52 protein-coding genes, 3 pseudogenes and 1 riboswitch are annotated in these 57671 nt (G+C 64.2%); of the genes and pseudogenes, 25 read left to right on the top strand and 30 right to left on the bottom strand.

Features of this window, described 5'->3' with window-relative positions; translation table 11 throughout:
• Positions 1-4: 4 nt before the first annotated feature.
• Positions 5-1141 (bottom strand): succinyl-diaminopimelate desuccinylase, encoded by a 1137-nt coding sequence (dapE, locus tag QK290_RS00275; RefSeq protein WP_282328778.1) that lies wholly within the window; start codon positions 1139-1141, stop codon positions 5-7.
• A gap of 48 nt (positions 1142-1189) precedes the next feature.
• On the opposite strand from dapE, the gene dapD reads away from it, so the two are divergent.
• Together dapD and QK290_RS00265 are read left to right on the top strand one after the other, a co-directional pair.
• The gene (gene dapD / locus QK290_RS00270) at positions 1190-2230 is read left to right on the top strand and encodes a 2,3,4,5-tetrahydropyridine-2,6-dicarboxylate N-succinyltransferase (protein ID WP_282328777.1); all 1041 of its coding nucleotides are present in this window, start codon (positions 1190-1192) and stop codon (positions 2228-2230) included.
• A gap of 40 nt (positions 2231-2270) precedes the next feature.
• Positions 2271-3095, top strand: coding sequence for a hypothetical protein (locus QK290_RS00265; RefSeq protein ID WP_282328776.1), 825 nt, complete (start codon positions 2271-2273; stop codon positions 3093-3095).
• A 39-nt stretch (positions 3096-3134) separates the two neighbouring features.
• Here QK290_RS00265 and QK290_RS00260 read toward each other — a convergent pair whose 3' ends face one another.
• The gene (locus tag QK290_RS00260) at positions 3135-3746 is read right to left on the bottom strand and encodes a hypothetical protein (protein ID WP_282328775.1); all 612 of its coding nucleotides are present in this window, start codon (positions 3744-3746) and stop codon (positions 3135-3137) included.
• 94 nt (positions 3747-3840) lie between these two features.
• Complete coding sequence (locus QK290_RS00255; protein ID WP_282328774.1) at positions 3841-4452, bottom strand: TetR family transcriptional regulator C-terminal domain-containing protein; 612 nt, start codon at positions 4450-4452, stop codon at positions 3841-3843.
• Between the two features lie 64 nt (positions 4453-4516).
• Here QK290_RS00255 and galE point away from each other — a divergent pair, with 64 nt between their 5' ends.
• Complete coding sequence (gene galE / locus QK290_RS00250; RefSeq protein ID WP_282328773.1) at positions 4517-5530, top strand: UDP-glucose 4-epimerase GalE; 1014 nt, start codon at positions 4517-4519, stop codon at positions 5528-5530.
• Positions 5531-5613: 83 nt separating this feature from the next.
• On the opposite strand, the gene QK290_RS00245 is transcribed toward galE, so the two are convergent.
• The 3 genes from QK290_RS00245 to fdxA form a co-directional block, all read right to left on the bottom strand.
• Positions 5614-6897 (bottom strand): citrate synthase, encoded by a 1284-nt coding sequence (locus tag QK290_RS00245; RefSeq protein ID WP_160672493.1) that lies wholly within the window; start codon positions 6895-6897, stop codon positions 5614-5616.
• 229 nt (positions 6898-7126) lie between these two features.
• The gene (gene dapC / locus QK290_RS00240; protein WP_282328772.1) at positions 7127-8275 is read right to left on the bottom strand and encodes a succinyldiaminopimelate transaminase; all 1149 of its coding nucleotides are present in this window, start codon (positions 8273-8275) and stop codon (positions 7127-7129) included.
• A 13-nt stretch (positions 8276-8288) separates the two neighbouring features.
• The gene (fdxA, locus tag QK290_RS00235) at positions 8289-8615 is read right to left on the bottom strand and encodes a ferredoxin (protein ID WP_056344030.1); all 327 of its coding nucleotides are present in this window, start codon (positions 8613-8615) and stop codon (positions 8289-8291) included.
• 134 nt (positions 8616-8749) lie between these two features.
• Here fdxA and QK290_RS00230 point away from each other — a divergent pair, with 134 nt between their 5' ends.
• A complete protein-coding gene (locus QK290_RS00230) occupies positions 8750-8995 on the top strand; it encodes a hypothetical protein (RefSeq protein ID WP_282328771.1) in 246 nt (81 codons plus the stop codon).
• Positions 8996-9130: 135 nt separating this feature from the next.
• On the opposite strand, the gene typA is transcribed toward QK290_RS00230, so the two are convergent.
• Positions 9131-11059 carry a translational GTPase TypA gene (typA, locus tag QK290_RS00225; RefSeq protein ID WP_282328770.1) on the bottom strand — a complete coding sequence of 643 codons (1929 nt, stop codon included), beginning with the start codon at positions 11057-11059 and terminating at the stop codon, positions 9131-9133.
• A gap of 269 nt (positions 11060-11328) precedes the next feature.
• On the opposite strand from typA, the gene QK290_RS00220 reads away from it, so the two are divergent.
• Positions 11329-12183 carry an SGNH/GDSL hydrolase family protein gene (locus tag QK290_RS00220; protein WP_282328769.1) on the top strand — a complete coding sequence of 285 codons (855 nt, stop codon included), beginning with the start codon at positions 11329-11331 and terminating at the stop codon, positions 12181-12183.
• Between the two features lie 76 nt (positions 12184-12259).
• Here QK290_RS00220 and QK290_RS00215 read toward each other — a convergent pair whose 3' ends face one another.
• The 5 genes from QK290_RS00215 to QK290_RS00195 form a co-directional block, all read right to left on the bottom strand.
• Positions 12260-13966, bottom strand: a complete 1707-nt coding sequence (locus QK290_RS00215; protein WP_282328768.1) for an ABC transporter ATP-binding protein — start codon at positions 13964-13966, stop codon at positions 12260-12262.
• An 11-nt stretch (positions 13967-13977) separates the two neighbouring features.
• A complete protein-coding gene (locus QK290_RS00210; protein ID WP_282328767.1) occupies positions 13978-14922 on the bottom strand; it encodes an ABC transporter permease in 945 nt (314 codons plus the stop codon).
• Positions 14912-15841: an ABC transporter permease gene (locus QK290_RS00205; RefSeq protein WP_282328766.1), complete on the bottom strand. Its 930-nt coding sequence runs from the start codon at positions 15839-15841 to the stop codon at positions 14912-14914. The genes QK290_RS00210 and QK290_RS00205 overlap by 11 nt, the downstream gene beginning before the upstream one ends.
• 126 nt (positions 15842-15967) lie before the next feature.
• A complete protein-coding gene (locus QK290_RS00200; protein WP_282328765.1) occupies positions 15968-17653 on the bottom strand; it encodes an ABC transporter substrate-binding protein in 1686 nt (561 codons plus the stop codon).
• Between the two features lie 278 nt (positions 17654-17931).
• Positions 17932-19695 (bottom strand): ABC transporter family substrate-binding protein, encoded by a 1764-nt coding sequence (locus tag QK290_RS00195; protein WP_282328764.1) that lies wholly within the window; start codon positions 19693-19695, stop codon positions 17932-17934.
• Positions 19696-19795: 100 nt separating this feature from the next.
• Between QK290_RS00195 and QK290_RS00190 the strand changes: the two genes are divergently transcribed.
• Positions 19796-20836: an LLM class flavin-dependent oxidoreductase gene (locus QK290_RS00190; RefSeq protein WP_282328763.1), complete on the top strand. Its 1041-nt coding sequence runs from the start codon at positions 19796-19798 to the stop codon at positions 20834-20836.
• A gap of 42 nt (positions 20837-20878) precedes the next feature.
• Here the strand turns inward: QK290_RS00190 and QK290_RS00185 are convergent, their stop codons facing one another.
• The 4 genes from QK290_RS00185 to ychF all read right to left on the bottom strand — a co-directional run bounded on the left by QK290_RS00185 (position 20879) and on the right by ychF (position 23804).
• Positions 20879-21397, bottom strand: coding sequence for a DUF1877 family protein (locus QK290_RS00185; protein ID WP_282328762.1), 519 nt, complete (start codon positions 21395-21397; stop codon positions 20879-20881).
• 288 nt (positions 21398-21685) lie between these two features.
• Positions 21686-21892: a HepT-like ribonuclease domain-containing protein gene (locus tag QK290_RS00180; RefSeq protein ID WP_348994653.1), complete on the bottom strand. Its 207-nt coding sequence runs from the start codon at positions 21890-21892 to the stop codon at positions 21686-21688.
• A gap of 128 nt (positions 21893-22020) precedes the next feature.
• Positions 22021-22482 (bottom strand): helix-turn-helix domain-containing protein, encoded by a 462-nt coding sequence (locus QK290_RS00175; RefSeq protein ID WP_282328761.1) that lies wholly within the window; start codon positions 22480-22482, stop codon positions 22021-22023.
• A gap of 236 nt (positions 22483-22718) precedes the next feature.
• Positions 22719-23804: a redox-regulated ATPase YchF gene (ychF, locus tag QK290_RS00170; protein WP_111908549.1), complete on the bottom strand. Its 1086-nt coding sequence runs from the start codon at positions 23802-23804 to the stop codon at positions 22719-22721.
• 130 nt (positions 23805-23934) lie between these two features.
• Between ychF and QK290_RS00165 the strand changes: the two genes are divergently transcribed.
• Positions 23935-25143, top strand: coding sequence for a DNA recombination protein RmuC (locus tag QK290_RS00165; protein ID WP_282328760.1), 1209 nt, complete (start codon positions 23935-23937; stop codon positions 25141-25143).
• 16 nt (positions 25144-25159) lie between these two features.
• On the opposite strand, the gene QK290_RS00160 is transcribed toward QK290_RS00165, so the two are convergent.
• A complete protein-coding gene (locus QK290_RS00160; protein ID WP_160672795.1) occupies positions 25160-26239 on the bottom strand; it encodes a 4-hydroxy-3-methylbut-2-enyl diphosphate reductase in 1080 nt (359 codons plus the stop codon).
• A 9-nt stretch (positions 26240-26248) separates the two neighbouring features.
• Positions 26249-27100 carry a hypothetical protein gene (locus tag QK290_RS00155; protein ID WP_282328759.1) on the bottom strand — a complete coding sequence of 284 codons (852 nt, stop codon included), beginning with the start codon at positions 27098-27100 and terminating at the stop codon, positions 26249-26251.
• Positions 27101-27321: 221 nt separating this feature from the next.
• On the opposite strand from QK290_RS00155, the gene xseA reads away from it, so the two are divergent.
• Both xseA and QK290_RS00145 read left to right on the top strand, forming a co-directional pair.
• The gene (gene xseA, locus QK290_RS00150) at positions 27322-28647 is read left to right on the top strand and encodes an exodeoxyribonuclease VII large subunit (RefSeq protein ID WP_282328758.1); all 1326 of its coding nucleotides are present in this window, start codon (positions 27322-27324) and stop codon (positions 28645-28647) included.
• A complete protein-coding gene (locus tag QK290_RS00145) occupies positions 28628-28846 on the top strand; it encodes an exodeoxyribonuclease VII small subunit (protein ID WP_282328757.1) in 219 nt (72 codons plus the stop codon). The genes xseA and QK290_RS00145 overlap by 20 nt, the downstream gene beginning before the upstream one ends.
• A gap of 57 nt (positions 28847-28903) precedes the next feature.
• On the opposite strand, the gene QK290_RS00140 is transcribed toward QK290_RS00145, so the two are convergent.
• From QK290_RS00140 to QK290_RS00115, 6 genes are all read right to left on the bottom strand, one after another.
• Positions 28904-29758, bottom strand: coding sequence for a polyphosphate kinase 2 family protein (locus QK290_RS00140; RefSeq protein WP_282328756.1), 855 nt, complete (start codon positions 29756-29758; stop codon positions 28904-28906).
• A gap of 49 nt (positions 29759-29807) precedes the next feature.
• Complete coding sequence (locus QK290_RS00135; RefSeq protein WP_282328755.1) at positions 29808-31028, bottom strand: pyridoxal phosphate-dependent aminotransferase; 1221 nt, start codon at positions 31026-31028, stop codon at positions 29808-29810.
• Positions 31029-31163: 135 nt separating this feature from the next.
• On the bottom strand, positions 31164-32117 hold the full coding sequence (locus tag QK290_RS00130) for an ABC transporter substrate-binding protein (RefSeq protein WP_282328754.1): 954 nt from the start codon (positions 32115-32117) through the stop codon (positions 31164-31166).
• The gene (locus QK290_RS00125; RefSeq protein WP_282328753.1) at positions 32114-32860 is read right to left on the bottom strand and encodes an ABC transporter permease; all 747 of its coding nucleotides are present in this window, start codon (positions 32858-32860) and stop codon (positions 32114-32116) included. The genes QK290_RS00130 and QK290_RS00125 overlap by 4 nt, the downstream gene beginning before the upstream one ends.
• On the bottom strand, positions 32857-33567 hold the full coding sequence (locus tag QK290_RS00120; protein ID WP_282328752.1) for an ABC transporter permease: 711 nt from the start codon (positions 33565-33567) through the stop codon (positions 32857-32859). Before QK290_RS00120 ends, QK290_RS00125 begins: the two co-directional genes overlap by 4 nt.
• Entirely contained in the window at positions 33567-34667 is a 1101-nt protein-coding gene (locus QK290_RS00115) for an ABC transporter ATP-binding protein (RefSeq protein WP_282328751.1), read from the bottom strand. Before QK290_RS00115 ends, QK290_RS00120 begins: the two co-directional genes overlap by 1 nt.
• Before the next feature lie 231 nt (positions 34668-34898).
• Between QK290_RS00115 and QK290_RS00110 the strand changes: the two genes are divergently transcribed.
• Positions 34899-35927, top strand: coding sequence for a pirin family protein (locus tag QK290_RS00110; RefSeq protein ID WP_282328750.1), 1029 nt, complete (start codon positions 34899-34901; stop codon positions 35925-35927).
• On the opposite strand, the gene QK290_RS00105 is transcribed toward QK290_RS00110, so the two are convergent.
• Together QK290_RS00105 and QK290_RS00100 are read right to left on the bottom strand one after the other, a co-directional pair.
• Positions 35913-36854: a BadF/BadG/BcrA/BcrD ATPase family protein gene (locus tag QK290_RS00105; protein WP_348994426.1), complete on the bottom strand. Its 942-nt coding sequence runs from the start codon at positions 36852-36854 to the stop codon at positions 35913-35915. The genes QK290_RS00110 and QK290_RS00105 overlap by 15 nt on opposite strands.
• Positions 36855-36962: 108 nt before the next feature.
• A complete protein-coding gene (locus QK290_RS00100) occupies positions 36963-37949 on the bottom strand; it encodes a LysR substrate-binding domain-containing protein (protein WP_282328748.1) in 987 nt (328 codons plus the stop codon).
• Between the two features lie 92 nt (positions 37950-38041).
• Here QK290_RS00100 and QK290_RS00095 point away from each other — a divergent pair, with 92 nt between their 5' ends.
• Positions 38042-39328 carry an MFS transporter gene (locus QK290_RS00095; RefSeq protein WP_282328747.1) on the top strand — a complete coding sequence of 429 codons (1287 nt, stop codon included), beginning with the start codon at positions 38042-38044 and terminating at the stop codon, positions 39326-39328.
• A gap of 121 nt (positions 39329-39449) precedes the next feature.
• Positions 39450-39953, top strand: coding sequence for an Lrp/AsnC family transcriptional regulator (locus QK290_RS00090; protein ID WP_056344094.1), 504 nt, complete (start codon positions 39450-39452; stop codon positions 39951-39953).
• Here the strand turns inward: QK290_RS00090 and QK290_RS00085 are convergent.
• Complete coding sequence (locus tag QK290_RS00085; RefSeq protein WP_282328745.1) at positions 39950-41191, bottom strand: MFS transporter; 1242 nt, start codon at positions 41189-41191, stop codon at positions 39950-39952. The genes QK290_RS00090 and QK290_RS00085 overlap by 4 nt on opposite strands.
• A gap of 168 nt (positions 41192-41359) precedes the next feature.
• Here QK290_RS00085 and QK290_RS00080 point away from each other — a divergent pair, with 168 nt between their 5' ends.
• From QK290_RS00080 to corA, 3 genes are read left to right on the top strand one after another with little or no spacing between them, the layout of a single operon-like run.
• Positions 41360-41857, top strand: a complete 498-nt coding sequence (locus QK290_RS00080; protein WP_282328744.1) for an Lrp/AsnC family transcriptional regulator — start codon at positions 41360-41362, stop codon at positions 41855-41857.
• 48 nt (positions 41858-41905) lie between these two features.
• Positions 41906-42331 (top strand): DUF1761 domain-containing protein, encoded by a 426-nt coding sequence (locus QK290_RS00075; RefSeq protein WP_282328743.1) that lies wholly within the window; start codon positions 41906-41908, stop codon positions 42329-42331.
• Between the two features lies 1 nt (position 42332).
• A complete protein-coding gene (corA, locus tag QK290_RS00070; RefSeq protein ID WP_282328742.1) occupies positions 42333-43328 on the top strand; it encodes a magnesium/cobalt transporter CorA in 996 nt (331 codons plus the stop codon).
• A gap of 37 nt (positions 43329-43365) precedes the next feature.
• Here corA and QK290_RS00065 read toward each other — a convergent pair whose 3' ends face one another.
• Positions 43366-44961, bottom strand: a complete 1596-nt coding sequence (locus QK290_RS00065) for an ABC-F family ATP-binding cassette domain-containing protein (protein WP_282328741.1) — start codon at positions 44959-44961, stop codon at positions 43366-43368.
• A gap of 161 nt (positions 44962-45122) precedes the next feature.
• Between QK290_RS00065 and QK290_RS00060 the strand changes: the two genes are divergently transcribed.
• Together QK290_RS00060 and QK290_RS00055 are read left to right on the top strand one after the other, a co-directional pair.
• Positions 45123-48281 carry a DEAD/DEAH box helicase gene (locus tag QK290_RS00060; RefSeq protein WP_282329060.1) on the top strand — a complete coding sequence of 1053 codons (3159 nt, stop codon included), beginning with the start codon at positions 45123-45125 and terminating at the stop codon, positions 48279-48281.
• Complete coding sequence (locus tag QK290_RS00055; RefSeq protein WP_282328740.1) at positions 48274-49095, top strand: SWIM zinc finger family protein; 822 nt, start codon at positions 48274-48276, stop codon at positions 49093-49095. The genes QK290_RS00060 and QK290_RS00055 overlap by 8 nt, the downstream gene beginning before the upstream one ends.
• Positions 49096-49488: 393 nt before the next feature.
• Here QK290_RS00055 and QK290_RS00050 read toward each other — a convergent pair.
• A pseudogene (locus tag QK290_RS00050) lies at positions 49489-49875 on the bottom strand (YibE/F family protein); the annotation flags it as partial.
• Positions 49876-49886: 11 nt separating this feature from the next.
• Here QK290_RS00050 and QK290_RS00045 point away from each other — a divergent pair.
• Positions 49887-50099: pseudogene (locus QK290_RS00045) on the top strand (hypothetical protein); the annotation flags it as partial.
• Positions 50100-50286: 187 nt separating this feature from the next.
• Here QK290_RS00045 and QK290_RS00040 read toward each other — a convergent pair.
• Positions 50287-51036: an NlpC/P60 family protein gene (locus QK290_RS00040; RefSeq protein WP_282328739.1), complete on the bottom strand. Its 750-nt coding sequence runs from the start codon at positions 51034-51036 to the stop codon at positions 50287-50289.
• Between the two features lie 3 nt (positions 51037-51039).
• Positions 51040-51238: riboswitch (cyclic di-AMP (ydaO/yuaA leader) on the bottom strand.
• 98 nt (positions 51239-51336) lie between these two features.
• Between QK290_RS00040 and QK290_RS00035 the strand changes: the two genes are divergently transcribed.
• The 7 genes and pseudogenes from QK290_RS00035 to QK290_RS00005 form a co-directional block, all read left to right on the top strand.
• Positions 51337-51483: a heavy-metal-associated domain-containing protein gene (locus tag QK290_RS00035; protein WP_282328738.1), complete on the top strand. Its 147-nt coding sequence runs from the start codon at positions 51337-51339 to the stop codon at positions 51481-51483.
• A 210-nt stretch (positions 51484-51693) separates the two neighbouring features.
• A complete protein-coding gene (locus QK290_RS00030) occupies positions 51694-52029 on the top strand; it encodes a hypothetical protein (RefSeq protein ID WP_282328737.1) in 336 nt (111 codons plus the stop codon).
• 502 nt (positions 52030-52531) lie between these two features.
• Positions 52532-53206 (top strand): protein tyrosine phosphatase, encoded by a 675-nt coding sequence (locus QK290_RS00025; RefSeq protein ID WP_282328735.1) that lies wholly within the window; start codon positions 52532-52534, stop codon positions 53204-53206.
• Between the two features lie 146 nt (positions 53207-53352).
• Positions 53353-53889: a sigma-70 family RNA polymerase sigma factor gene (locus QK290_RS00020; RefSeq protein WP_282328734.1), complete on the top strand. Its 537-nt coding sequence runs from the start codon at positions 53353-53355 to the stop codon at positions 53887-53889.
• Positions 53889-54623, top strand: a complete 735-nt coding sequence (locus tag QK290_RS00015; RefSeq protein WP_282328733.1) for a hypothetical protein — start codon at positions 53889-53891, stop codon at positions 54621-54623. The genes QK290_RS00020 and QK290_RS00015 overlap by 1 nt, the downstream gene beginning before the upstream one ends.
• Before the next feature lie 11 nt (positions 54624-54634).
• Entirely contained in the window at positions 54635-56998 is a 2364-nt protein-coding gene (locus QK290_RS00010) for a S8 family peptidase (protein WP_282328732.1), read from the top strand.
• Between the two features lie 318 nt (positions 56999-57316).
• Positions 57317-57671, top strand: a pseudogene (locus QK290_RS00005) (MBL fold metallo-hydrolase); the annotation flags it as partial.

Raw genomic sequence — 57671 nt, 5'->3', positions numbered from 1 at the left:
GGAGCTACGCCGCCAGCCAGCTCCGCAACGCGCGCAGGCACTCCCGGATGGCGTCGGCGTCAACGTGCTCGTGGTCCTTGTGGGCCAGCAGCGGATCGCCGGGCCCGAAGTTCACAGCGGGGATCCCCAGTTCGCTGAACCGCGCGACGTCGGTCCAGCCGTATTTTGGTTTCGGCTCGGCTCCCACCGCGGCCACGAAAGACGCGGCGGCAGGGTGGTTCAGTCCCGGGCGGGCGCCGGCGGCTGCGTCCGTGCGGACCACAGCGAAGCCCTCCAACAGTTCCCGGACATGCGCCTCCGCCTGGTCCGGCGTCTTGTCCGGGGCGAAGCGGTAGTTGATCTCCACCACGCACCGGTCCGGAATGACGTTACCCGCCGTGCCGCCGTTGATCTTCACAGCGTTGAGGCTCTCCCGGTAGTCCAGTCCGTCCACGTTGATGGTCTGCGGTTCATAAGCCGCCAGCCGGGCAAGGATGGTTGCCGCCGCGTGAATGGCGTTGCTGCCCATCCACGCCCGCGCGGAGTGCGCGGCCTCGCCCACCGTAGTGGCCTCAAAACGGCTGGTGCCGTTGCAGCCACCCTCGACGGTGCCATGGGTAGGCTCCAGGAGGATGGCAAAGTCACCGCCCAGGAGGCTGCCGTGGTTGCGGACCAGGCGACCCAGCCCGCTCTTGACCGCTTCCACTTCCTCGTGGTCGTAGAACACAAAGGTGACGTCCCGCTTAGGTTCCGCGCCGCCGTCGAACATTGTGGCCGCCAGCGCAAGCTGCACGGCGACGCCGCCTTTCATGTCCGTGGCTCCTCGTCCGTAGAGCACGCCCTCCCCCGGGACACCGGATTCCCAGGTGGACGGTACGGTACCGCGCGCTCCTTCGGTGACGGGCAACGGCACTGTGTCCAGGTGTCCGGCGAGGATGACGCGTTCCGCCCTGTCCAGTTCGGTGCGGGCGATGATGGAGTCACCGTCGCGGACCACGTGGAGTTCGGGGATGGCCCGCAGCGCCACCTCGACGGCGTCAGCCAGGTCCGTCTCGTTCCCGGACACACTGTTGATGTCCATCAGGGCGGCGGTCAGCACGGAGACATCCTGACGGAGGTCCAAAGGCACGGTGATCGATTCAGGAGCGGTTTCGGCAGTCACGTTGCCAGTCTAGTTCGAACCCGGCGCCTGCCTCGATAGACTGGGGCCATGACTGAGACTGCTACTTCCGCCGCGCCCGAGAACCAAAACGCAACTTCCGAAGCCCGCTCCGCCTACGGCTTCGGCCTGGCAACCATCGCTACTGCCACCGGCGGGGAAAATGCTGAAGCCACCGTCCTTGACGTGTGGTTCCCCGCGCCGGCACTGGGTGTCGCGGCAGAAAACCTGCGCGCCGTAGAGGACGCAGACGAAACCCTGCTCCAGCTCGCCGACAGCGGCACGGACGCGGACCGCGGGACCGAGCAGAAGGTGGTCTTCGTCCAGATCAACCTCGATGAAGCTCCGGCCGACACCGCCGATGCATACCTCCGCCTGCACCTCCTCTCCCACCGACTGGTCCGGCCCAACACCATAAACCTGGATGGCGTCTTCGGCAAGCTCCCCAACGTGGTGTGGACCAACTTCGGTCCCGCCGCTGTGGAAGGATTCGAGCTGACCCGTGCCAAGCTTCGCCGCCGTGGTGCCGTCACCGTCTACGGCGTGGACAAGTTCCCGCGCATGGTGGACTACGTGGTGCCTTCCGGTGTCCGCATCGCCGACGCCGACCGCGTCCGCCTCGGTGCCCACCTCGCCGAAGGCACCACGGTGATGCACGAAGGCTTTGTGAACTTCAACGCCGGCACCCTGGGCGCTTCCATGGTGGAAGGACGCATTTCGGCCGGTGTCGTCGCCGGCGACGGCAGCGATGTAGGAGGCGGCGCGTCGATCATGGGCACCCTCTCCGGCGGCGGTAAGGAAAAGATCGTCATCGGTGAGCGCGTCCTGCTGGGCGCCAACTCCGGCGTCGGCATCAGCGTCGGCGATGACTCGGTGGTGGAGGCAGGCCTGTACGTCACCGCTGGAACCCGCGTGCTTGTTCCCGGACCCAAGGACGAGGATGGCGAGGACACTGCCACGATCGTGAAGGCAGCCGAGCTATCGGGAGTCCCCAACCTCCTGTTCCGCCGCAACTCCACCACCGGTGCCGTAGAGGTGTTGCCGCGCAAGGGCCAGACCGTGGAACTCAACCACGCCCTCCACGCCAACTGACCTTTCCGTGGCAAGTGGTCGCAGTTTCGTTCGCCCCACCGTGCTGCTGCTTACCCTGGCGCTGGCCGGCGCCGGCATCTACACGGCGGTCACCTTCCTGCAGCGCTCCGAAACCCTGGTCTCGGAGCGCTGCACGGCCGACGTCGGAAGCCAGAGCGCGGAGCTTGCAACGGACCAGGCGGTTAATGCCGCACTGATCACAGCGGTGGCGGTGCACCGCGGATTGCCTCCCCGGGCAGCCAGCATCGCTCTTGCCACCGCCATGCAGGAATCCAAGCTGCGCAACATCACCCATGGCGACCAGGCAGGCCCGGATTCCCGCGGACTCTTCCAGCAACGCCCCTCGCAAGGGTGGGGAACCGAGGCCCAGATCATGGACCCGTACTACGCTGCCAATGCGTTCTACGATGCACTGGTCAAGATTCCCGGCTATGAGTCCTTGGAGATCACCGACGCCGCCCAGCGCGTCCAGCGCTCGGCCTACCCCCTCGCCTACGCAGAACACGAAGATATGGGCCGCTTCTTCGCGTCCGGCCTGACGGGCCAGACGCCCGCCTCCGTGCTGTGCACTTTGCGCGCGCCGCAGGAGCCGGGCATCCCTGGCGTCGTCGAGTCCGAGCTCGCCCTGGCGTACGGGCCGCTTGCGATCACCACGGAAATTGAGTCACTCGTGGTGGAAGCTGACGGCACCCAGGCATGGTCCGTGGCGCATTGGGCAGTTGCCAACGCGAAGGGCCTGGCGGTAACGCGTGTGGACGTTGCCGGCCGCAGCTGGGACCGTGAGGATCAGGGCGGCTGGCGGGAATCTGACGCTCCGGCCGGCCAGGTCAGCATTACTGTGGCACCGGCCGGCACCGGCCGCTGACAGCCCGTTTACTGAGGCCCGCGTGGTGACCGCGGAACCTCAGACCAGGATGTCCACCACGGGCTGGACGTAGCTGCGGAAGAGCTCCGGCGCGGACATGAGGTTATGGCTCATGATGATCTTGTCCGGCTCTAGATACCACGCCCGTTGTTCGTTCAGAGGCAGTTCGATGATGGTCAGGGTGAAGTCCCGTGAGCCCCGGCCGACCTCCAGCAGGCGGTCATCCACCATGTCGCCCAACAGCTGGTCCGAACCGCTGGCCACCCGTTCTGCTTCCAGCCTGGCGTACTCGCTGCGGCGCTCCCGTGCCCAGGTCAGGGCGGACCCGAAATGCGCCTGCAGGACGCGCTGGAGGGCCGGGGAATTTCCGAATTCCCCAAAATCCGGCGGGGACAGCTCCGGTGACGTCTGGGGATGCGCCTTCAGCAGCTGCTCCCACCAGGCTTCCCATTCGGTCTTGAGGGCGCTCAGCCCGCCGACGTCGGAGGTGAGATGCGAGTGGTCGGCAGGGCGGATCTTCGGCGCGGTATTCGACAACGCGGGGTGGCCTGCGCCGTCGAGTCCTGCCGCATCGCGGACAAAGAGCGCGATCATCAGAGGCCCGGACGTATCCGTAGTAATCTGCCAGCCGGAACCACCTGTGTGATGCATCCCTACTCCTCCTGTGGCCTGCCTGTACCGGCCTGACCAGCCGGTTCTGCTCCCCCGGCTCCCAGTCTATTCCCGATGCCACCGGACGGTAATGTCAGGCGGCCAGGCTCTTCAGGTGCCGGTCCAGGACGTCATGGCACATCTGTGCCGTCATCCAGGCGGGCTGCAGGAGGGCGTGCATGCACAGCCCGTCCAGCGTAGCCAGCAGCCTCTCCGCCTCGACCGCCAGCGACTGCTGCCCGTCGCCGTCGTCCGGTACCAGTGCGGTGATGACCTGCCCGACCACGGCGGCCACCTCCCGGTGGCTCCGATCGGCCTCGGCTGCGAGGAAGGGGCGGATCCTGGCCGCGTTCTTGAAGGCCATCCACACACAGGCGTCCACGGCCCGTTCCTCGTCTAGCGGCAGAAATTCACTCAACAGGGTTAAAACCCCTTCACGATGCGGGCCGGTCCCGGGTACGCTGGCGGCCATCGCCGGCAATGCCGCCGTGAGGCGGACCATGATCCGATCCACAACCGCGGCAAAGGAATGGCTGAGCAGCTCTTCGCTACCGGCAAAGTAGTGCCGGACGGAGCCTACGGCGAGGTCTGCTTCGTCCGCCACCTCCCGCAGGGACGCACGCTCGAGGCCGTCGACGGCGATGATCCTGAAGACCGCTTGAACGATTTCTGCGCGCCGGGCTTCGGCATCAACAAGTTTAGGCACCTTTATTATTTAGCACACCTGTGCTTAAATCCACTCATCGCCGGAACTGGGATAGCGTAGAGGCATGAAAATTCTGGTCACAGGTGGCACCGGGTACATCGGTTCGCACACAGTCTTGTCCCTGCAGGAAGCCGGCCATGACGTGGTGGTGATCGATAACCTGGCGAACTCCAGCGAGGAGTCCCTGCGCCGGGTTGCCGAACTCAGCGGCAAGACCGCGGAATTCCACAACGTGGACCTGGTGGACGAAGCCGCCGTTGAAGGCGTCTTTGCCGCCCACGCGATCGACGCCGTGATCCACTTCGCCGGGCTCAAGGCCGTGGGCGAGTCGGTCCGGGAACCGCTCAAGTACTACTACAACAACCTCGTGGGCACCCTGAACCTGATCCGGGTCATGGACCGCCACGATGTCCGCTCCATCGTCTTCAGTTCATCCGCCACGGTGTACGGGGAGCACAATCCCATCCCCTACGTGGAAAAGATGGAGATCGGCGCCAACAACCCGTACGGCCGCACCAAGGAACAGATCGAGGACATCCTCGCCGATCTGGGCGCCGCTGACAGCCGCTGGCACATTGCCCTCCTGCGCTACTTCAACCCGGTGGGCGCACACCCGTCAGGCCGCATCGGCGAGGATCCCCAGGGCATCCCCAACAACCTGGTGCCCTTCATCGCCCAGGTGGCCGTGGGACGCCGTGACAAGCTCATGGTGTTCGGCGGTGACTACGACACTCCTGACGGCACCTGCCTGCGGGACTACATCCACGTCGTCGACCTCGCCGAAGGCCACGTGGCCGCCCTCAACCACGTCGCCGACCGCCCAGGCGTCTACCGCTGGAACCTGGGCTCCGGAAGGGGGTCCTCGGTCCTGGAGGTCCTTCGGTCCTTCGAGAAGGCCGTGGGCCAGCCCATCCCCTACGAGGTCACCGGACGCCGCGCCGGCGACCTCCCGGCCTTCTGGGCCGACGCCACCTCCGCCCTGGCCGACCTGAGCTGGTCCACCAGCAAGACAGTGGACCAGATGTGCGAGGACCACTGGCGCTGGCAGAAGAACAACCCCCACGGCTACTCCGCTTAAACAGCAACGCGGGGTCACTTACGGCCCGTCCCGAAGCTCGGGATGGGCCGTAAGTGACCCCGCGTTGTTCTGTAGCGGCGTTCTTAGCGGACCGGGTAGTCGCGCTCGGGCTCGCCGATGTACAGCTGGCGCGGGCGGCCGATCTTGGTGTTCGGGTCGCTGATCATTTCACGCCACTGGGCGATCCAGCCCGGCAGGCGGCCGATCGCGAACAGCACGGTGAACATCTTCTCCGGGAAGCCCATGGCCTTGTAGATCAGGCCGGTGTAGAAGTCCACGTTCGGGTAGAGCTTGCGCTGGATGAAGTAATCATCGTTCAGCGCCTTCTCTTCCAGGCGCATGGCGATCTCGAGCAGTTCGTCGTTGCCGCCGAGCTTGGTGAGGATTTCGTGGGCCGTGGCCTTGACGATCTTGGCACGCGGATCGTAATTCTTGTAGACGCGGTGTCCGAAGCCCATAAGTCGGACGCCGTCTTCCTTGTTCTTGACCTTCTCCATGTAATCCTCCGGCTTGGTGCCGTCGGCCTGGATCTGGCGCAGCATCTTCAGCACTGCCTCGTTAGCGCCGCCATGGGCGGGCCCAAAGAGGGCATTGATGCCGGCCGACACCGAGGCGAAGAGGTTGGCGTTTGAGGAGCCCACCAGGCGCACCGTGGACGTCGAACAGTTCTGCTCGTGGTCGGCGTGCAGGATCAGGAGAAGGTCCAGCGCCTTGGCGATGACCGGGTCCACTTCGTACTGCTCGGCGGGAAGGCCGAAGCTGAGGCGGAGGAAGTTCTCCACGAGGTTGTGGGAGTTGTCGGGGTACAGCATGGGCTGGCCGATGCTCTTCTTGAGGGCGTAGGCGGCGATGACCGGCATCTTGGCCAGCAGACGGTACGTGGAGACCTCTACCTGCTCAGCGTTGAACGGATCCAGCGAGTCCTGGTAGAACGTGGACAGCGCCGACACGGCCGAAGAGAGCACAGGCATCGGGTGAGCATCACGGGGAAAGCCGCTGAAGAAGCCCTTGAGCTCTTCGTGCAGCAGCGTGTGGTGACGAATCCGCTGGTCGAAGGCTTCCAGTTCCGTGGGGCTGGGCAGGTTGCCGTAGATCAGCAGGTACGACACCTCGAGGAAGCTGGAGTGCTGCGCCAGCTGTTCGATGGGGTACCCGCGGTAACGCAGGATGCCGGCATCGCCGTCGATGTAGGTAATAGCGGACGTGGTTGCTGCGGTGTTCATGAAGCCGGGGTCAAAGGTGACTGCGCCCGTCTGCTTGAGCAGCTTGGAAACGTCGTAGCCTTCGTTTCCTTCAACAACCTGGATGCGCGGGAGCTTGAGCTCGCCTCCTGCATGGTGCAGGGTTGCGCTGTTGGTCTCAGTCATGGAGTCCCCTTCATGAGGCACGTAGGCCTCTGTCGAAAGCTTGATCCAACATCCGGTGAGCCGCGGCACTGACCCTGTTCTTCCAGGAATCCAACACCCGAGCTGCCTTCTTGTAGAAAGCCACCATTGATAGTCACTTAAAAAGTACCGCCCGATTGCGGGTGTCACTAATCGGAGGCGCGGAAAACCCCCGTAAAATGCCGTCTTTGTGGCGCGAGTCACATGATTGTTACGGCGCCGTGGCCAGTCTGGCCACGGCCGCGTCAATCCGCTCATCCGTGCCTGTCAGGGCGACACGCACAAACCCGTTGCCGGCCTCGCCATAAAAGACGCCCGGACCCACCACGATGCCCCGCTCAGCCAGCCGCGCCACCGTGTCCCAGGTGCTCTCTCCGGCGGTAGACCAAAGGTACAGTCCGGCGTCGGAATCCTTGATCTCCAGCCCGAAGCCCCGCAGTGCCGGCATCAGGCGCTCCCGGCGTCCGCGGTACAGGTCCTTCTGGGCCTGAACGTGGGTGTCATCGCCCAGCGCAACCCGCATTGCTTCCTGCACCGGGTAGGGGACGATCATGCCCGCATGCTTGCGGCTGTTGACGAGGCTCGCCATGATGGCCGGGTCACCGGCCACGAACGCTGCGCGGTAGCCTGCCACGTTGGACTGCTTGCTCAACGAGTACACAGCCAGGAGGCCCTCGTGGGACCCGCCGGAAACGCGATGGTCCAGGATGCTGGGAACTGGCTCGCCGCCTCGCTGTGCGTCCCACGCGCCCCACCCGAGTTCGGCGTAGCACTCGTCCGACGCCACCACGGCGCCCAGGTCGCGGGCCTGCGCCACAATGGCCTGGAGTGACTCAACGCCCCTGACGCTTCCGGTGGGGTTCCCCGGCGAGTTCACCCAGATCAGCCGCACGCGGGAGCGCGTGGCTTGGTCCAACTCGTCAAGGTTGTCGGTAGCCACAGAGGTAACGCCGGCGAAAGTAGCCCCGATGTCATAGGTGGGGTAAGCAACCTTGGGACGGACGACGACGTCGCCCGGCTTCAGCCCGAGCAGGAGCGGCAGCCAGGCCACCAGTTCCTTGGAGCCCACCGTGGGCATGACGTTCTTAGGGTCCAGGCAGGGGACGCCGCGGCGCCGCTCAAACCAGGCCGCGATGGCTTCCCGCAATGGAAGAGTGCCGTGAACGGTGGGGTATCCCGGCGCGTCCGCGGCGGCCTTGAGGGCAGCCTGGATCAGTGCGGGAGTAGGGTCGACGGGCGTGCCGATCGATAGGTTCACGGCCCCGCCGTGGTGCTCAGCTGCTTTGGCCAGGTACGGAGCCATGGCCTCCCAGGGGTAGTCGGGCAGGCTCAGGCCGAAGCTGTTCACGGCTGCTGTCAACGCGCTACCCGGCTCAGTGGTCTTGGTTCTGCAGCGGCAGGGCGGCGATCATCGGGTGGTCCTTGCCCGTGTTGCCCACCTTCGCGGCGCCACCGGGCGAGCCCAGGTCATCGAAGAATTCGACGTTGGCCTTATAGTAGTCAGCCCACTCTTCAGGAGTGTCATCCTCGTAATAGATGGCCTCCACGGGGCAGACCGGCTCACAGGCACCACAGTCGACACACTCGTCGGGGTGGATGTACAAGGAACGCTCACCCTCATAGATGCAGTCAACGGGGCACTCCTCAATACATGCCTTGTCCTTGACATCTACACACGGCTGCGCGATTACGTACGTCACGTCCCTTGCCTCTCCACGATATTTCCCGGCAATGGCCGGCACTTGAATCCGGCACCGGCCGGACTGTTGACTTCTGAGCCTATTATCTCCCAGCCCATCCACGCGAACCTAGCCGGCCGCCTTAGTATGAACTGGTGAGTCCCGCCCAGCCTACGCCCCGAGAGTTTCTGGCCAGCGCCCCGCCCGGAACACGGGTTGTAGTCCGTTACCGGATCGACGGCGGCCTGACCGATGCACTGGGGTACTTGGTGGCAACTCACGACGGCGGCTGCACGGTCCGCACGCGGAAGGCCGACGTCGTGATCCCCCTGGACCTTATGGTGGCTGCCAAGGAAGTGCCGCCGGCACCGGAGCGGCGCCCCGCCCGCGTCCGCAACTGACGCTCTCCTGACACAAAAAAGCTGCCGGCACGACGGCGGGAATCCCGCCTGCCGTACCGGCAGCTTCAATGAGTTTTTGTCCAGATAATGCGGCCTAAACCGCCCTAAAGTGCGTTTATCTGGACAAAAACTGGGTTAGGCCTTGGCGCGGGCGCGGGTGGCCTTGGCGCGTTCGCTGGCGTCCAGGATGAGCTTCCGGATACGGATGGACTCCGGGGTCACCTCAACGCACTCGTCTTCGCGGGCGAATTCCAAGGATTCTTCCAGAGTCAGGTTGCGCGGCGGGGTCATGTTCTCGAAGGTGTCCGAGGACGCTGCGCGCATGTTGGTGAGCTGCTTTTCCCTGGTGATGTTCACGTCCATGTCATCGGCGCGTGAGTTCTCGCCAACGATCATGCCTTCGTAGACCTCGGAGGTGGGCTGCACGAAGAATGACATGCGTTCCTGAAGCTTGATCATCGCGAACGGGGTGACCACGCCAGAGCGGTCAGCCACGATCGAACCGTTGGTGCGGTACTCGATGGGGCCGGCCCACGGCTCGTAGCCCTCGGCGATGGAGGAAGCAATGCCGGCACCACGGGTGTCGGTGAGGAACTTGGTGCGGAAGCCGATCAGGCCACGGGCCGGAACGATGAACTCCATGCGGCACCAGCCGGTGCCGTGGTTGGCCATGTTGGTCATGCGGCCCTTGCGGGCGGCCATCAGCTGGGTGACGGCGCCGAGGTACTCTTCCGGAACGTCGATGGTCATGTGTTCCATCGGCTCGTGGATCTTGCCGTCGACGGTCTTGGTGACAACCTGCGGCTTGCCGACAGTCAGTTCGAAGCCTTCACGGCGCATCTGCTCAACCAGGATGGCAAGGGCCAGCTCGCCACGGCCCTGGACTTCCCAGGCGTCGGGACGCTCGGTGGGGAGAACCTTGATGGAGACGTTACCGATCAGTTCCTTGTCCAGGCGGTCTTTTACCTGGCGGGCCGTGACCTTGGCGCCCTTGACCCGGCCGGCCAGCGGCGAGGTGTTGATACCGATGGTCATGGAGATCGCGGGATCATCCACGGTGATCAGCGGCAGCGGCTGCGGGTTGTCGACGTCGGTCAGGGTCTCACCAATGGTGATTTCCTCGATACCGGCCACCGCTACGATTTCGCCCGGGCCTGCAGACTCGGTGGGAACACGGTCCAGTGCCTTGGTGGCCAGCAGTTCGGTGATCTTGACGTTCTTGAGTTCGCCGTTGGCGCGTGCCCAGGCAACGGTCTGGCCCTTGCGCAGGGTGCCGTTGTAGATGCGCAGCAGCGCGAGACGGCCCAGGAACGGGGAGGCGTCCAGGTTGGTCACGTGTGCCTGGAGGACGCCGTTCGGGTTGTACGTCGGGGCCGGGATGTGCTCGATGATGGTCTTGAACAGCGGCTCAAGGTCTTCGTTGTCCGGAGCGGAGCCGTCGGCGGGCTGGTCCAGGGAGGCGCGGCCCACCCTCGCTGCTGCGTAGACAACCGGAACTTCAAGGATCTTGTCGAGGTCCAGGTCCGGAACTTCGTCGGCGAGGTCCGAGGCGAGACCCAAGAGGAGGTCCATGGATTCGTGGACAACTTCCTCGATGCGGGCGTCGGGGCGGTCTGTCTTGTTGACGAGGAGGATGACAGGCAGGTGCGCGGCCAAGGCCTTGCGCAGCACGAAGCGGGTCTGGGGCAGCGGGCCCTCGGAAGCGTCAACGAGGAGCACAACGCCGTCCACCATGGACAGGCCGCGCTCTACTTCGCCACCGAAATCGGCGTGGCCGGGGGTGTCGATGACGTTGATGGTGATGGTTTCACCCTTGGAGGACGGTCCGTTGTAGGCCACGGTGGTGTTCTTGGCCAAGATGGTGATGCCCTTTTCGCGCTCCAGGTCGCCGGAGTCCATCACGCGGTCTTCGAGGTGGTTGTGTTCGGCAAAAGAGTTGGTCTGCTTGAGCATGGCGTCGACCAGTGTGGTCTTGCCGTGGTCAACGTGGGCCACGATCGCGACGTTGCGGAGGTCACTGCGAGAGGCAGTGGCTACCGCGGTGTTGGTGGTGGTTTCAGACATGCGTAAGTGCTCGATTCAGTGGTGAAGTCAGCTGTTGTATCGCGACATTTCCAACCGGAACGCACGACGGATTAGCCCAATAACACAGGGCTCCTTACCTCATTCTAGACGCTGGGCCTATTGTTGGCCTAAAAATTTCGGACCGGTCCAGTTCGTCCGGTGGGCAATTTCGGCGCGCCATGCCTCAAAGAGTGATCAAGCTCACTGGATTTTTGTGACTTGATGGCAGATCATTGCTGTGATAGCACAGCAAGCCCGGAGAACCCCTGATGCGAAAAGCCTCGGCTCTTACCCGCTTTGTCGCATCTGGAATCGCGATAGCCGCGCTCCTGGGCGGCTGCGGAAAGGCCCCAGCAGCCACACCGGATTCCGGCGTGCCATTCCCGGTTCGGGCAGCCGCGGCCGGCGGATACCAAGCCGGCGGCAGGGAATCGATCGGCTTGCCTGACGGCTTTGTGTACCGCAATCTGGCCAGCGGACGTGATGAGGTTGTAGTGCCGGACATGCGCCACACCGCCCTCCTGATCGGCGACTCCCAATCCGAGCCCGCCGACGGCTGGCCGCGGCTTGGCCTTGCAGCCATCGGTTACAAGGTCCATTTCTGCGGGCTCGGCGGGACGGGATTCGTGGCGTCCAACGGCAAGACGGGGAACTACATCGACGCTTTGCAGCGCGGTGACTGGAAGCTGCCGTACGGCACGCCCGCGCTGATCGTCATCCAGGGCGGCGGCAACGATGCCGCGCGGGGGGCCACGGATGCCCAGATTGTGGCCAACGCCGACCGTCTGATCGCTGCGCTGAAGGACCGCTATCCACGCGCCAGGATGGCCATGATCGGCACCCTGGCCCGCGGCGCCAACTACGGCGGCGGGCGCAGGACGCAAGTGGACGCGCTCCTCGGTACGGTAGCAGCCCGGCACGGCATACCGTTTGTAGGCGTGGGCGACTGGCTGTCGAAATACAACCTCGCGAAGAACCTGGCAGACGCCGTCCACATGGATGGCGCGGGCCGCCGGTCACTGGGCGGGTTGCTGGAAACCAGGCTTCGGCAGCTGGGACTCGAAGGCCCGGCGCTGGACGGCACACCCCGGGCGACAGCGTCCGCGCTCACTCCTGCGGACTGAGCAGAATCTTAAATGGCGATGGAGCCGGTGCCCTGAAGCACCGGCTCCACTCTTAACTCGGGATACTGCGGCCCGATCAGGCCACTTCGGGCGGAAGCATCAGCTTCGCACCGGGAATGGCGTTGAGCAGTGCCTTCGTGTATTCCTGCTGAGGGGACTCGAAGACATTGTTCGTGGAACCGGTCTCCACCAGCTTGCCCTTTTCCATCACACAGACGTGGTCGGCAATCTGCCGCACCACAGCCAGGTCATGGGTGATAAAGAGATAGGTCAGCCCGAGATTGGCCTGCAGGTCTGCGAGCAGGTTGAGCACCTGCGCCTGGACCAGCACGTCCAGCGCGGACACGGCCTCATCGCAGATGATCACCTCGGGGTCCAGCGCCAGGGCACGGGCAATGGCAACACGCTGCCGCTGGCCGCCGGAGAGCTCGTTCGGGTACCGCTGCATGCTGGACTGCGGCAGGGCCACCTGGTCAAGCAGTTCGCGGACCTTCTTCTCCCGGCTCGCTTTGTCGCCGATCTTGTGGACGCGCAACGGCTCCTCAATGGTCCGGTAGATGTTGTACATCGGGTCCAGCGAACCATAGGGGTCCTGAAAAATCGGCTGCACCCGCCGCCTGAATTTGAAGAGTTCCGACGACTTCAGCAGCGAGGTGTCGACGCCGTCGAACAGGATCTTTCCCTCGGTGGGCTTTTCGAGCTGCAGCACCATCTTTGCGACGGTGGATTTGCCCGAACCCGACTCCCCCACGATAGCTGTGGTGGTGCCCCTCTTAACATCGAAGCTCACCCCGTCAACGGCCGCGAAGGCGGTCGTTTTCCCCAAGCCCTGGCGGAGCTTGTAGACCTTGCGCAGGTCCTGGATCTGCAGGACCTGATCCGAGGCAGCTGCCTCCGCAACTGGAGCCAGCAGGTCTGAAGCTTCGAGTCCCTGCTCCCTCGCGACCTGGATCCTTCGACTCGCCAGTGACGGCGCAGATTCAACCAGCCGCTTGGTGTACGGGTGCTGCGGATTCTGGAGCAACGCCAGTGACGGCCCGGCTTCCACCACCTGCCCCCGGTACATCACCACAACTTTGTCCGCCCGTTCTGCGGCCAGCCCCAGATCATGGGTGATCAGCAGGACTGCTGTACCCAGGTCTGTGGTCATGGTGTCCAGGTGATCCAGAATCTGCCGCTGGACCGTGACGTCCAGTGCCGACGTCGGCTCGTCCGCGATCAGCAGGCGCGGCTGGCAGGACAGTCCGATGGCAATGAGGGCACGCTGGCGCATACCGCCGGAAAACTCATGCGGGTACTGCTTGGCCCGCCGGTGGGCATCCGGCAGTCCCGCCTCGGACAGCACCTGGGCGACATCATCCGGGCCACTGGGCCGGCCGTTGGCACGAAGAGTCTCCTTGACCTGGTAGCCGATCTTCCAGACCGGGTTCAGGTTGGACATCGGGTCCTGCGGGACCATACCGATCGTATTGCCCCGCAGTTCGATCATCCGCTTCTCCGTGGCGTGGGCGATGTCCTCGCCATCAAGAAGGATTTGCCCATGGGACACCGCACCGTTGTTCGGCAGTAGGCCGATGGCAGCGAGTGCCGTGGTCGACTTGCCTGAGCCGGACTCGCCCACGATAGCTACGGTTTCTCCCGGCATGATGGTCAGGTGTGCGTTGCGGACGGCCTGGACGTCGCCACCGCTGGTCTTGAAGGTGATGGCTAGGTCTCGGATTTCCAGGAGAGGTCTGATTCCTGAATAATCTGCTTCGTCGACTTGAACGTCGGAAATTGTCATCTTTTTGTCTCTCATCGCTGCCGACTCTTGGGGTCGAGGGCGTCACGAACGGCGTCGCCCAGCATGATGAAGCTGAGGACGGTGATGGACAGGGCCGCTGCCGGGTAAAGCATGATTTCCGGCGTGGTCCGAATAGAGGATTGCGCTGCGGCAATGTCATGTCCCCAGGACATAACACCTTCCGGCAAGCCGATCCCCAAGAATGACAGCGTCGCTTCCGCCACAATGAACACACCCAGCTCCAACGTGGCGAGCACAATCACCGGTGCCAAGGCGTTCGGCAGGACGTGCTTGACCAATGTACCGAAACGGGATAAGCCCAGCGCGCGGGCAGCGGTGACAAAGTCCGCGTTGCGGACTTCGACGACGGCGCCGCGCGTAATGCGCGCCATCTGAGGCCAGGCGAGCAGCGAAATGACCAGCACGACCGTCCACACGCTCTTGTTGGTACGGAATAGCGGCAGCTGTGTGATCACCAGTGCACCAAGGATCAGTGGCAGGGCAAAGAAGATGTCCCCGAGACGGGCCAGGACGGTATCCAGCCAGCCGCCGTAGAAGCCAGCGAGGGCACCAAACGTCACCCCCACAATCAAGACGCAAATCACGGACAGAACGCCGACGGAGAGCGACGCCTGAGTCCCGTGAACAACTCTGGAATAGATATCGCACCCTTGGAACGTGAAACCGAAGGGATGCCCCGCTGAGGGACCACCTTCGGAATTTGCCAGTTCACAGCCGTCGTTTGGCGCCACGGTGGAAAGGAGGCTGGGGAAGAGGGCAATGACCGTCAGCGCCATGATGAGGAGAGCGGACATGATGAACAGGGGCCTGCGGCGGAGTTTCCGCCACGCATCGACCCACAGGCTGAGGGGCGCGTCTTCATTCTTCAAGGCATCCGTGGCCAGTAGCGGAGTTTCGTCCATAGGGGCCACAAAGTGGCTGTTATTACTGGTCATAACGAATCCTCGGGTCGAGCCAGGCGTACAGAAGGTCAACGAGCAGGTTAGCCGCCACAAACACGAGCACCAGTACGCTAACGATGGAAACGATGGTGGGGCCCTCAGTACGCAGGACGGCCTGGTAGAGCTTGTTGCCTACGCCTGGGACGTTGAAGATGCCTTCAGTGACAATAGCGCCGCCCATCAGCCCACCCAGGTTAGCGCCCAAGTATGTGACCACGGGGATCAAAGAGTTGCGGAGGATATGGGCCAACACCACGCGGGGGCGCGACAGACCCTTCGCCGTAGCGGTCCGCACATAGTCGGCATTCATGCTCTCGCTTACGGAGGCGCGGGTCAGCCGCAAAACGTAGGCAAACGACACGAGACCCAGCACCACTGCGGGCAACAGGAGGTTGCCCCAGTCCGCGCTGGCACCGACGGTCGGCTTAGCCCAACCGAGGTTGACTCCGAAGATCAGCTGGAACACGAACCCGAGCACGAAGGTGGGCACGGCGATCACCACAAGGGAAGCCACCAACACGGTCGAGTCAAACCATCCGCCGCGCCGCAGCCCGGCGAAAACACCAAAAGCCACGCCAAAGACGGCCTGAATGATAAGCGCTTCGACGGCGAGCATCGCTGTCACCGGGAAGACCCGGGCCAGGGTCGCAGCAATGGGCTGGCCGGTGAAGTCATTGCCGAGATTGAACGTGAAGAGGTTTCTAAGGAAAAGGCCGTACTGAACCCAGAACGGTTCGTCCAGGTGGTATTGGCTACGCAACGTATCGATGACGGCCTGGGGTGGCTGGCGGTCGCCGAAGAGAGCGGCAATAGGGTCGCCAGGTAGGGCGAAAACCATGTAATAAACCAAGAGGGTGGTGCCGATGAAGACGGGAATCACTTGAAGGAGTCGGCGAAGGATAAAGCGGACCATAGGATCACCGCCCTTCCGGTTGGGACTTGCTGAGTTTCATGTGTGCCTTCCTGCAGTGCAGGCAAAAGGGGGCCCGGCTCTAAGACCGGACCCCCGTTCGCCTGCCTGCAAGTTAGATGCTAGTGACTACTTGGCCGTGATGTTGTAGTAAAGAATTTCGCCATTCCAACCAGTTTCGGCCTTCACAACGTTATTGCTCCATACAATCGGCTTGGCATAGTCCCAAAGCGGCAAGCCGGGCAGGTCCTCGAACAGGACTTCCTGGGCCTGGTTGAACTTGTCGTTGGCCGCATCAGTTGTCTTGGCGGCCAGTCCTTCCTGGAGCAGCTTGTCGAACTCCGGGTTCGAGTACTTCTCGTAGTTGGAGGACGCGCCCGTTGCCCACACTGGGCCAAGGAAGTTGTACAGCGACGGGTAGTCACCCTGCCAGCCAGCGCGGGTCAGACCGGGAAGCTCTTGTGACTTACGCAGGTTGAGCACCTCGGCAAACTTGGCGAAGGGCTGGATCTCGGCCTGGATGCCGAGGTTGTTCTTGAAACCGTTGGCTACGGCGTCAATCCACTCCTTGTGTCCGCCGTCCGTGTTGGAGGCAATCTGGAGTGGTTTGGAGTTGTCGTACGGCTGGATTTTCTCCGCTTGGGCCCACAAGTCCTTCGCCTTGGCGGCGTCGAACTTCAGGACCTCGCTGCCCTTGAGGTCTGCCTTGAAGCCATCGATGACCGGAGGCGCGAAGGCCTTGGCCGGCGTTCGGGTGCCGTTGAAGACCACCTTGGTGATTTCCTCGCGGTTGATGGCGTAAGACAGGGCCTGGCGGCGCAGCTTTCCGGCCTCACCCTGGAAATTCGGGTTGTAGCCCGGAATGTTCAACGTGCCGTTGGTGGCCACGGGCTTGGTGGCGTTGCGGTCCTGGAAGTCCGTTACGTAGGTCTTCGTCGCATTGGAGGGCAGCACGTCGGTGATGTCCAGGTTATCGGCCTGGAGGTCAGTGTAGGCGGGGCTCGGATCCGTGTAGAACTTGAACGTCACGCCACCGTTCTTGGCCGGACGGGTCCCGTTGTAGTCAGCGTTCTTCACCAGCGAGATGGACTGGTCGTGGACCCATGCCCCGGTCTTCTCCAACTTGTACGGGCCGTTACCCACCGGGTTTTCGCCGTAGGTCTTGGGGTCCTTCAGCGCTGCGGAGGGCAGCGGGTAAAAGGCCGAGTAGCCAAGACGCAGCGACCAGTCAGCTTCAGGCTGGGCCAGCTTGACGGTGAGGGTCGAATCGTCTGTAGCCTTCAAGCCGGACATGCTTTCGGCCGTGGGGGCGGGAGTGGTGGTGGTCTTGCCATCCGCGGATTTTTCAGTGGTCACCGCGGAAACATCTTCGTAGCCGGCGATGGATTCGAAGAAGAAACTGTTGTTCTGCAGGTTTGTGGAGTTAGCCGCGAAGTTCCAGGTGTCAACGAATGTTTTCGCGGTGATCGCCTCGCCGTTGGTGAACTTCTGGCCCGGCTTGATTTTGATAGTCCAGTTCTGGGCGTCGGGTGACTCAATGGACTCTGCAAGGGCATTGACTGCTTTACCGTCCGGGTCATAACTGCGAAGGCCTTCGAAAAGCAGGTTAATAACGCGGCCGCCATTGGTTTCGTTGGTGTTCGCCGGCAGCAAGGGGTTCTGGGGTTCGCTGTTGTACGCGGTGATGACCTTGTTGGGATCGCCGGCCGACTGGCTGGCACCATCATTGCTGCCTCCTCCAGCGCCGCAGCCGGTCAAGGCAAGGGCAGCGATAGCCACGATGCCAAGTGCTTTGGAAGTGCGCGTAAAACGCATTCCGCCTCCTATGAGTTGTGGGAGAAAATTAGGGGAAATCTTGTGCTCCCCGGCAGGTCTGCCACAGGTTCTCACTGTGACGTGGCCTACATATACGAGTAGCCTAACCGCACAAAGTCCAAATACTGGTACTCCGTTGCCAAACCGTAACCAGTTAACCGCCAATAACTAGCCGCTACCAGGAAGTTGCGCAAGTCACATGCTACTCGCTGGTAGGGTTTGCTGCGAATCGGGGACGGGGCGGGCTCCCACAACGGCGACACGCCCCCCAGGACGGCCTATTTCAGGCGCCACTCCCACACATTCCACCAGACGCCCAAAGGGCCGGAGCTGGGCCTGATGCCCGTGACACGGCTGCTGAAAGCGACGGTTCCGGTGGTCTGGTAGAGCGGTAGCCCGTAGGCGTTTTCCCAGACACGTTTATCGATGCCGGCCAACAGTTCGTCCTGCTTTGCCAGGTCGGTGGTGCCGGCCAGTTGCTCCATCGCTTTGTCCGCGTCGGCGTCGGAAAATCCGTTAAAGTTGCTGCCGCCACCGGTTTTGAAGATCTGCGGGACGCGGCTGACACCGACCCCGGGTCCGATGGAGCCGAAGATGGCGGCGTCGTAGCTGCCGCCGCCGAGCGCTTTCGCCCAGTCCGAACTGCCGAGGCCCGCGTCTTCAACGCTGATTCCGGCCAAGCGCGCGGATTCGCGGATCAGGGAAAAGGCCCGAACCCGGTTGGGGTTGTCCTTGTTGTACAGGACCCGGATGGTAGGAGCAGCATCCCGCAATTTCGACCTGGCGCCTTTGATATCCACGTCGGAGTAGTTGGCCGAACCGTTGCCCTTCACGGCGTCCCGATATTTGGGCTGGGCTGGCAGGAAGACCTGTGAGTCCAGCGGTTTCGCGTCGGCGACAAATCCGCCCACCACGTCATCCACGATCTTCTGCCGCGGTACGGTCTTCAGAAACGCTTCCCGGACGTCCTTGTCCGCGAACGGTCCCGAAAAGTTGAGATCGAGGTGGTCGTAACCGGACTGGCTGAAGCGCTGGACGGTATTGCCCTGCTCCGCCAGCCCGTCGAAGAGGCTTTCGGTACCGGCAGAAGGCTGCGGCGCGATGATGTCCGCCTGTCCGTTCCGGAGGGCGGCAATGGCTGTGGAGGCGGCCCCGGTGAACCGCACGGTGATGTCATCCAGATAGGGCTCCGGCCCCCACACATAGTCCCTGTTCCGGACCAGCCGGATCGAGGCGTCCGGAACGATGTCCCGGACGATATACGGGCCGCTGGAAAGGTACATGGCAGGATCATCAGGAAGCTTCTTGGTGTCGAAGCCTGAATTCCAGAAGTCGCTGACCCGCTTCAGCGGGGTGTTGACCGCCGGCCGTTCGGTGTCGCCCTTAGGCGAGTCCCTGATCAGGTCCACGAGGTCGCCTTCGTCGTTAAGGCCGCTTTTGGCGGCGACAACATGGGCGGGGAGACCGACGTCGAACGCTACTTCCCAATCAGCGTACAGGGAAGCGTATTCCAGCGTGATGGAACGCCCGTCACTCCCGATCTCCGGGAGTGCAGTGGCGCCCAAGCCGCTCTTGTCAGCCGCGGACGAAAAGTACGTTGTGCCGGTCCCCGCCTGAGGTTCAGCGTCGTCGAAGTAGCCCGAGCCGGCCGCCCAGGACAGGAGGAGGTCGCCGGCGTCGATGGCTTCGCCGTCGGACCATTTCACACCCTCGCTGACGGTGTACTTCACCTTCAGCGGCTTATCGGAGATCTTCTCGATCCGGCCGAATTTCTCGTTCCGGACCACCTGTTCGGTGTCATCCACGTAGTAGAACCCCGAATGGGTGATGTAGCCGATCTTGGTGTTGATGTCCGTGTTTCCGGCGGCACTGAACGGGTTGAAGGACGTGAAAGCATTCACCTCGGCCACGGTGGCGCTGCCGCCGCGGTTCGTCTCGCCGACCACCACAGGGGGCGCTCCCCCGGACGCGGAGCACCCCGAGATAACCAGCGCGGCACCGACGGCCCCGGTAATGACCTGAATCAGATGCCTCAGGGGCATGCCGCCTCCTTTGTTTTCCTTGAATTCTAGTGGTTCAGGGCGTGACCCAATGTCGGCTGACCATGAGGATCAGCCGTACACCAATCCTTGAAGGAAGCCCATGCCCCACTCTTCACGACCGTTACGCAAGCTTGGATTCCTTACTATTGGCCTCTTCGATCCGGCGGATCCGGGCGCGGGGCACGAATCGACGTTGCAGGTCATCGAACTGGGCGAGCGGCTTGGGTTCGACAGCGCCTGGCTGCGCCACCGCCATCTGCAGTTCGGAATCTCTGCCCCCATTGCGATCATGGCCGCGGCCAGCCAGCGAACCTCCCGGATTGAGCTTGGAACCGCAGTGACCCCGATGGGCTGGGAAAACCCATTGCGCCTGGCCGAGGACCTGGCCACCGTGGACCTGCTCGCGGGCGGACGCATCAATCCGGGCCTGAGCGTAGGCGAACCTATGAACTATGGCACGGTGAAGCACGAGCTGTATCCGGATTCAGCCGAGCTGGAGGACTTCAGCTACGCCCGCGTGGATCGGTTTGCCCGATTGATCGCAGGGGAACCCGTCCGGGAATTTTACGGCAGGCAGGGTGTGGTCGAGGAATTCTCCAACCGCGTCGAGCCCCACTCTCCCGGGCTGCGTCAACGACTTTGGTATGGGGCGGCAAGCAGGAAATCGGCTATCTGGGCTGGCGCAAACGGATTCAACCTGCTCTCCAGCAGTGTGATGTTCCCGGAGGCTGACCAAGAACCGTCATTCGCCGACATCCAGCAATCGCAGATCCGCGCCTACCGTGAAGCAGCCGCGACATCGTCCCAAGCGCGAGGACAAGCCCGGGTCTCGCAGGGACTGGTGGTGATCCCGACCGATTCGGCGTCGGCGAAACAGCGGGAAAAGTACCAGCGTTACGTCGACGAACGAACTCCCCGCACCCGTGCGCCGCAGGGGCCGAAGCGAATGCTGTTCGCCCAGGATCTCATCGGCACCAGCGATCAGATTGCGGAACAGCTGTACGCACACGCGGGCTTCCAAGAGGTCGACGAAGTGGCGTTCGCGCTGCCCTTCAGCTTCGGCCACGAGGACTACATCCAGATCCTCACCGACATCGCCACCAAGTTGGGTCCAGCCCTGGGATGGTCCCGGGCAGGGTAGACGTTGACTGCCTGCCGGCTGAACAATGACACCGGATGGGCATCATCCGATCATGTAGACCATGCCGCGTCCCTCAGAAGCAAGGTTCACCGCAAACGTCCGCGCCTGCCGAAGGTAGCTCACGACATAGTCGAACTCACCTTCAAAGTCCCGACTGAAGCAATGCGATTCCCGCAGCCGCAACTCCACGTCTTCGTCGGAAACATCTTCCAGGTCCCTTGCGACGGCCAAAACCTCCGGTGGGGTCAACGTCCGCACCCAAGCCTCCCAGCCCATGCCGTTCATGGCCACGTCGCCCTCGAACATCCGATAGGCAGGACGGGCGATCCGGTCTGGTTCCGCTGGTGCAGTGAGGCACTGCAATTGCCGCCATGCTTTGTCGAGGTACAGCATGTCCCGTTCAGGCACCGCTTGCTCAAACGTCGGGGTGCTGATCATGGCACCGTGTTCGAATCCCCATGCATCGGCGAGCGGATCATCGGAGAGAACGCTGAGAGGATCGGCAAGCGCTTGATCGGTAACGTTGTCGTCGAAGGCGTACGCGTAGTATCTGATTCCCATTCGCCAAGCATCGCCGGACAGCGGGCTGCACGTAACCGCCACATTCGGGTATGTGGATAACCCTGTGGTTCCTTGGCAGTAAGGGCCAGCGCCCTCCTGCTGGCATGGACTCTATCCCTTACTGCCAAAGCACCGGGTGCTGATGCATCCACTCCACAAGGGTTCGAATCGAGATCAACCTTCGTAATCCCCGAGTCAGACGTTGAAGCGGAACTCGACTACACGTTAAACCGGAACTCCACCACGTTCTGTAGCCGAGCAATCTTTACCCCGATTGGCCTCGCGGTCTCACTCTGCTGAGAGCGACTGAATGTATCTGCTGATCGCCGGCAGGTCGACGATCATCGTGTCCCAGACCGCACCGTAGTCAGTTACCTCGTAGTGATGCGCCAGGCGGTCCCGCATCCGCTTGATCAATGTCCATGGCACTTCGGGATGCCGGTCGGTCGTGGCGTCGCTCAGACGAGCCACGTTCTCGCCAATCTTGATGATCAGTGACTCTGACGCCAGGCCCGGAACGTTGTCGGGGTCCCCGAGTTACCACTCGTCGCCGCGTGCCACGAGATTCGCGCCGACGCCACACAGTCGGATGATCTCCGTCAGAGCTGCATCATCCCGCTTGTTCATACCGCGACAGCCGTCGCCATGATCTCATGATCGGCACGCAGACCGCCGTCGGTCACCACATCGACCTCGACACCGAGCAACTCGCTCGCATCAGCAGCGAACGCCGCGACCGTAAGCAACCCGGTGCCGGGCGATCGGGTGACCAAGATGTCCAGATCGCTGCTGGAACTGTCTGTGCCGCGAGCCGCCGAGCCGAAGACACGGACATTGTCGAAGCCATACCGGCCCGCTAGGCTCAGAAGGTCGGCACGGCGCGCAGCGAGCGCATCATGAGGCAGTGGCCGCGCGGCCGTCCGCAGGCGCTCGAGCATCTTGACCGAGACGCTGCGCCGCCCTGCCTCATAGGCGGCAACATTCGGCTGAGCAATCCCGGATCGTCGGGCAAGCTCTGCCTGGCTCAGGCCGGCGGCCTCTCGAAGCGCTCGAACTGGATTCACCATGGTCGAATTATATCGCATGATATGACTCTAGCGACAGCTAGACCGATTTGGACGCAACCGGTCACCTGAGCGCAGCCATCACCCTGAGAGTCACGAACAAGCAGAGCGGTCCGGCTACCTCACTCGTTCGGTCGGGCCCATCATGGCTCTCGGCCGCCACGAGATTGATCCACATCCCGTCCCCGAGCTCCACGCGTCACCATTGCTTGCAGCGTCGGAAAGTCCACTTGGCTTAGACAGTTACCCGGAATCAATTAGACATTAAATCTAAATTCCACTACATCGCCGTCAGCCATCACGTATTCTTTTCCTTCAATCCGGACCTTGCCACGGGACTTCGCTTCAGCCATGGACCCGGCCTCGATGAGGTCATGGAAGGACACCACTTCGGCCTTGATGAAGCCGCGCTGGAAGTCGCTGTGGATGACGCCAGCGGCCTGCGGCGCGGTGTCGCCCTGGTGGATGGTCCAGGCGCGTGTTTCCTTCGGACCGGCCGTGAGGTAGGTCTGGAGCCCCAGGGTGTGGAAGCCGACGCGCGCCAACTGGTCGAGGCCGGACTCGTCCTGGCCGTTCATTTCCAGCATTTCGCGCGCCTCCTCCTCGTCCAGCTCCACGAGGTCGGATTCGAGCTTCGCGTCCAGGAAAATGGCGTCCGCGGGGGCCACCAGGGCCCGCAGCTCGTCCTGCTTCTCCGGGCTGCCCAGGATGCCTTCGTCGGCGTTGAAGACGTAGATGAACGGCTTGGCGGTCAGGAGGCTGAGCTCCTTGAGGTGCTCCATCTCCAGCTTGTCGCTCTTGATCGAGGAGAAGATGGTGTCGCCGCGTTCCAGGACCGACTGCGCGGCCTTGATGGCTGCCAGCTCAGCGGCTTCCCGCTTCTTGATCTTGACTTCTTTTTCGATCCGGGGAATCGCATTTTCGATGGTTTGGAGGTCAGCCAGGATCAGCTCGGTGTTGATGGTTTCCATATCCGAACGGGGATCCACCTTGCCGTCCACATGGATTACGTCGGGATCATCAAACACCCGGACCACCTGGACGATAGCCTCGGCCTCACGGATGTTGGCAAGGAACTTGTTGCCCAGGCCTTCGCCCTCCGATGCGCCCTTCACGATTCCGGCTATGTCGACGAAGGACACCGGGGCGGGCAGGAGCCGCTGCGAGCCGAAGATGTCCGCCAGCTGCTGGAGCCGGGGATCCGGCAGGTTCACGACGCCGACATTGGGTTCGATGGTAGCGAACGGATAGTTCGCGGCCAGCACCTGATTCCGGGTCAGTGCGTTGAAAAGAGTTGATTTGCCGACGTTGGGCAGTCCGACGATGCCAATAGTAAGAGCCACGAGCATTGATTCTACCGGTTGCCGGAGACATGGGCCCCAGCCGGTCCCCCGCGCCGCAACACCGTGGTGGAGCGCCCGGTCGAATATGTCGCTTCCGTAAATTGTCACAGGGTCATGCAACAGTGAGGATATGGATGCTTTAGCCCTGATTCTCGCCCTGTTGATGCTGCTGGTGGGTGCCGTCGTCGGCGCCGCCACCGCCTACTTTTTCTTACGCCGGCACAGTCGTGCCCTGGAGGGAGACTTCGACGCCGTCTCGTCGCGCCTTTCCGAGGTCAGCGCCCAGTTCGCCGCCGCAGACGCGGAACGCCGCCTCCTATCCCTGCAGAACCGGGAGCTCGGCGAGTCCCGCAACCAGGACGGGAGCGTCCTCCGCGCACTGGCCCCGGTGGCGGAAAAGCTGACCGCCGTGCAGCAGCAGGTGGCCCTGCTGGAACGCGACCGCCTCGAACAGTACGGCCAGCTGGCCCAGCAACTGCAGGAAGCCAGGCTTTCCGATGCCCAGCTGATCCGCTCCACGCACGCCCTCGAGTCAGCCCTGCGCTCCAACAGTGCGCGTGGACAGTGGGGCGAAGTTCAATTGCGCCGTGTGGTTGAAGCGTCGGGGATGCTCAAGCACGTGGATTTCCTGGAGCAGGTCCACAGCGCCGGAACAGATTCAGCGGTCCGCCCCGACCTCGTAGTCCAGCTTCCGGGCCAGAAGCAGCTGGTGGTGGACGCCAAGGTGCCGTTGTCCTCCTATCTGGAGGCCCAGGAGCTGGGTGCGCGTCAGGATTCGGGCACAGCTGCGAACCCCGGCAACCAGCAATCCCTGCTGGCTGCCCATGCCAAGGCGCTGCGGGCCCACGTGGACTCGCTGAGTAACAAGAAGTATTGGGACATCCCCGGGAACTCCCCTGAGCTGGTGATCTGCTTCCTGCCGGCGGAATCCATCCTGGCTGCCGCCCTGACAGCCGACGCGACGCTGTTGGACCACGCGCTCTCCAGGAATGTGGTGCTCGCCTCTCCAAGCACCCTGCTGGCCGTACTCAAATCGGTGGCCTTCACGTGGCGCCAGGATGTGCTGACGGACAGTGCACGCGAACTCTTTGACCTCGCCCGTCAGCTGTACGAACGCATGGGAACACTCGGGGACAACGTGGGCAAGCTAGGTTCGTCACTCAAGTCTTCAGTGGACCGGTACAACGCCATGATCGGCACCCTGGAAGCGCGGATCCTGCCCACCGCACGGAAACTCAATGCCATGGATGAATCAGGGCTGCTCACCCCGCCCGCACTCGAGGTTACGCCGCGCACGCTGGCGGCGCCGGAGTTTCAGCAGGACGAGGCCGCAGCCTGACGTTGCCGGAGACTGGTCAGTCGCGGGAGCGGCGTCCGCCGAGCGCCCGGCTGACGTCCCCGGCTTCCTTCAGGGTTGCGCGGAGTTCCTTGGGCAACGAGAAAAGGAGGTCCTCTTCGGCCGTGACAACTTCTTCTACGGAGCCGTAGCCGTAGTCGGCCAGCAGGCGAAGGACGTCCGTGACCAGGATCTCCGGCACTGAAGCCCCTGACGTGACTCCGACCGTTGCCACGCCTTCAAACCACGCTTCATCCACTTCATTGGCGAAGTCCACCCGGTAGGAGGCCTTGGCCCCATACTCCAGGGCGACTTCCACCAGGCGGACCGAGTTGGAGGAGTTAGCTGATCCCACCACAATGACCAGGTCGGCCTGGGGCGAGATCTTCTTGATGGCCACCTGACGGTTAGTGGTGGCGTAGCAGATATCGTCGCTGGGCGGATCCTGCAGGGTAGGGAACCGCGCCTTCAGCAGGCGGACGGTTTCCATGGTCTCGTCCACGCTGAGGGTGGTCTGGGACAGCCAGATGACCTTTTCGGGATCCCTGACGGTTACCTTGTCCACTTCGTGGGGACCGTTAATGATCTGGATGTGCTCCGGGGCCTCGCCGGCGGTCCCTTCAACTTCTTCGTGACCGTCGTGGCCGATCAGCAGGATGTCGAAGTCGTCCTTGGCGAACCTCACGGCTTCCTTATGAACCTTCGTGACCAGCGGGCAGGTGGCGTCAATGGTGCGCAGCCCGCGGTCCTCGGCCGACTGGACGACGGCCGGCGATACCCCGTGGGCGGAAAATATCACCAGGGCGCCTTCCGGGACCTCGTCAGTCTCATCGACGAAGATTGCGCCCTGTGCCTCCAGCGAGCTCACGACGTGGACGTTGTGCACGATCTGCTTCCGGACGTAAACCGGCGGACCGTAGTGTTCCAAGGCCTTCTCGACGGCAATCACGGCCCTGTCCACACCGGCGCAATAACCGCGCGGCGCGGCCAGGAGTACCTTTTTGGGACCGGTCACCGGAGCCGCCGCGGCTACCTCCTCTGGCGAGCGCCGCCTGCGCGGGACAGTTGGCATCGAGAGGGACACAGCAGAGGAAGTCATCTCTCCATGCTACCGGGTTGGGGGCCGCCGCCCCGGCGAGGCGATCCGGATCACAAGGGCCGCCGCGACCAGCACACCGCCGGTTATCGCGGCACCGCCGACCCATGATTGGAAGCTGCTGGAAGCGGCCGCCACAAACGCATCCTTGAACATGTCCGCAAGACCGTTGCCGCTCGCTGTCCCCACTACAGCGTCAGTGGCGAATTGCGAGCCGGCGGTCCACAGGCCGGCCAGCGCAAGCGCCGCAAGTCCCACCGCGAAAAGCACTGACCAGCGACGGCGGGCGGAAACCAGGGCAAGCGCAAAGGCGATACCAGCCCCGATGGCCAAAGAGTAACCGAGCGGCGCGTAGGCGGACACCCTCTCGACCAGCTGGCGCTGCTCCGGTTCTCCAACGTTGATCAGCGTCTGCTCCGGCGCAGTCAGCGGCAGTCCCGTGGTGCGCGCGAGCTCCTCCGTCGCCAGCGCTACCAGTGGCGCCAAGTCCAAAGTGAGCGACGACGGGGAGTCCGGGCCGGCAGGAGCTGCTGCCGGTGCGGCTAGGTTGAGCCGGTGGCTCTTCCGCAGTGTCTCCTCCCAGGCCGCCTGGTAGCCCGGTAACGCAGTGAGGGAACCGGCCGCCGCCTCAAGCACTGGCCTCACCAGACCTGCCAGAGCGTCCGGGATAGTCCCAGTGTCAATGGTGCCAACAGCGGCGATGGCCAGCCGCTGCTGAAATTCTGCGTCCTTCCCCAGCGGACCGGCCAGCGCCACAAAGCCATCCTCCTGAATCACGTTGCGGTCAAGCCAGATGGCGGGAACGGCCAATGCGGACAGCAAAACGCCCAGGACGACGGCGATGGCTGAAACGAAGGTGCGCAAAACGGGTCCTCACGGGTTGGCGGCAGCACAGCCATCATAGGGCTGGTGTCTGGACAAAGAATGTCAGTCTAGGGTGCTACAGCTTATGGATAAGGTTGAATGGCATCCACCAGCCCGCTGACAGCAGCCAGTTGACTGACCGCCGCCATTCAAACACGAACCGCTACCTCCCGAACAAAGGACCGCAATGCCGCCACCCACAGCTTCCCGGGGCGACGGACATGTCTGACCAGGCCGCCCGGCCAGGCACTGCTGCCACTACGGTGCCTGCCACAGCCGCTGAGACCAGCCCGGACAATCCCTGGCCGCTGCAACTGCTGTCCCAGAAACTCAAGGCCCATATCGACCGGACACCCTCGGCGTGGGTGGAGGGTCAGGTCATAGAGATGAACCGCCGGGGCGGCAACGCGTACCTCACCCTCCGGGATGTGGACGCGGAAGTTTCCCTGCCGGCGTCGGTCTGGACGAAGGTCCTGGACCGGCAGAACATGCCCCTGGAGAGTGGCTCCCGCGTGGTGGCCTTGCTCAAGCCGGAGTTCTGGCTGAAGACCGGGCGGCTCAACATGCAGGTAAGGGACATCAGGCCTGTCGGGCTTGGCGACCTGCTGGCGCGGATCGAACGGTTGCGGCATGCCCTGTCAGCCGAGGGGCTGTTTGCCGATTCACGGAAGAAACCATTGCCGCTGCTCCCCCACCGCATCGGCCTGATTACCGGACGGGACTCCGACGCCAAAAAGGACGTGGTCCAGAACGCCGCACTGCGCTGGCCCGCCGTCGAATTCGAGATCCGGGAGGTGGCAGTCCAGGGCAACACCGCGGTCTCGCAGATCATCCGAGCCCTGCAGGAGTTGGACGGCCGCCCCGACGTTGACGTCATTGTCATAGCCCGGGGCGGCGGAGCGTTAGAGGACCTGCTGCCTTTCAACAGCGAGGAACTGATCCGTGCCGTCGCGGCCACGGCCACCCCTGTGGTCAGCGCCATCGGACATGAAGCGGACCGCCCCCTCCTCGACGACGTGGCGGACCTCCGCGCGTCCACGCCCACGGATGCCGCCAAACGGATTGTGCCTGACGTTGCCGAGGAACTGGCCGGTGTGCGCCAGGCACGCGAGCACCTGCGCAGGAGCATCGGCAGGCTCGTGGACCGGGAGTCGGACCGGTTGTCCGCACTCCATTCCCGGCCGGTTCTGGCCACGCCCGAAGCAATGGTCACCGGGCGCGCGGAGGAAATCGAACGCCTCCTGAGGAGATCATCAGCCGCCGTCAGCTCAATGGTGGTCCGGGCGGCTGACCAACTTGTTCACCTGCAGGCACAGGTCCGTGCCCTGTCACCGCAAAAGACGCTGGACCGCGGCTACGCCGTGGTCGAACTGGCCAACGGACGGCCGGCCCACGCCGCTGAAGCCGCCGGCCACGCTGTGGTCCGCGACCCTTCGGAGGCGCCGTCCGGAACTGCGTTGTCCGTACGCGTGGCACAGGGTCTGTTCGGCGCCACATCCACTGGGGAACTTCAACAAGGAGAAGCACATGCCCGAGACAAAGCCTGACCCGGAAATCGAAGCACTGAGCTACGAGGAAGCCCGCGAACAACTGGTACACGTGGTGGGGAGGCTTGAGGCGGGCGGCGCCAGCCTTGAGGAATCCCTGGCACTATGGGAACGCGGCGAAGCCCTGGCTAAGCGCTGCGAGGAGTGGCTGGACGGCGCCCGCAAGCGGCTCGCTGCCGCCCGCGACCAGCCGCTCTGACGAGCCCTCTGACCACCCAGTGCGGTCCTGCCCTCGGAACAACCGTCCCCAAACAAGTCAGGACCGATCGACCAGTTCCCGTTCGATGGAAACGTCGAACTCAGCTTTCGGCCATTCCAGCTTCATATCAGACAGCGCACCCAACACCAGCTGCTGCACGGCGATCCTGGCATACCACTTTTTGTTGGCCGGAACCACATGCCAGGGTGCCGCTTCCGTGTTGGTCTCGTCGAGGGCAGCCTGGTATGCGCCCATGTAGTCACCCCAGAACGCCCGTTCCTTCAGATCATTGCTGCTGTATTTCCAGTGCTTGGCGGGGTTGTCCAGTCGGGCAAGGAGCCGGGTCTTCTGTTCATCCTTGCTGATATTGAGCATCACCTTGATGATTTTGGTTCCGGCATCAGTCTGGCGCGCCTCGAACTCATTGATGGCCCGGTAGCGACGCTTAAGTTCGTCAGGCGAAGCCCAGTTGTGAACCCGGTGGATCAGGACGTCCTCATAGTGCGAGCGGTCGAAGATGCCCACCATGCCGGCTCCCGGAACCTCCCTCTCGATCCGCCAGAGAAAGTCATAGGACTTCTCCTCCTCGGTGGGTGCCTTGAAAGCCTTGAACTGGACGCCCTGCGGATCCATTGAAGCCATCACATGGTTGACGATTCCGCCCTTGCCCGCAGTGTCCATGGCTTGCAGGATCAGCAGAAGCCGTTTTTTCCCGCCGAAGCGCGACTCCGCGAACAGCTTTTCCTGAAGTTCGGCCAACGCGCCGTCCAATTCAGCCAGAATTGTCTGGCCATCGGCTTTGTTGCCCTTGTAACCGGGCGTCGCGTCAGGGTCGGCCTCGGCCAGCGAGAAGCCTTTCCCCACCCTCAGCGTATCGACGGGGTGCTTCTTGAACTCAACCAAGTCGGCCATTGGGGTCCTTTGTCCGCAGTGTCCGCGCCATCTGGCGCGTCCCCACAGGCTAGTTCCCTTTGTACCTGCTCAGGAAGTCCCCCATACGGTTGATGGCCTCCTCGAGGTCCTTCACCAGCGGGAGGGTAACCATCCGGAAGTGGTCGGGGCGGACCCAGTTGAAGGCCCGGCCGTGGGAGACCAGGATTTTCTGCTCGCGCAGCAGGTCCAAAACGAACTTCTCGTCGTCGCGGATGTGGAATACCTCGGGATCGAGTTTCGGGAAGAGGTACATGGCGCCACGGGCCTGCTGCGTGCTCACACCGGGGATGGCGTTGAGCATGTCATAGGCCTTGTTCCGCTGTTCCAGCAGCCTGCCGCCGGGCAGGATGAGGTCGTTGATGCTCTGGTAGCCGCCGAGTGCGGTCTGGATGGCATGCTGGGCAGGCACATTGGCGCAGAGGCGCATGTTGGCCAGGAGGCTGATGCCTTCCAGGTAGTCCGAGGCATCCTTCTTCGGGCCCGAGATGGCCATCCAGCCGGCACGGTAACCGCAGACGCGGTAGGCCTTGGACAGTCCACTGAAGGTGAGGCACAGGACGTTGTCACCCGTGAGCGCGGCCATGTTGATGTGCACGGCGTCCTCGTACAGGATCTTTTCGTAGATTTCATCGGCGAAAAGGATCAGTCCGTGCCTTTCGGCCAGGGCCACGATCTTCTTCAGCGTCTCTTCCGGATAGACCGCGCCGGTGGGGTTGTTGGGGTTGATCACCACAATGCCTTTAGTGCGGGGCGTGATCTTGGCTTCAATATCCTCAAGGTCCGGCTGCCAGCCTGATTCCTCGTCGCAGAGGTAGTGCACGGGCTTGCCGCTGGCCAGGGCAACCGAAGCGGTCCACAGCGGGTAGTCCGGTGTGGGGATCAGCACCTCATCGCCGTCGTTGAGCAGTGCCATGAGGGACATGGTGATCAGTTCACTGACCCCGTTGCCCAGGTAGATGTCGTCCACATGGATGTTCTGGATTCCGCGGGTCTGGTAGTACTGGGAGACCGCGGTCCGGGCAGAGAAGATGCCCCGGGAGTCGCTGTAGCCCTGGGCATGGGGCAGATGGCGGATCATGTCCACCAGGATGGCGTCCGGGGCTTCAAATCCAAACGGGGCCGGGTTTCCGATGTTCAGTTTGAGGATCCGGTGACCCTCCGCCTCCATCTGCTGGGCGGCTTGAAGGATCGGTCCACGGATGTCGTATAGGACGTTGTGAAGCTTGGTGGACTGCTTGAATTCTGCCATTCATCAAATATGCCATATGACGGATGTACTTCCGTTGAGACCTCGGACACAGAAGTGTGGCGAGCGGACGACGGCGGCTGCCGGCCCGTGTGGGTCCGGCAGCCGCCGTCGTGATTTGCGTTGTGGAGTCAGGTGTTACTTGACGATGCCCTTGTCCTTGAGCCAGGTGGCGGCGGCGTCTTTGGCATTCTGCTTCTGGCTGCCGCTGACTGCGCGGTTGAGGCTGACCAGGTCCTCAGTGGTCAGGATCTTCGATACGGCATTAAGCGCGTCCTTTGCCTTGTCGGTCATTTTTGCCTTGTTGTAGAGCGGCAGGACCTGCTGGGCCTTGAAGTTGTTCTTCGGATCCTCCAGCACCACAAGGTCGTTGTCCGCGATGGACGGGGTGGTGGTGTAGATGTCAGCTACCTGGACGTCATCAGTGAGGAGGGCCTGCAGGGTCAGGTTTCCGCCGCCGTCACTGAACGGCTTGAGCGCCTTGAGTTCACAGCCGTACTTGTCCTTAAGCCCCGGAAGGCCGTATTGGCGGGTCTCGAACGTCGCCGGCGCACCGATAGTGAGGTCCTTGCAGACCTTGGCCAGGTCCTCGATGGACTTGAGCTGGTACTTCTCGGCTGTGGCCTTGGTGACCACCATGGCGTCTTTATCCTCTGCCTTGGATGCGTCCAGGATGGCCAGCCCGTCGGGAAGTTTTCCAGGCAGGGCTTTGACGATGTCCTCGGCCGAGACCTCCGGCGCCGACGTATTAACGAACGACAGCAGGTTGCCTGAGTAGTCGGGCACCAGGTCCACGGAGCCGTCCTGGACGGCCTTGAAGTAGATCTCGCGGGAACCGATATTCGGCTTGGTGGTTGCCGTGACCCCTGCAGCATTCAGTGCCCCGGCATAGATCTCTGCCAGGATCTGGCTCTCCGGGAAATCAGCAGAGCCGACCACCAATGATCCGCCGCCGGCGCTCCCGGCACTGGTGCTGGGGGTTGCCAACGGGTCGCTCCCGCCGCAGGCTGTCAGCGCAACGGCAAGGCCGACGCCAGCAGCCATGCCGGCCAGTCCCCTGCGGGTAAGGATTGTCCTGGTGTTGTCTTTCATGGGGTACCTCCTTGAACGGCAGCTGACGCAGGCGCGGCAGCTGGGAGATCAGCGGCGGCCTGCTGGCCACCGTGCAGATCGGATTTGAGGCCAGGCGAAAGAAGGACTCTTTGCGCCGCGGCAAGGATGAGGTCAACGATGATGGCCAGCCCTGCAATTAACAAGGACCCGGCAAGCATCCGCGGGAAGTCCTGCAGCGCCAAGCCATCAAAAAGGTAGCGGCCCAAGCCGCCCAAGGGGAGGTACGCAACCACGGAAACCGTCGCGATGACCTGCAGAACTGCCGTTCGGACGCCGCCGAACATAACCAGCAGCCCGTTGGGCAGCTCAACCCGGAACAGGATCTGCAGCTCGGTCATCCCCATGGCCCGGGCAGCATCCACCATGGTCCTGTCCACACTCGAAATGCCGGCGTACGTTCCGGCAAGGAGCGGCGGCACGGTCAGGATGACCAACGCCCACACCGGTGGCATCAGGCTGCTCCCGGCCAGGAGCGCGAAAAGGACCAACAGGCCCAGGGTAGGCAGCGCCCGCAGCGCACCTGCCACCGCTACTGCCACCACGCGCCCACGGCCCGTGTGTCCGATGTAGAGCCCGGCCGGAACGGCGATGGCCGTGGCAATCAGGAAGACAAGCCCGCTGTACTGGAGGTGCTCCAAGAGCCGGACGGGGATGCCGGAACTGCCGGTCCAGTGCAGGGGATCAGCAATCCAGGCGAGGGTGTCCACAAAAATATTGCTCATGGTGAGGCCCCGGCGTGGACGTTGGCATCGGCCAGATAGCCGGCGGCCGAAGTCGCCGAGGGGCCAGACGTCTTAGCGGCGCGGGTCCACGGCGTCAGCAGCCTTTCCAGGACGACCAGCACGGCATCCATCAGCAGTGCGAGGACGAGGATGGCAATGATTCCCACCACCACTTCCGTGACGAAGTTCCGTTGCAGTCCATCCGTAAACAGCATGCCCAGGTTCCCCACGCCCAGGAGTGCCGCGACGCTCACCAAAGAGATGTTGCTGACGGAAACCACCCGCAGTCCGGCGAACATCACCGGCAGAGAGAGCGGCAGGTCAATCTGGACAAAGCGGCGCCACGGCTTGTACCCCATGGCGATCGCAGCCTGCCGGAGGTCCTCCTCTACGGAGTCAAAAGCATCCAGGGCGGCCCGGACCAGCAGCGCCACCGCATAGATGGTCAGGGCAACAATGACGTTGAGCGGGTCCAGGATCCTGGTTCCGAGAATCGAGGGCAGGATGATGAACAGCGCCAGCGAGGGGACGGTGTACAACAATGAACTTGCGGTTACTACCACCGACCGAAGCGCCGGGTGGGTCCGCGCCAACTGCGCCAACGGAATGGAAATAACCAGCCCCAGCACCATCGGAATGAGGGCCAGGACCAGGTGCTGGCCGGCCAATCCCATGACCATGCCGCTGTTTGCCAGGAACCAATCCATCAGAGCGCAGCCTGCCGGACCTGGCGGGCCTCTTCAATGACGCCGAGGACTTCCTGAGCCTTGACGGTTCCCAGAACCTTGCCGTCGTCATCCACCGCCACACCTTGGCCGGACGGGGACGATAGGGCCGAGTCCAGTGCCCTCCGCAGGGTCTCGCCTGGGCGGAAGAGTGACCCGCCGGGGATGAGCTCAGAGTCCGTCCCCGGCTTTGCCCAGCCCAAAGGGCGCAGGTCCGGATCCACCACGAGCTGCCAGTCGGTCACCGCGGCGGGATCGCCGGCAAACTGGCCGGCACTCATCACAAGCGTGGGCACCGGGCGGATGGTGACGGCGTCGGACGTGGTGAACCCCAAGTGGCGGAAGCCACGGTCCCGCCCCACAAAGGAAGCCACAAAATCATTCGCCGGGGCCCGGAGGATTTCCTCAGGGGTGGCGTACTGGGCCAGCCGGCCGCCGACAGCGAAAACGGCCACCTTGTCGCCAAGAATGGTTGCCTCGTCGATGTCGTGCGTGACGAAAACGATGGTTTTTGCGAGGTCCTTCTGCAGCCTCAGGAGTTCCTGCTGTAATTCGTCACGCACCACGGGGTCAACGGCGCTGAACGGTTCGTCCATCAGCAGGACGGGTGGATCGGCTGCGAGCGCCCGGGCTACACCGACTCGCTGCTGCTGTCCGCCGGAAAGCTGGGACGGGTAACGCTTCCCGAGCGCGGAAGCCAGCCCGACGACGTCGAGCAGTTCCGTTGCGCGTTTGCGGGCTTCAGCCTTGGAAACGCCGTTGAGCCGGGGCACGGTGGCGATGTTGTCCAGCACCGAACGGTGCGGCATCAGCCCGGAAGACTGCATCACGTAGCCCATGGACCGTCTCAGTTCCGCGGCAGGCACCGAGGTCACGTCCCGCCCGTCCACGGTGATAGCACCGGACGTCGGTTCCACCATGCGGTTGATCATCCGCAGCGACGTGGTCTTGCCGCAGCCGGATGGCCCCACAAATACGGTGATTGAGCCCTTGTCGATGGACATGGTGAGCTGGTCCACAGCAGGCTGCCCGCCCTGATACTGCTTGGTGACGCTCTGGAACTCAATCATGGCTGGGTCCATTCTGCGGACTTACCTGTTCTGTTGGACGGCATCGGACAGTGTTGGGTCATAAGCTCACTGATGTTTACGGTAACGCAATCCGTGATCAGCGTAACTGGATCTGCAGGCAATCCGGGCAAGAGAATCCCTACTGTAATCATTCGGTGCACAACACCGCGTGGATGGGTGCCACCGATCACCCCGTGCCGGGATGCGCTTATGCCCGGCCCTGCCCGCGCCTAGAGTTGGACCGTGACCAACTTGGAAGTAGCTCCCCAACAGGAACTTTGTCCGCCCGCCGGCCCTGAGGGGACGTCCGGACCCTGCCTCCAGATCTGGCCCGCACGGGAGGTTCCACTGGGTGGCGTGCGGGCCATGACCGTCCGGCGCACGCTGCCGCAGCGGGGTTTACCCACCATCGGCGCCTGGTGTTTCCTGGACAGTTTCGGCCCGGACCGCACCGCCATGTCCGTCCTCCCGCACCCGCATACCGGGCTGCAGACGGTCACCTGGCCACTTGCCGGGAACATCCGGCACCGGGACAGCGTGGGCAGCGATGTTGTGGTCCGTCCGGGTGAGCTGAACATCATGACCGCCGGGCACGGGGTGTCCCACTCGGAGTTCGCCGTCCGGCTGGATCCCGACGCCGCCGCGCAGTTGCCCGTGCAGCGCGGCCTGCAACTCTGGGTAGCGTTGCCGGAGGCTGAACGCCACCGCGAACCCGCGTTCGAGCAGCACCGGGAACTGCCCTCGGTGACGGGGCCGGGTTTCACTGCGACTGTGATGGTGGGCGAATTCGCCGGGGCGGTGTCACCGGCCACGATGTACTCCCCCATTGTCGGGGCAGACATCTCCTGCGCTGGGCCGACCGTCCTGCCACTGAACGCACACTTTGAGCATGCCGTGCTGGTGCTCGACGGCGGGCTGACGCTGGACGGGCACGCGGTCCCGCCCGGTCCGCTGGGCTACCTGGGCGCGGGACGCCCCGCACTGGAGTTCCAGGCCCTGCCCGGAACCCGGTTCCTCCTGATCGGCGGGGAGCCGTTTCAGGAGGAACTCCTGATGTGGTGGAACTTCGTGGGCCGCACCCACGACGAAGTGGAGCAGGCACGTCAGGACTGGGAAGCGCAGGCGGCACTGGCCGACGATGCCGCGCGTGGGGCACGCTACGGGCTGGTTGAGGGGCACGGACCGGACGCAGGCGCCGAAACCGGACGCATCCCCGCCCCCATCATGCCGGCCGTCAGGCTGACACCACGGAAGCGGTCAGTGGGCCCCTGACCCTTCCGAGACCAGCTTTAGCGCGCCGAACACGGGGTCCTGGTCCAGGACACGGACATCGATTACGCCGGCGGCAGCCAGATGGCTCCGGAAAGACTCCTGCAGGGGGACCACGTTCATGCCCAGTCCGCCGCCGAGAATAACGGGACCGTCGATGCCAAGCTTCTGCAACGTCTGGGCAGTCAGGCCCGCGAGGTCCTTGCCGGCCTGGTCCAGCAGCTCCTGGCACGCCGGGTGGCCGGCTGCTGCCGCGTCCACCACCAGGCGTGCCTGCTGGGCCCAGAACCGGCGGCCGGTATCCGGAGAATGAAAGAGCGCAATCAGCCGGTTGGGGTGCTGCACTCCGCACGAGGCAAGCAGAGCCTCGGTCAGCTGGTCCGCTGGGAGTCCCTGGTTCATCCGGCGCAGGCTGTGCCGCACCGCCTCACGGCCCAGCCAGTATCCGCTGCCTTCATCTCCAAGCAGGTAGCCCCAGCCGCCGGCCCGGGCCTCGTCGCCGGCGGCGTTCCGTCCCCAGGCTGCGGAGCCGGTTCCTGCGATCACGGCCACACCCGTGCTGGCGCCGCCCGCGGCCAGCAGCAGCCGCGAATCGTGGACCACCGTGACCTTGGCTCCCGGAACGTGCGGTTCTATCAGCGCGGCAAGGGCGGCGGCGTCGTCGTCGGTGTCAATGCCCCCGGCCCCCGCATAGACGTGGGCCACCTGGCCGCCGCCGATCCGGGAGAAGAGATCCGCGAGGTTCAGTGCCGCCTGGTTGCGGCTGACGTTCTGGACGTTGGAACTGCCGGCGGACTCGTCGGCGACGGCTGCTCCGTCCTCAAACCTGACGCCGCGGGTCTTTGTACCGCCGATGTCCAGGCCGATGATGACCCCCGCGAGGGGACCCGGGGCGGACGCGGCGCCGCCCGCCTGGTGGTTTCCGGGCAATGCGGTCTGGTGGTGCTCGCTGTCAGTCACGCACCCAGCCTACTGAAATGCCGCCGGCGAATCGCGGCCGGGCCGCGGGACGCCGTCGTGTCTGAACGCCGTGGCGCCCTATCCGCTCCCTGAACGGGCGGCCACCAAGCCCGCCAACAATTGCGGACCCTCCTGCAGGACCATCTCGCGGAAGAACCGGACGGGATCGGGCTCGGCATCGGGGCCGGGTTTCCGGCGCCGCCAGCCCAGCCCGATCTCGCGGTATGCAAGCCCGGATTCCAAGGCAAGCTCGACCCAGCCCAGGTTCCCCGTTTCCGGGCTGACACGGCGCCCCGGCGCATTGCCGCCGGGCGGCAGGATGCTGACACCAAGGCCCGCGGCGACCAGACCACGGGCTGTGTGGGTGTCCTGGCTTTCGAACGCGATCCGCGGCCGGAATCCTGCCTCGCGGAACAGCGTATCGGTCAGTGACCGCATGCCGTACCCCGGCTCCAGCGCCACGAAGGGGTCCCGGCGGATGTCCTGCACGCCGACGCTGCCCCGGCCTGCCAGCGGATGGCCGTGGTGAACCACCAGGCGGAGGGGCTCACGGTAGAGCGATGCCGAGGCGATGATGCTGCTTGCGGACGGAACCGGTGCTGTCAGTGACAGATCCGCCTGGCCCGAGGCGAGCTCCGCGAGGCAGGTGTCCCGTGCCCCCTGTCGGAGGATGAAGCCGGCCTCCGGGTGGCGGCTGCGGAAGGCGCTGATGAGCAGGGGCAGGGTGGCCTCGCCGAACGTGTGCTGAAAGGAGAGTGCCACTTTTCCCCGCACCACGTCCGACTCGTGCCGGACCAGGTCCAGCCCGGCCTGGAATTCGGTGAGGGCCGACTCGATGTATGGGAGCAGGGTCCGGGCGGCCGCCGTGAGGCGGATGCCCCGTCCGTCCCGGATCAGCAGTTCGGTTCCGACGACGGCGCTGGCCCGGGACAGTGCCCGGCTCACCGTGGACTGGGGTACTCCAAGTAGCTCGGCCGTTTCCGTGACGTGCTGGGTCCGGCCCAGTTCAGCCAGGATAGGCAGCAGCGGCAGGAGCTTCACCAACTGCTTGTGGTCGGCATCCATTGGCCCCACCTCTCCAAACGTTCCACTATTGACATGAATTGCGTCTCAAAGATGCATTGGAAGCATACATTGCGCAAGCCTACCCTTGGGCTATGCCACGAAATGCCGCAGCCGCGGGAACATTCGCTCCACCGCAGGGTGGCTGGGCGGGACATCCCAAAGGCTCCGCTGCCTACAACAAGATCCTGGCCGGCCTGGCCTTCGCGGGCGTGGCCACGTTCGCCCAGCTCTACTCAACCCAGGCAGTATTGCCGCTCCTTGCCGCAGACCTGAATGTGACCGCGGCAGAGGCGGCGTTGACCATATCGCTGGCCACTGTGGGCCTGGCCATCACCGTCATTCCCTGGTCCTTCCTCGCGGACAGGATCGGCCGGGTCAAGGCCATGGCCTGGGGCATCTCCGCTGCCACCGTCCTGGGCCTGCTGGTACCCCTCGCCCCCACGTTCGGCGCGCTGCTTGCTCTGCGGCTGCTTGAAGGAATGGCGCTGGGCGGGATCCCGGCCATCGCCATTGCCTACCTGAACGAGGAAGTGAACAGGGCCCATGCGGCCATGGCCGCAGGCAGCTATGTTGCCGGCACAACGCTGGGCGGACTGGCCGGCCGGCTGGTGGCAGGGCCGGCAGGTGAGCTCTGGGGCTGGCGCACAGCCGCCCTGGCCGTTTCCCTGCTGGCAACAGAGTCCGCGGTACTCTTCCTCGTTCTGGTACCGCAGGCCAAGGGATTCACAGCCGCCAAAGCCTCGGGGGTCCGGGGTGCCATGGCGACGCTCGGCGGACATGTGCGCAATCCCCGGCTGCTGGCGCTCTACATCCAGGCCTTCCTCATGATGGGCGGGTTTGTAGCCGTCTACAACTACCTTGGCTTCCGCCTGTCCGCTAAGCCCTACACGCTGCCGGCCACCCTCATCAGCCTGATCTTCCTGGCTTACCTTTCGGGAACGATTTCGTCCCGCTGGGCCGGCGGGCTGACAGCGAGGTTTGGCCGCAGGAATGTGCTGCTTGCGGGCATCATCCTGATGGTGGTTGGGCTGGCACTGACGCTGACGCCGGTGCTCGCCCTGATCCTTGCCGGCCTGGTGATCTTCACCGGCGGCTTCTTCGCTGCCCACAGCATCGGTGCAGGCTGGACCGGAAGCATCGCCACCACCGGCCGTGCCCAGGCATCGTCGCTCTACAATCTGGCCTATTACCTGGGCTCGAGCGTCATCGGCTGGGCGGGCGGACTGGTGTTCCAGTCCCTGGGCTGGACGGCGCTTGCCGTGGCGATCATGGTCCTGGCGTGCATGACGGCGGTGACAGTCGCCGTCGTACATCCCCGGCGAACCCACGAAACGGCACCGCCCGGCACACGAGACCGAACGCAAGCCGCAGGGCACTAGAACTATCCGCCATTAAATGGCAAGTGTGTCTGGCGATTGTTCGGCAGGGATGGTTGCGTTCCGGGGTGATCAACAGGAATCCGGCGTCTAGGATGAACTGACGGACATTCAAGGAGATTCCATGAGCAGCAACCCAAAAAGCATCCGGCCGGCCAGCCACTTTGAGCCGCTCGATGCCATTGATGAACGGCTTCTGGCCGCCTTGGTGGACGATGCACGGATCTCCAACAAGCAGTTGGCGGAACTCGTGGGCATTGCACCGTCCACCGCGCTCATGCGGACCCGCGCATTGTCCGAACGTGGCATTGTCCAGGGATTTGAGGCGAAGCTCAGCCTCTCGGCCATCGGCAGGTCCGTCCAGGCGCTCGTGGCCGTCCGGTTGCGGGCCCACGACAGGGACCAGATCGACCGCTTTACAGCCCGCGTTCCGCACCTGCCCGCGGTCCTCTCCACCTTCCACACGTCAGGCTCCGTGGACTACCTGCTGCACATCGCCGTTGCCAGCACCGAGGACCTGCGGGATTGGGTCCTGGACAATCTCGCCACCGACCCCGTGGTGGGCCACACCGAGACCACCCTCGTCTTTGAGCACATCCAGGGGAACCACGGCCCGCTGCCGGACTAGGCTGTCCGCTGCAGCGCTGTCCGAAGCGTGACGGCGGACAGCGCCAGTGCGGCGGCGCTGCACAGCACGACGAAGCCCGTGACCGCCGTCGGCAGCCCCAACACCGCTGTGGCCCAGCCCAGTCCAATGACCGGCACCGCGCTGCCCAGGTACGTGATGACATAAACGGTGCTGATGACCTGGGCGTGCTGTGACGATTCCACCTTGGCGGCCACATCATTGAAGACCGTGCGGAAGGCGACCCCCTGTCCCAGCCCCGCGCAGACGCTGGCGGCGGCCAGCAGCAGCGGACTGCTCCAGGCGGCCGCGGCAGCCAGGAGCAGCACCGAGGCTCCCAGGACCGCCAGCCCCGCGGGCACCACAAAGCGTCCCCGCACGGACAGTACCTGGCTCAGCGCCGAGGCCGCGAGCGTCATCCCGGCCAGGGCGCCGATCAACGGCCGTGAATCGGTCTGAATGATGGGGGCGAAATAGGCCGGTGCCAGCGACAGGCAAAATCCAAAGACGGAGAAGCTGAGGAATCCGACGGCGGCTGCGAGCCAGAACGCGCCCCGCGCTTCGGTGGACACCGAAGGCCGGCGGGGCGCCAGGACCAGGACGGGGCGCGGGCCAGCCGGAGGCTTGATGGCCGGCCGGGCCTGAAGCAGGTAGAGCGGCACCAGCATTGCTGCCAGGACCAGCGAGTGAACGTAGTACGGGGCGGTGGTGGTCCCCGGCAGCAGCGACAGCAGGCCGCCGATGACCGGACCGGCCGCCACTCCACCCGCCGTAGCCAACAGGGTGAAGCGTGTGGCCCACTCCGGCCGGGACGGGAGCAATTCCCGCAGCGCGGCGGCACTGGCACCGGTAGCCAAGGCAACGGCCACGCCCTGAAGGGCCCGTCCGGCCGAAAGCGCCACCAAGTTTCCGGCCTGTGAGAAGACCCAACTGCCCGCCAGCCCGGCCAGTACAGCCAGTATGAGCGCCGCCCGCCGGCCGATGTGGTCCGACCAGTGGCCGGCCAACATCAATGTGGCCACCAGCGCCAGGACATAGCTGGCAAAGGCCGCCGTGACCCCAAGTGCCGAGAGGCCAAGGTTTGCCTGGAGCAGCGGATACAGGGGCGTGGCCAGGTTCGCTCCGACCAGCAAGGTGAAGATGACGGCACCTGCCATCACCAGCCGTGCCGTGGTGGATGCATCCCAGCCCTGACGCCCGGCTGTGGCCGGACGCATACGGAGTTCATTAAAGACTGTCATTGCTGCTGCCTTGGCGTCGACCGGGGCGGGAGGTCCTTGTGGGAAGCCGCCCCGGATGGGAATTGATACCTACAGAATGCTTCATGGCTGACTGATTGGGCGTAAGTTCGTGGAATAATTGAGCAAAGTACGCAATTTTTGGTGCCTCCAATAACTGAAAGTGACAGTTTGCCTACCCTTGATCCCACGGATCTGAAGATCCTCGTGGAACTCATCCGCGATCCCCGCATCCAGATCGGCGAGTTGGCCGAGGCGCTGGGGATCGCGCGCAACACAGCGCAGTCGCGTGTCCGGCGCCTGCTCCGCGCCGGGGTGCTCCACGACGGCGGCCGCGAGATCGACCTTGAGTCGGTGGGGTACGACGTCGTCGCCTTCGTCACGATCGAAGTGACGCACCGGGAACTGGACGGAGTTGTGGGCGCCCTCCGGCTGCTCCCCCAGGTCCTGGAGGTCCATGAGATCTCGGGGCGAGGTGACGTGTGGTGCCGGGTGGTGGCCACCGATACGCACAATCTGCAGTCCGCCCTCCGCCAGATCCTCCGCATCAAGGGCGTCATCCGGACCGAGACTGTACTGGCTCTCCACACGCACATTCCGTACCGGACCGAACCCCTCATCAGCCGCCTCGCACAGGCCGTGCCCGGCACCCCAACACGGCCCAAGTAATTGTCCGGGCGCGGCGGCGGCTCCCCTGATGGCAGTTAGGATTCGAGCATGGATTGGCTTTCACATATTTCACAGATCAACTGGCTCGCCGTGGCACTGGCCTTCATCTCGAGCATGGCCATCGGCTTTGTCTGGTACATGCCAGCAGTGCTGGGAAAGCGTTGGATGGCCGCCATCGGAAAGACTGAAGAGGACCTGAAGAACATAGGCGGCGGCGCGGGGATCTGGGTTCCCATGATGGTTGCGGCCGCTGTGACTGCCATCCTGCTGGCGGTCCTGATCAGCACGCTGGGCCTGGATAGCGCAGCGGCGGGCGGCTGGTTCGCCCTGGTACTCGCGCTGGTGTTCCGCGCCGGCGGGCATGTCATCCATAACGGGTTCGCCGGCCGCCCGACCGCTGTCACGCTGATCGATTCCGGACACGATCTGCTCGCCATGACGGTGTCCGGCGCCATCATCGGGACCATGTCCTGACGTGACCATCATCGATAATGCCGTCTACGTGGACGGCGTCCGCAGTGCGGAACCTGAGAGCCTGGAACAGACCTTCGAAACCCTCGCCGAGCACGGGGGCATGGCCTGGATCGGGCTGTACCGGCCCACGGCGGCGGAAATGACGGCCGTGGCCACCGAATTCGGGCTGCATGCACTGGCCGTGGAGGACGCCGTTTCGGCGCACCAGCGGCCCAAGCTTGAACGCTACGAGGACAATCTTTTTACGGTGCTGCGCCCGGCGCGGTACCTGGACGCCACCGAGACCGTGGAGTTCGGCGAACTGCACATCTTCACCGGCCGGAATTTCGTGGTCACCATCCGCCATGCTGAAATGGCCGGCGTTGCCCGGGTCAGGCGGCGCCTTGAAGGCCGCCCCGACCTGCTCCGGCACGGCCCGGAAGCCGTTCTCTACGCCCTGCTGGACCTTGTGGTGGACGACTACGCACCGGTGGTGGCCGGGCTGGAAAACGACATTGACGAGATCGAGGACCAGCTCTTCAGCGGGGACACCACCGTCTCCCGCCGCATCTATGAACTGGCCCGCGAAGTCATCCAGTTCCAGCGCGCCATCCATCCCCTGCCGGACATGATGCAGCAGCTCAAAAGGGGCTTTGAAAAGTACGGCGTGGACTCTGAACTGCAGCACAGCCTGCGGGACGTCGAGGACCACGTGAAGCGGGTCATCTCGCGTGCGGATTCATTCCGTGACCTGCTGCAGAACGCCCTCACGCTGGACGGAACGCTGACCGCCAACCGGCAGAACCAGGCCAGCGCCGAACAGAACGAACAGGTCAAGAAGATCTCCTCGTGGGCGGCGATCTTCTTCGCGCCTTCCTTCGTGGCCGGCGTCTACGGCATGAACTTCGACCACATGCCCGAACTCCACTGGGCCCTTGGCTATCCGATGGCCATCGCGCTGATGGCAGGTACCGCCGCCCTGATGTACACCATTTTCAAGAGGAAAGGCTGGCTGTAGGGCCCGAGGCTGCGGGGCCCCCGGACTTCGCCGAGCCTCAGGCGACGTGGAGTTCCACGCTCCCCTGGCCTGAGTCTGCAGCGCTGAATACCAGACGCCGGTTGGCAATTTTCTCCGTAAAGAAACGGTCGTGGCTGACCACCACCACTGCACCCGGGAAATGCAGCAGGGCACGCTCCATGACCTGGGTGCTGGAGAGGTCCAGGTGGTTGGTGGGCTCATCCAGCAGCAAGACCGAAGCACCCGAGAGCAGGCATTGGGCCATGGCCACCCGGGCGCGTTGGCCGCCTGAGAGGTTGCCGATCTTTTGCTTGAGATCAGCTTCGGAGAACTGGAACATAGCGAGGAACCTGTTCACCGACTTCTTCGTCGCCGTCAGGGCCAGGCTGTCAGGCATCGCGTTGACCGCATGGCTGACTGTGTCGTCGTCGTCCAGTTCTTCCAGCACCTGGTTGTACGAGACCATCCCGGCGCCCTTGGCCCAGGCCACACTGCCCGAATCGGCCGGCTCTTCGCCGGTGAGCGCCCGGAGCAGCGTGGTCTTGCCGCTGCCGTTGGACCCGATGACGGCGATCCGGTTACCGCGCCCGATCTCGAAAGTGAGGCCGCTGAACAGCGTCCTGCCCCCATAGGCCTTGCTCAGGGATTCCACCCGGCACAGGACGTCCTTGACGTACAGACCGCCGTAAATCTCCGTGATGATCTGGTCCACGGGCCGGGGCGCACGGGACTTCTTGATCCTGGCCAGCTGGTTTGAGAGTCCCTTGCCCGCCGCCTTGGCGGCTTCCCGCCGGTCCGAAATGCCTTCGGCTTCAAAGGCGAGCAGCTCGGACTCGTGGACGAACTGGCTCGCCAGGCTCTTGAGCTTGAACTGCTTGGCAACCACGTATTCGGCGAAATTGCCCGGGTATTCGTGGAGGTGGAAGTTCTCCACCTCGATAATCCGGGTGACCACGGAGTCCAGGAACTTGCGGTCGTGCGAGACGATGATCGCAGCGCCCTTGAAAGTCCGGAACCAGCCTTCGAGCCATTCGACGCCGGCCACGTCAAGGTAGTTGGTGGGTTCATCAAGCAGGAGGACGTCCGGGGCTTCCAGCAGGATCTTTGCCAGCGCTGCCCGGTTCCGCCAGCCGCCGGAGAGTTCGTCGATGGCGCAGGTGCGGTGGTGGTCGCTGAAGCCGAGGGTGGTGAGTACCTTGTCGATGCTGCGCTGGTAGTCCCAGCCATCCAGCCGGTCCATCGCCTCAAAGAGTTCGGACTGGCGGTGGATGAGTTCATCCAGCCGTGCTGCGTCCGAGGAGTCAGCGGCGATGGCCGCGTCGATGCCGGCCAGCTCGGCTTCGATCTCCTTGACGTTGGTGAACAGGCCGTCCAGGACCTCCGCGATGGTCGATTCGCCGTTCAGCTCTGAGAACTGGGAGAAGTAGGCGGCCTTGGTTCCGAGCTCGACGGCGACGGCCCCGGAATCGGGGGCCACCTGGCCCTGGATCAGCTTCAGGATGGTGGACTTGCCCGAGCCGTTCTTGCCGATCAGGCCGACCCGGTCACCTGCTTCAAGCTTGAAAAATGCTTCGCGGAGAACCTGGGTTTTGTCAAAGCTCACGTTGACGTCGTTCAGCCGGATCAAACTCATTGATGGTGTCCAATCCAGTCATGGTAAAGCGTGGAAGCGGTGGGGGTCCTGCAAGCCTATTCGAAACAAGCATCTTGCGCAGACATGGCGTTGCGCCCCGCTGGGCCGGTAGTAGCCTTGAGAGTCGCATTCCTCCCTCAAGAAAGGTAACGCGCTTGCTGGTGCTCCACGCGTTCTGGTCGCTCAATCGTGGCCCCGGCCTCTGGGCCGAAGACTCCGGGAAGGTGGTAAAGAGCAGAGATCAGGGACTGAAGGCCGCCCGACCCCATCCTTTCGCCGCGTCGGCCGACGTCGTCGCTGCACTGGCGGCCGGCGAGCTTGGGAGTACTCCGCTGCTGTTGCCTTCGCTAAGGCACGCGCCGCTGGACTCTCCCGAGATAGTGCGCATCACACCGCGTCCCGCGAGCTCAACCGGTCCGTCCCTGTTGCCCTGGACGGTGCCCGTCGTGTGGGTCAATCCTGCTGCCGTCATCGCCTCTGGTGACGAGCTTGGCCAGGGTCTGGCGTCCACACTGTTTCCTGAGCGGTTTCCGGACGACGAAATCGACTCACGGGGCGACGTACGTATCGCTGCTTCCGTGCGGTTTCTCGGCGAAGTGGGGCGATTTGCCGACGAACTCGCAGAACGGGGCCGAGTGCTCCCGGGGATCGCCTGGGCCTCCAACGAATCCGATGACTCTCTCGTGGCCGAGGCGCGGTGGCGGGCGGTGCTGCGGGGGCCTGACGCGCTCGCATTCGGCGATCTCATTGCCAGCATGCCGCCCGTATTCCGGGCAGAACCGGGCTCGGAGGATGCGGGTGAGCTGGCCGCCTCGGCCCTCCACGCCTTCACCGATGCCGCGGTTCGGGCCCGGCTGCCGCGCGAGTTGCCGATGCTGCCTCCGCACCGGGGGCGGAAACCCCTGCAACCGCGCGCTGCTGAGGCATGGCTGGAGGCGCTTCATATGGCGGACGCCCGCGTCCAGGTCCCGGCGCAGGCAGTTGGTGAGCTGGAGCAGGGGCTCGCGCCTTGGAATGAGTATGCGCGCGAGTCCAATGCTCCGGCCCGGGCAACATTCCGGCTCAGCGAGATTCCAGGCACGGAGGACGTCGGGGAAGACCCGCTCCTTTCGGCAGATGTGCCCGAGCATGCATCCGCCGCCGGTGCATCCCTGGAGGTGCCTGCTTGGCGGCTGGAGTTCCTGCTTCAGTCCTCCGCAGACCCCAGCCTGCTTGTGGCGGCCGAACAGGTGTGGCGCGACGGCGGCGCCTTGGCCCGCTGGCTTGGCCGCCCGCAGGAGGTGCTGCTCGCTGAATTGGGCAAGGCCGTCCGCGTCTACCCCGCCTTGGAACCAGGGCTTCGGCAGTCGCGACCCGCAGGGCTCAACCTTGACTCGAGTGACGCGTTCGCATTCCTCCAGGATGGGGCTCCAGCCTTGGACGAGGCCGGTTTCGGAGTGCTGCTGCCCTCATGGTGGGACAAGCGCACGAAGCTGGGCCTGAAGCTCTCGGCGTCAACGCCGATGGAGGACGGTACCGGCACGGCACCCGCCTTTGGCCGGGAGCAACTGTGCGACTTCCAGTGGAGCATCGCCGTCGGCGACCACACCCTTACCGATGAAGAGATCAGCGCGTTGGCCGAGGCGAAGGCTCCGCTGGTTCGGCTGCGGGGGCAGTGGATGACCGTCAATGCGGAGCAACTGCGTCTTGGCATCGATTTCCTGCAGCGCGAGGAGGCCGGGCGCGGCACGGTGGCGGATGTTCTTCGCCTTGCCGCCGCGCATCCCGACGAACTTGAGCTGCCGCTGGAGGTCGCCGGCGTCACGGCCGACGGCTGGCTGGGAGCCCTGCTGGACGGCTCTGCGGACGCGAGGATTCAGCCGGTCTCCCCACCGGCGAGCTTTCGGGCCACGTTGCGCCCGTACCAGGAACGTGGCCTGGCATGGCTGAATTTCCTCGCCACACTGGGTGTCGGTGCCTGCCTCGCCGATGACATGGGGCTTGGCAAGACCGTTCAGCTGCTGGCATTGGAAGCGGTGCACCGTGAGGCGAATGCCGAGGCCGGCCCCACCCTGCTGGTGTGCCCGATGTCCCTGATCGGCAATTGGGAGGCCGAGGCAGCAAAGTTCGCGCCCGGGTTGCGGTTGCGGGTGCACCACGGATCGGACCGGTTGCGCGGCGAGGACTTCGGCGCAGGCCTGGACGGAATCGACATCCTCATCACAACATACACAACGCTGACGCGCGATCTAGAGCTGTTCGAGGCCGTCACCTGGAACCGTGTGGTGCTCGATGAGGCGCAGGCGGTGAAGAACAGGCTTTCCCGCGCGGCAAAGGCCGTGAAACGCCTTACCGCCACCCATCGGATAGCCCTCACCGGCACTCCGGTGGAGAACCGGCTCGGCGAGATGTTCTCGATCATGGACTTCCTGAACCCCGGGATATTGGGTTCGGCGGAGTTGTTCCGCACCCGTTATTCCATACCGATTGAACGCCACCGCGACCCGGCAGCGGCCGAGAGGGTGCGGGCGCTCACCCGGCCATACCTCCTGCGGCGCGTGAAGACCGATCCGGCCATCATTGACGACCTGCCGGAGAAAATCGAGATCAAGCAGTACTACACCCTGACGAACGAGCAGGCGTCGTTGTACCAGTCCGTCGTCGACGACATGATGGAGAAGATCGAGGAGTCCGACGGGATCGCACGGCGCGGAAACGTGCTGGCCGCGATGGCGAAGCTCAAGCAGATCTGTAACCATCCGGCCCAGTTGTTGCACGACCGCTCCGCCGTTGGGCAACGCAGCGGCAAGGTGATCCGGCTGGAGGAGATTCTGGAGGAGATCATTGCCGAGGGCGACAAGGTGCTGTGCTTCACCCAGTACACCGAGTTCGCCGAGATGTTGGTGCCGCACCTCGCGGCCCGCTTCGACACCGACGTCGCCTATCTGCACGGCGGCACTTCCCGGCAGAACCGGACCGAGCTGGTGCGCCGCTTCCAGTCGGACGACGGGCCGCCGATCTTCCTGCTCTCGCTGAAGGCCGGCGGCACGGGACTCAACCTGACGGCCGCGAACCATGTCATCCACCTTGACCGCTGGTGGAACCCGGCGGTCGAGAATCAGGCCACCGACCGGGCCTTCCGGATCGGGCAGAAACGGCGTGTGCAGGTGCGCAAGTTCATCTGTCGCGGCACACTGGAGGAGCGGATCGACAACATGATCGAGGAGAAGGCGGCGTTGGCGAACATGGTGGTGGGCGACGGCGAGGGCTGGCTCACCGAGCTGTCCACCCAGAGCCTGCGCGAACTGTTCGCCCTGTCCAAGGAGGCCGTCAGTGAGTAGAGGCCCTTACGAATCGCCGTTCTTTCCCCCGTCGAGCCCGCGCAGCGTCGAGGGCGGCGTCAAGGCCCGGAGCGTGCGGGGCGCCATCGGCACGAGCTGGTGGTCGGGACGGTTCATCGACGTGTTGGAGAGTCTTGGCGTGGGCGGGCGGCTGCAGCGTGGCCGCAACTACGCCCGCCGCGGGCAGGTGATCTCGCTTGACATCGATGCCGGCACCGTCGTCGCGAGCGTCCAGGGCTCACGGACAAAACCTTACCGCGTACGGATCGGCATCACTGCGTTCGGAAAGGCACAGTGGGCGGCGGTGGAGGAGGCACTCGCCGGCAACGCCTGGTACGTGGCGACCCTGCTGGCGGGAGAAATGCCGGCCGACATCGAAGACGTCTTCGCCGCAGTCGGTCTGTCACTGTTCCCCCGTAGTGCAGGCGAGCTCAGCCTGGACTGCTCCTGCCCCGACTGGGAAGTGCCGTGCAAGCACCTGGCGGCGGTGTTCTACCTGCTGGCCGAACAGTTCGACGACGACCCCTTCCGTATCCTGGCCTGGCGCGGACGCGAACGCGAGGATCTGCTGGGACGGATGCACGCGGCGGACGCCGTTGGCGGGAATGAGAAGCGTACGGGCGCCCCTCTCACGGAAGTGCTGGACACCTTCTTTGTCTCGCCTGTGCAGGTTCCTGCGCGACGCAGCTCTGCGGTCGGGGGACTGCTGATGGACCAGGTTCCGCCGGTGGATGTCACGGTCCGCTCGCGTCCGCTCGCCGAAGTTTTGCGACCGGTTTATGCTGCGCTCCGGGCATCCGCTGAACGCGACTGAGCACGCTGGCGCGATATCGTCCAGATCTGGGCGTATGCGGCGGTCGACGCCCAGATCAAGTTCATCCCTCGGCTACATCACTTACTCAGGCGAGGAATACGACGGACGCCACGATGCGATCATTGACGACGAATCCTTCGCCGAAGTCCGTCGGCTCATGGCCACCAGGACATCTGCTGGCGAACGCCGCCGTATCCATTCCATCACCATCACCTCAAAGGCACGTCGACGTAACTGGGCACGTACTGCACAAGCCATTCGCGGAGCTTCCGACCATCCAAAGGGACCCAGAACCTAATTGCCAGCGGCCTGCTCGAGCCGGACGCGATCCGCGAACCCCCACAGAATGCGGAAGCTAGGTTGTCATTCCCGGATGTCGCTACCTTCAGCAGACTACTCACGCAGGGCCCCGGTCTGGGGCCGTCCGGGAACCGTTCGTGTCTGCGGAACGGGTCCAAGGAAAGGAGCGCCGGGGCCGGTTGCTTTGACCACCAGGACGGCGAGGAGGCTCGTAACAGGGATGGCGAGCACCAGCCCCACCGAACCCACCAAGGTCCGGACCACTTCCTCGGACATCTCGATGCAGGTCAACGCCTCGCCTAGAGGGCGGCTGTAGAGCATCACAATGATCATGATGGGAAGGGCGGCGCCTGCGTAGGCGAACGCGATCGTACAGACGGTGGAGACAATGTGATCGCGTCCGATCCGCATTGCGGAGCTGAAGAGCTTGCGGGCGGAGGTTTCCGGAGCCAGTTCGTAAAGTTCCCATACGGCGGACGCTGTACTTCGAGGTCGCCGCCGCGGTTCTGACGGTAATGGGAAGCGACCTGGGCCAGGTCGCGGACGCCATTGCGCTCTCGCGGCGGACGCTGGCGACGATTCGAACCAACCTGCTCTGGGCGTTCTTCTACAACGCCGTCGGCACCCCGGTCGTGGCCCTGGGTTTGCTTAATCCGATGATCGCAGGAGCCGCGATGGCAGCCGGCTCAGTCCTGGTTGTCAGCACCTCTTGCGGCTGCGTCGTTTCTCCGGCCAGAAGACGACCGGGACGTCGGTCATGCCGGCGTCCACACCCGTCCGCTGATAGGCATCCTGGTGCCTGTCGCGGGGTGACCGATCCTGCGCGGGCATGGAGAAGGCCGGTGATGCGCTGCCCCCAAGGCACCGAATCACCGGCCTTCACGTTCCTATTTAGCCCGCGCGGACGAAGGTGACAGAGCCTTTGGCCGTCATCCATGTCAGGGGGTGGACGGCAGTTTCGTTCTTGCCGTTCAGCCCGGAACTGAGGACCTGTCCGTTGCCAACATAGATACCCACGTGTCCGGGCTGCATCACCATGTCCCCGGGCTGCGGGTCCGTCACGACTGTGCCGTAGTTCATGAAATCCATAGGACCCAGGTCGCCGACGGGAATCCCTGCGGCGCCAAGTGCCTGTTCAACCAGCCTGGTGCAGTCCTGGATCATGCCGATCTGGGCGTAAGCGGCAGAAACCATGGCCGCGTTCACCCCTCCCGCGGCCGAAGCAGCCACTGGCGCAGCAGCAGGGGCTACGGTGATCGTTGCTTTCGCCGGCGCGGCGGAAACTGCCGGCGCGGCCGCGGGGGCGGCTGCGGGTTTAGGTGCCTCGACGACGGGGGCCGGCGTGGTGCTGATTTCCGGGCGCTCGTAGGAAATCGTGACCGTGGCATCGGCGCTGAACTGGGCAGGTGCCTGACTGGTGATTTCCAGGTTCGACGTCGGTTCCGCGTCCCGCTGCTGGGGTGCTTCTGCCGCCTGGGCGGCGATGCCGCTAGTCAGGACCAGACCGGAAGCTGCAGCAATAACGGCTGCTTGACGTCCGACAGTTCCGGCGTTGGCGGCCATCGATTTGGTCAATCCGGTGAGCGGGCTGGTGGGGGTGATGGCGGCGCGGCGGCGGCCATGGGTTTTGAGCGTAGACATGAAGAGACCTCTCCCAATGCCTACGAGGTGAGCTGTCGGATTCGGATGGGAGACACCCGGCCGCATGTTCCTGCACGAAGGCAGTACAGCGGCTTCACCCCAAGGCCTGCCCGAAGCAAGCCAAAAATTGGGTTCCCCGTCTCTGCCGGACGAAATATGCGAAAGGATCCCGGGCAGCGGCAGAGTTCGGCAATCAGCTCGGGAGTGCCGAACTCGGAGAAAACCGGCACGGGTTCGACCCTACAGGACACCTGCCCCAATTGTCACATTTGAATAACGGACCCCAGTCAGGGGCGGCGGGTGGTGTCCGGCCTCGACGGAGTGAACGCCGCCACCGTCGAACTGGTCCCCGGCGGGACATCCCGGCTCAGTGTCACCGGCACCCATACCGAAACTGAAATCCGGGACGCCGTCACGGCCGCCGAATACAGCCTCACCAGCAGATAGTCCAACGCCCGCCCCGACGGACAGCGCCGCTGCCTCCGTCAGGGCAGACATCCCACCCAGGAGAGGGCAACAATGGAAAATCATCACCATCAAGGAGCAGACCACACCGGCCACCAGGCCCCGCAGCCTGCCCCCGGTCACGGCACGGCGTTGACCAGTCCCCCGTTACGGCACAGACGTGGCCCGTCATCGGCAAATCATTGACCTCACGTGCCTCCCGCGTCGCCGGCCGGCAACTGCCCCTCACCGTCAAAGAACGACCGTGACCGCTGCGATACGCCCATCGTTTGCAGGCATGGTCCAGGAGACACGGACCAGGCCGCCACGGCCGCCGCGATCAACAGATTCCTGTTGGACGGGACCCTCATCAGCATCACCGCGATAGCGGCCGTGGCAGACCTCAGCCGCAACTTCATCCACTCCCATGAGAACCTGCTCCACCAGCTTGACGCCGCCCGCCAAACCCAAGCCGATGCCCACGTCCCCCGTCAAAGACAGCCGACCCCCGGGGCGGCAGGGCGCGAACTCGCAGAGATGTGTGCCTAGGCGAGCAAATCGAAACAGCCACAAGAGCCAAGGACCCGGACGCTACACCGATCACAGCTGCCGAAAAAGAACATGCAACGGAAGAAAACCGGATACTGCGTAAACAGGTTGAGGTCCTTGGACGCCGAGTTAACGATCTCCGGGATGATCTCACCGCCGAACGCCGCGGTGCCCGGTCTTGATCATCCGATATCGAACAAACGTCCGCCTCGTTGCCCCTATCCCTTGTCGGCGTAGCTCCGCCAAGCCCTGGGGAACCGGGCCCAAACGCATCGATCCGGGACTGCGGACCCTCGCACCGAAGATGTTTCACCCGCCGGCGCAAGGTCCGGCGAGCCGCTGGCCGAACAACACGCCGTGGGCCGTCAAACGCGAAGAAGGTGGGGGTCCGAAAACTTTACGGGGCGGGTGTAACTTTTCGGCTCCCTGCATCGATTACATAACTGGAGGGCTGGGGCTCTCAGCCGGTCACGGCTAACTCTTTCTTGGCCTTGGAGGTCTCATGTCATTCTTCACCGCGCTGGTCACCAGCAAAATCGCTGCCGGCGCTCTGGCCGCCGGAACCCTGGCCGTCGGCGGCACCGCTGCCGCCGCGTACACGGGAACCCTGCCCACACCCCTGCAGCAAAGCGCCCACAGCTTCCTCGGCGCCCCCGCAACGGCTGCCTCCACCGCCCTGGCCACCCAGGCAACAGTCCTGGCCGCCACTGAAGCCGCGGCTACCACCGAAGCAACAGCTATAGCAACGGTGGATGAGACAGTGGAGGCAACTGCCACGGAAAACCCGTTGGCCGCACCTGTGGGCCCGGACGCGACGGGACCGGCAGCCTACGGGCTCTGCCAGTCCTTCACCAACGGCGGACTCGACACGTCCTCCATCGCCTACAAGTCCATGACTGTAGCCTCTGCTGGCGAAACGAATATCACCACCTATTGCGCCACGGTAGCCTCGCCGGGAGAGTCCGCAAGCCACCGCCCGGCCGAAACCGGGCCCGCAGCAGCCACCGCCCACATCCCCGCCAGCGCGGCCGCACACGTCCCGGCCGCACCCCAGCTGCCCGCCCAGGCCGTCGTACCGGCAGCCCCCCAGCTGCCGGCCCAGGCAGAAGTGCCGGCAGCACCGCAGCAGGCTGCTACTGGCACCGCGCATAAGCCCGCTCCCGCGGGTCGCCCGTAGCAATCACCTGCTCGGCTGCTGCCCGGGAAATGCCAATAGGGGTTTTCCCGGGCCGTAGCAGCACGCGAAGGCATGGAGGACTGATGCGGACCCTGTCCTGCCTGATCGGTTAAAGTGGCTGCCGGAGGTGATTCGTGAAGGCATCGGTGACAGACACTGCCGGGCTGGTCAACACAGACCCGGCTTCGGTCTTCAACGACGCCTACCGGCAGTACTCGCCCGGGGTCTGTGCTTATTTGCGCACCCGCGGGGTGGAAGATCCCGAAGGCGTGGCCCAGGACGTATTCCTCGCTCTCTTTCCGCGGCTCGGTGACCTTCGCGGCGGGCCTGCAGGACTGCGGACCCTCATTTTCACGATTGCCCATGCACGCGCGGTAGATTCCCACCGTCGACGGGCCCGGTCGCCGATCTCCATCGAATACAACCCCGCCCGGGATGGCCGGCTCACCTCCTCAGCTGAAGACCAGGTGCTCGATAACGTGACCGGCGGCCACGCGTTGCTGGAAAACCTGCCCGAAGACTACCGGGAGGTTCTCGCCCTGCGGGTCATTGCTGAACTGTCCCTCGAGTCCACCGCCAGGATCATGAACAAATCCCCGGGAGCCATCAAGCAACTCCAGCGCCGCGCGCTGGCCCGCCTGAAGGAATCACAGCAGGAAACGAAAGGCCAGGGTAAATCGTGATGACCAATGATTTCCGCAGCGCCGGAGACCTCCATGACGTCCAGATCATCGAGGACCTGCTGGCCGAAACCGGAATGAACCACCCCGCCGATACCGGGCTGCTCAAACCGGCACTGATCCACGTCCGCGGCCTCGCTCACGGACCGCAACCGATCCCCCGGGGTGAGCTCGCCGCGCTCCTGGCGACCCTGGCCACCGGACCCGCAGCGGACACAGGTAACGTGACGAGCCTCGAAGCCCACCGCCGGAAACGGCGCACCCGGTTGGTCATCGCCGCCACAGCGCTCTCCCTGTCGCTGGGAGCCGGCGCGGCTGTCGCCGCAGTGAACCCCGAATTTCGCGACACCGTCCAGAAAGCCGTCACCGCTCTCGTGGAGACCCTCGCACCCGCTCCGAGCGACCGGCCACCAGGAACCCCGGCACCCGTTGACACCCCAGCACCCGCCACCGTGCCGGGGCACCCGACACCGCCTGGCAAAGCCATACCCAGCGGACCGCCCGCAACGCCGCCGGCAGCCTCTGGCCCGCAACGGGACGAAACGGTGCCAGTTCCTCAAACCCACCCTGGCCTCAACGGCTCCCCGTCCCCCGGGCAGCCCCCGGCACCGCTCATGCCCCAGCCAGCGGTACCGGCCCAACCCCCGGAACAGCCCACCACCAGCACACCTCCCCATCAAAGAGCGACCATCCCGGAGCCGCTCCCGGCCGCTCCCGCCACCGGCAACCACAAATAAGGGCAGACATCATGCATTTTTTTCACCGCCTGGCAGCGGCCACCGCCGCGCTTTTACTGCTGCCCATCGGGGCGGCGGAAGCCTCACCGCCCCCACGGCCCGCGGAGACCAGCATCCTTGCGCGCGACGTTGGACAGACATCCATAGCCCCGGACCCCGTGGCGGGTGAGGCGCGCTACATCGTTCGTTACGACAGGACCGCCGACGCGGCCCGGCAAACAGCTTCGCTGCAGACGCGGGGCCTGCGCGTGGGGGCTACGTTCTCGCATTCATTCAAGGGCGCCATAGTGGTGGCCACGCCGCAGAAGGCGGCCGAACTATCGGCGGTTCCGGGGGTGGCCGGGATCGAGCGGGACAAACCGGTGAAACTCGAAGCCACCGGGGACGGGGCTCCGTGGGGCCTGGACCGTACCGACCAGCGCACCTTGCCGCTCTCGGGCACCTATTCTCCGCCCGCGGGCGGGGCCGGTGTTGTCCTCTACGTGATCGATACCGGGATCTTGGCCACGCACCAGGACTTCGCAGGACGCGTGCAGGCAGGCTTTAACGCTGTCGGAGTGGGATCAACCGGCATCAACGACGGGAAGGGCACATCGGACTGCAACGGCCACGGCACGCATGTCGCCGGAATCGCGGCAGGGAACACCTATGGAATGGCCAAATCGGCGACCCTCGTCCCCGTCCGGGCGGTGGCCTGCGACGGCACCGGGTGGTACTCAGACATCATCGCCGGCCTGGACTGGATGGTCCAACAACACCAGCCAGGACAGCCCGCCGTAGCCAACCTCAGCATCGGAGGCCCCTCGGACAGCGGCCTGGATGCTGCCGTGCAGGGAGCCATCAATAACGGGATCACCGTTACCGTGGCTGCCGGTAATGCAAGCACAGACGCATGCACCGGTTCCCCAGCCCGGGTGCCCGACGCATTGACCGTGGCCGCGTCCGACATCTCGGACCGGCAAGCTTCCTTCTCCAACTTCGGAACCTGCGTGGATCTCTACGCCCCAGGCGTCCAGATCACCTCGGACTGGAACACCTCAAACTCCGCGACTGCCGTCCTCGGCGGCACATCAATGGCCGCCCCCCACGCCGCAGGAGCGGCAGCCATGATCCTCGCCCAACACCCTGCCTGGAGCCCGGCCCAGGTCTCCAGCACCATCACGTCCTCCGCGACCACAGGAATCATCACAAACCCGGGAACAGGAACACCCAACCGCCTCCTTTACACGGGACCCACCGACACCAACGGGTCCGTAGTGGCCGCGGGCGGCTTCGTCCCACGAAACCCCTACCGGGCACTGGACAGCCGCAACGGCACCGGAGGCATCAACGGACCCATCGGCCCCGGCCAGACGATCAACGTCAAAGTCACCGGACGCGGCGGCATACCGGCCACCGGAGTGTCAGCCGTAGCCCTCAACATCACCGTCACAGGCCCTTCTGCCGAGGGATTCATCACCGCCTACTCCGGGGGCACCGCGCAACCGGGCACCTCCAACCTGAACTTCGTTCCCGGCCAGACAATCCCCAATTCCGCAATCACCCCCGTAGGCGCCAACGGCACCGTCAGCTTCACGAACAACTCCCCCGGCACCCTCAATCTCATCGCCGACACATCCGGCTACTACCTCCAAGGGCCCCCGACCGCCCCGGGGGCCTTCTCCCCCATCACCCCAACCCGGCTCCTGGACACCCGCAACACCGCACCCGTCGGCGCCTACTCTTCCGTGTCCTTCCAGGCCGCCGGAGTCGCAGGGGTGCCGGCGAACGTCTCGGCTGTCGTCTTCAACCTCACCGTGACCCAGCCCCAGTCCTACGGACATATCATCGCCTACGCCTCCGGCACCCCCGTCCCGAATACCTCCAGCGAAAACTTCATCGCCGGCCAGACCATACCGAACTCCGTCACCGTCCCCATCAGCGCCGACGGCAAAATCACCCTCCTGAACAACTCACCCGGCACCACCGACCTGATCGCCGACATCGCCGGTTACTACATCGCCGGCACCCCGACCGTTCCGGGAGCCTTCGCCCCCATCACCCCGGCCCGGCTCCTGGATACCCGCAACACCACCCCCGCCGGTGCGTTTTCCTCCGTGTCCTTCCAGGCCGCTGGAGTCGAAGGGGTGCCAGCGAACGTCTCGGCCGTGGTCTTCAACCTCACCGTGGCCCGGCCCCAGACCTACGGACACATTATCGCCTTCGCCTCCGGCGCCCCCGCCCCAAACACGTCCAACGAGAACTTCGTCGCTGGCCAGACCATACCGAACTCCGTCACCGTCCCTGTCGGGACCGACGGCAAAATCACCCTTCGGAACAACTCCCCCGGCACTACCGACCTCATCGCCGATATCGCCGGATACTACCTGCCCTAAGCATCCCCGGAACACTGCACCACCCCTCCGTATCACCGAAAGTAACCCCGGACGGTGGTACTACACCCGACCTCCTACGACACCAGTGCCCCCAACCACCGAGACCAGCCGGGGGAACGGATCCGCCGGCGGCTGCAGCACCTATCAAGAACGCCCGCCCACCCCTTAGCCGATTCAACCAACACGTGCAGGGCAACGGCTGTGTCGTGGGCGACACCGGACGTCGCTCCGAAAACCAAGGATTGACGGGACACCCGGGGTAGAAGTGCCCACCAGCAGCCGCCACCCGGGAGAGGCCTTCCCCCGACTGGGTCGGCCGTCCAGGTCCACCCGGCCCACGGCGGCGGCAGCGCCTGCGGTAAGGCTCTGGGCGCCATCCCCTCCTCCACCGTGGGGTACGAGCGCCTCTACGCCTGGTGGGGCCCGTACCTGACTGCTAATGACGAGCAGGGCTTCATCGATGAACTCCTCGAGGGCCAGCCCGACGCCCACGCCTACTTCGGCCGGATGAAGCGCGAAAACCGCGTAGGCCCGGCAGTCATAGGCGAACGCACCCCGCTGCCCGAGATCTCCGCCGAAATCGTCGCAGCAGGACTGGCAGAAGACACCCTGACCTTCATCGACACCCGCTCCAACAGTGAGGTTCACGAGGGCACCGTGGTCCGGTCCCTGA

Origin of the sequence: Pseudarthrobacter sp. AL07, assembly GCF_029960665.1 — a bacterium.
In the GTDB taxonomy this organism is placed as follows: domain Bacteria; phylum Actinomycetota; class Actinomycetes; order Actinomycetales; family Micrococcaceae; genus Arthrobacter.
This window is presented reverse-complemented; position numbering and strand designations above follow the sequence as displayed.

Bases quoted from the DNA above. Each gene is read 5' to 3' on its own strand.
- dapD (WP_282328777.1), top strand. From the start codon at position 1,190: ATGACTGAGACTGCTACTTCCGCCGCGCCCGAGAACCAAAACGCAACT.
- QK290_RS00260 (WP_282328775.1), bottom strand. From the start codon at position 3,746: ATGCATCACACAGGTGGTTCCGGCTGGCAGATTACTACGGATACGTCC.
- galE (WP_282328773.1), top strand. From the start codon at position 4,517: ATGAAAATTCTGGTCACAGGTGGCACCGGGTACATCGGTTCGCACACA.
- QK290_RS00245 (WP_160672493.1), bottom strand. From the start codon at position 6,897: ATGACTGAGACCAACAGCGCAACCCTGCACCATGCAGGAGGCGAGCTC.
- typA (WP_282328770.1), bottom strand. From the start codon at position 11,059: ATGTCTGAAACCACCACCAACACCGCGGTAGCCACTGCCTCTCGCAGT.
- QK290_RS00220 (WP_282328769.1), top strand. From the start codon at position 11,329: ATGCGAAAAGCCTCGGCTCTTACCCGCTTTGTCGCATCTGGAATCGCG.
- QK290_RS00215 (WP_282328768.1), bottom strand. From the start codon at position 13,966: ATGACAATTTCCGACGTTCAAGTCGACGAAGCAGATTATTCAGGAATC.
- QK290_RS00210 (WP_282328767.1), bottom strand. From the start codon at position 14,922: ATGACCAGTAATAACAGCCACTTTGTGGCCCCTATGGACGAAACTCCG.
- QK290_RS00205 (WP_282328766.1), bottom strand. From the start codon at position 15,841: ATGGTCCGCTTTATCCTTCGCCGACTCCTTCAAGTGATTCCCGTCTTC.
- QK290_RS00200 (WP_282328765.1), bottom strand. From the start codon at position 17,653: ATGCGTTTTACGCGCACTTCCAAAGCACTTGGCATCGTGGCTATCGCT.
- QK290_RS00195 (WP_282328764.1), bottom strand. From the start codon at position 19,695: ATGCCCCTGAGGCATCTGATTCAGGTCATTACCGGGGCCGTCGGTGCC.
- QK290_RS00190 (WP_282328763.1), top strand. From the start codon at position 19,796: ATGCCCCACTCTTCACGACCGTTACGCAAGCTTGGATTCCTTACTATT.
- QK290_RS00185 (WP_282328762.1), bottom strand. From the start codon at position 21,397: ATGGGAATCAGATACTACGCGTACGCCTTCGACGACAACGTTACCGAT.
- QK290_RS00175 (WP_282328761.1), bottom strand. From the start codon at position 22,482: ATGCGATATAATTCGACCATGGTGAATCCAGTTCGAGCGCTTCGAGAG.
- QK290_RS00165 (WP_282328760.1), top strand. From the start codon at position 23,935: ATGGATGCTTTAGCCCTGATTCTCGCCCTGTTGATGCTGCTGGTGGGT.
- QK290_RS00160 (WP_160672795.1), bottom strand. From the start codon at position 26,239: ATGACTTCCTCTGCTGTGTCCCTCTCGATGCCAACTGTCCCGCGCAGG.
- xseA (WP_282328758.1), top strand. From the start codon at position 27,322: ATGTCTGACCAGGCCGCCCGGCCAGGCACTGCTGCCACTACGGTGCCT.
- QK290_RS00145 (WP_282328757.1), top strand. From the start codon at position 28,628: ATGCCCGAGACAAAGCCTGACCCGGAAATCGAAGCACTGAGCTACGAG.
- QK290_RS00140 (WP_282328756.1), bottom strand. From the start codon at position 29,758: ATGGCCGACTTGGTTGAGTTCAAGAAGCACCCCGTCGATACGCTGAGG.
- QK290_RS00135 (WP_282328755.1), bottom strand. From the start codon at position 31,028: ATGGCAGAATTCAAGCAGTCCACCAAGCTTCACAACGTCCTATACGAC.
- QK290_RS00130 (WP_282328754.1), bottom strand. From the start codon at position 32,117: ATGAAAGACAACACCAGGACAATCCTTACCCGCAGGGGACTGGCCGGC.
- QK290_RS00125 (WP_282328753.1), bottom strand. From the start codon at position 32,860: ATGAGCAATATTTTTGTGGACACCCTCGCCTGGATTGCTGATCCCCTG.
- QK290_RS00120 (WP_282328752.1), bottom strand. From the start codon at position 33,567: ATGGATTGGTTCCTGGCAAACAGCGGCATGGTCATGGGATTGGCCGGC.
- QK290_RS00115 (WP_282328751.1), bottom strand. From the start codon at position 34,667: ATGGACCCAGCCATGATTGAGTTCCAGAGCGTCACCAAGCAGTATCAG.
- QK290_RS00100 (WP_282328748.1), bottom strand. From the start codon at position 37,949: ATGGATGCCGACCACAAGCAGTTGGTGAAGCTCCTGCCGCTGCTGCCT.
- QK290_RS00095 (WP_282328747.1), top strand. From the start codon at position 38,042: ATGCCACGAAATGCCGCAGCCGCGGGAACATTCGCTCCACCGCAGGGT.
- QK290_RS00090 (WP_056344094.1), top strand. From the start codon at position 39,450: ATGAGCAGCAACCCAAAAAGCATCCGGCCGGCCAGCCACTTTGAGCCG.
- QK290_RS00085 (WP_282328745.1), bottom strand. From the start codon at position 41,191: ATGACAGTCTTTAATGAACTCCGTATGCGTCCGGCCACAGCCGGGCGT.
- QK290_RS00075 (WP_282328743.1), top strand. From the start codon at position 41,906: ATGGATTGGCTTTCACATATTTCACAGATCAACTGGCTCGCCGTGGCA.
- QK290_RS00065 (WP_282328741.1), bottom strand. From the start codon at position 44,961: ATGAGTTTGATCCGGCTGAACGACGTCAACGTGAGCTTTGACAAAACC.
- QK290_RS00040 (WP_282328739.1), bottom strand. From the start codon at position 51,036: ATGTCTACGCTCAAAACCCATGGCCGCCGCCGCGCCGCCATCACCCCC.
- QK290_RS00025 (WP_282328735.1), top strand. From the start codon at position 52,532: ATGTCATTCTTCACCGCGCTGGTCACCAGCAAAATCGCTGCCGGCGCT.
- QK290_RS00015 (WP_282328733.1), top strand. From the start codon at position 53,889: ATGACCAATGATTTCCGCAGCGCCGGAGACCTCCATGACGTCCAGATC.
- QK290_RS00010 (WP_282328732.1), top strand. From the start codon at position 54,635: ATGCATTTTTTTCACCGCCTGGCAGCGGCCACCGCCGCGCTTTTACTG.